Raw genomic sequence first — 53,712 nt, 5'->3', positions numbered from 1 at the left:
GTATCGGACCATATCTTTCTGGAGGAGATGGAACTATTTATTTTGATTATTATTTTAATATTGGCGGTGAAAAACATTACGGGAAAGTTTGGGGAAGTTCAATTAACACCTTGCCAGAATAATATAGAAATACATAATATGTATTTCTATATCTTATTGATTTTTAGATTAATCATCACATTAAAAAGGTCTATTAAATGAATAATATAAACTTAGAATCATTAAAATTAGATATGGATTTTCCATTTTTGACTATTTCTAATTCATCTACTGATAGTGTGAATAGAAAAAAAATTACGGTTACTGCACGTGTAGTAGACATTTATGGTAATCCTTTACGTAATATTTCCATATTTGTATCTGATTCTGCTTCAAATAATTTTGAAAGAGTAAAGATTTATGGCCCAGATCAAAATCAAGAAATTCACCCTACTCTCCAAGGTGGCATAGAAGGGTTTTCTATAAAAACCGATGAGCATGGTAATGTCTTATTTTTTATTCATCCAAATAAAGCTCTTCCTGTTGTTCTCAATTTATATTCCAATATAATCGGTTCAACAAAAAAAATGCCTGCTAAACATACAATATTTATTGTAAATAATTCTTTGGATAATATGGAAACTAAATTTGACATGCCGGAGATAATTAATTTTTTTGGTGAATATTTAGAATCAGACGGGCCTAGTGAATTTGATGTTGAAATTCCACCCTATGGATCAATGTTTAGAGATTATATATTATTTTTTGTAAATGGAGAATATACAAAATATTTTACTCGAGTAGATCACAAAGATAATACAAGTACCTTTACTAAATTACCCTATGACATTTTCAAGAAAAATGTATATTCAAATTTCTTTTATGTGATTGTCAGGGATTCTGGCGATGCTCTAGAAGCAAAATCTGTTTCATTACCTTTAACTTATCAAGGCGGCGTAATATATAAACCAGATCCAAAAGTAGAAAGAAATTATGCTACATGCATCGTATACACTAGTCTTGGCGTTGATGGAGGTGCCATACTGCCAAACGGCAGTGAGATTAATTATACTGCAATAAGGCAATATCCTAATGCACCAAAGGCAGGGTTGTATATTGAAATATTAGGTACTAAAGACCCCGGAAAAGAAAAAGATAAAGTGCCACTAAATATCCCTGTCACTGTAAATATGTATCTTAATTCAACAAATAAAAGTTATATTAAAAGTTATCATGGAAAAATAAAAGAACAACCTTTAGAAACTAATAATAAAGTGGCTGCTGTTATTCATGTTCCACTTGATGATATTATTAATGTTAAATCATATCAAGATGGAGGATTAGGTAATATTTATTTTGACTATAAGTTTTATGATGGTAATGATCAGTATGGAGAAATCTGGTCAGCAAGCATTGAGACTGATATTGACGATGACTGATGATAACTTTGAATGATTGATTTATACGATTACGAAGTTTATCAACGCGATCAGCATAACCAAAGAAAATGAAAAACATATTCTCCTTGCATCGTTTATACAAGACGGGGAATTAAATATAATGCTGTTCGACTAAGGCATTTTTCACAACTCTGTATCTTTGACATAATCCAGAGAATTTTGCATTTTCTGGATTATTTTATATCCTAATAATATGTTGGATTTATTATTGATACACTGGACTTTGATATCGACGCCTTCAGACGTGAAATAGATCATTTGAATTTAAAATGGCTTTATTTCCACATCTACAGCGAGCATTTGCCAGTGGTGTCTCCCTGCACAACAAGCTGCTTGGTTAGTTCTGGTGATGGGATTGTTGAGAAATATGTCCATCAACTCAGTTTATAATTCTACAACTCAAATTGAAGAAGATGAGAGAAAATATAAAGATGTTTATCTTACCAAAAAAGATAAGGCACTGAACGCTCGTAGCTTCAGTGCCTTATATATCAGAAAAATATCTTGCCCGTTATAAAATACTTTAACCGAACAGCATTACCTGCTGGGGAGATGATTTTTACATTCATCAAGTAGTTTTTGTTAGCTTGCCACCTTTCTGAACAATCGTAGCGGTATAGGTACAATGATTTTGATTATCTCCCATCATGTGGATGAGGTTGTTTTATCTTCCATTGTATCTGGGGAATTGGCTGCTTCTTTACAGGGCCGTTGCGATACTTAATAACAGCCTTGTTGGTGAGGGGCCCTCACCTGCCGCTGGAGCCCCGTCAAAAGCGACCTTAATATCTCTGTCATTGAGGATCATCAGGATCAATAAAGCTAACTTCGCGCAGTGCATAAACAGGTATATGCTCTCCAATGGCGAGTGAAACCCACACATCTGTTACAGAAACCGTGCTCGTCAAGGTAGCTTTCAATTTTCCTTCGTCATCCGTTCGGACATCGCCATTTTGTGCGTGCAACTTGACTCCTTCAAAAACACCTTCGCTATCGCTAGACCATTTCACATTAGGAATTATCGTGTTTGGCAAAGGATTTTTATTGCTATCCAGAACAACCGCAGTGTATTTGTAGTGTGCTTTAGGATCTTTCGGATTCTGTGTTCCATGAGGTGGATCAACTTTAACTATTTCCACATGATAATTTGCAGGCTTGTCATTAAAACTGACCTGTCCCACCAATTGCTGAGGTTGCCCATCCATTTGCAGGTAAACTTTGACATCTTTTTGTATCTTAGAACTGGCTAAGACAAGTTTGTGTTTGAACTGTCCATTTTCATCAACTTCAATAGAAGTTGGGTTCCCCCAATCAATAAATTGCAGTCCCGAATTTGAACCTATTGGAGGATCTGTTATCCACTTAACATCATTAATTGTGACGTTTTTTATTGGAGCACCATTTTCCGTATCAAAGGTAATGACCGGATTAAAAGTATATCCGTCTTCTTTATTACCCGTATCTGGTAATGGCCCTGTTGGTGTGAAGTTGGCTTCTTCCCGCTTTTTCACCATAAAGGGCCTGACGACCACATTCATCTGAACCGGCGCTAATTTTCGGTTATTTTCCAATTCAGCAATGGCAGAAATTTGATAGTTGTTGTTTTGATTAGAGGAATACCTAGGGAGTGTGATCTGAATAGATTCCCCAGCCTTAGTTGGAATCAATCCACCATTTTCTTTAAATCCTTCACTTACATCCCAATGAATATGTTTGACTGCGGGATTAGAAGATAACGTTGCCGTAATATTTTTATATTCCTGGCTATACCCGATGAGTTTTTCAGGTAAAGACAGTTGTGAGTCTGATATTTTCTGTTGATCAAGAACAATATTATTATTTCTTTCTACCAGATCATAACGGCTTCCTGCCAATGTGCGCATTGAAGCCACATTTTCTGGTGATAATTGCACATCAAGAGGAACGCCCAGTTTATAGTTCAAATTCGCCAAAAATTGCGTTTCTGTATGACCACTTTCTCCCTGTTTATAATCCACTCCCATTGTCACAAGTGGGATCGGGGTATAATTTAAGCCAACTTTCGCAAGAACAGGGTTTTTCTGTTTGGTATCACGGTTGAATAAGGTCACGTTATCACCAAAATATTGTTCATAAGACAGTTTAGCCCCCAGATTAGGGTAGGTGGGAAGGAAAAACTCTCCGTTAATATCATAACCATTAGCAGGGCGTTCATGGTGATCTTTGAAATCCCGCGATTTCTGCCAGTCGCTCAGGCGATAGTAAGTATTAGCAGAGAGTTTAATGTAATCACTCCAAATTTCTCCTCCCAACCCCAAACGCTGGTTTTTTCCGGTAACGTCATGATCGTAAAAAGTGTTTAGTCCATACATCCAGTTCTGATAAAAATAACGTCCCCCGAACCCTGCATTAATTGTATTGCGGCTATCTTTGTGACGATAACCTAACTGAGAGAAAAACAACCAGTCTGTTTTGTTGTCATAAAGCGGTATTAATAGATCGAATGAGTTATTTTCCAGACTTCCTTTTTTGTCCAATCCAAAGTTAATTCTGGCAGTACCAAACTGTGATAACCATTTTTGAGCTTCGGAAGATACAGTGTTGTTAAATTTACCCAAGGCATAGGATTTCGCCTGTTCCGCTAATGTTGAAGGAGACGATGATAGAATGTTACCGGTAGCTTGGATATTTTGGGTAATCACATTAGGTGCATTACCTTCTGAGGTATCAAGTTTTTTTTGTGAATCGTTTTCTTCATTGGTCGTTGAGTTTAAAAATTTTTTACCTGATTCCTTAACCAGAAGCCCTGCACTCTCTTTCTGATTATTTGTTTTCCCTGTTATTACATTACCCTCTGCAAAGGCATTCGTTATTGTGGAAGGTATCAGTAATGTATAAAGAAGAACAAAAAAACCAATGATTTTACTAATATATGATAACATATATAAGTACCTCAAAAAGTTATAAAAATGTAATTTAGTGTTGCTAATAGACCCATTTTTATCCCAATATATCTCATGGTTGCCTAATGAAAAATGAGACTATCCTCCTGATTACCTAGATTAGGAAATATTTCCATCTCTATCATGAAATATAGTTATCAACTGATAACTAATTTTTATTCGGTGATTTTATCTTCTGCTTCGAAACTAGCAGGGAAGGCTATGGATATGCGGACTCTGATATCTTGTCCTTGAAATAATGATTTATCCAAAACCTGATTATTGGATTGAGGTAAAACAGGAGCTGCAAGTCTAATATTTTCATTCATGATAACTTAATCCGTATCTTATTAATAATTTTTTAATAAAATGATGCTTCTGGAGTAAGCTATCTTAATGTAAATAAGAAAATATCGAACGACCAATGAAAGTAAGCTATCACTATTATTCACTTTAATTTTATGTTAATCTTACATTAAGAACCGTAGCCTCTATATGGTTTTCTTTATTTTTCACTCTATAATTCGATTGATTTTATTTAATTGTCACAGAATGCAGATGAAATTATTGTTATTTGTTTTTATTGTCACCTTCGTTTGGGATTCAGGTGATAACCTGAAAGAATAATCATTAAGTTCTCTCTCATTATTTATCGTGATAAGTAAAAATCAAACAGCACGAAGACAAAATAATACAAATATATGATACTAATATCATGAGTAACTAATGAGAGCAGAACACGTTAACCAGGCTGTCAGGCAGGTTTATCCATCAGATTCATCTTCTTTACAGGCAAGTCCCCAAAGTGATACATCTCACATTTATTTCACTCTGTAGCTATAACGTGTAAAATAGCAGCATATTGTGTTAGATGAATGCTGCGGCGTACTGCCACGCTGCATCCATGTAATATTCCTTGTAAATAGTAAAAACGGTAAAAATACTTGTCAATTAATAACTTAAGAAATATCGCCATCATCGCTCACGTCGACCATGGTAAAACCACGCTGGTTGATAAACTTCTGCAACAGTCCGGTACTTTCGGTGAGCGTGCTGCAACTACTGAGCGCGTGATGGATTCCAACGATCTGGAAAAAGAACGTGGTATCACTATCCTTGCAAAAAACACTGCTATTAAATGGAATGATTATCGCATCAATATCGTAGATACCCCAGGCCACGCCGACTTTGGTGGTGAGGTTGAGCGTGTAATGTCAATGGTAGACAGTGTTCTGCTGCTGGTTGATGCGATGGATGGCCCAATGCCACAGACTCGCTTCGTAACCCAGAAAGCCTTTGCTCATGGTCTGAAGCCTATCGTGGTTATCAATAAAGTTGACCGTCCTGGCGCACGTCCTGATTGGGTTGTGGATCAAGTATTCGACCTGTTCGTGAACCTCGGTGCAACAGATGAACAACTGGATTTCCCAATCATTTATGCTTCTGCGTTGATGGGTGTTGCGGGTAACGAGCATACTGATATGGCTGAAGATATGACTCCGCTGTATCAAGCAATCGTTGAGCACGTAGAACCACCTAAGGTTGATCTTGATGGCCCATTCCAGATGCAAATTTCTCAGCTGGATTACAACAATTATGTCGGTGTTATCGGTATTGGTCGTATCAAACGCGGTACGGTAAAACCAAACCAAAACATCACCCTCATCGACAGCGAAGGTAAAACTCGTAACGGTAAAGTCGGTAAAGTTTTCAGCCATCTGGGACTGGACCGCATTGAGTCTGATAAAGCGGAAGCGGGTGATATCATCGCGATTACTGGTCTGGGTGATCTGAACATCTCCGATACCCTGTGTGAAGTCAATGTGGTTGAAGCATTGCCAGCACTGGCGGTTGATGAGCCTACCGTAAGCATGTATTTCTGTGTGAACACTTCACCGTTCTGTGGTCGCGAAGGTAAGTACGTAACTTCACGTCAGATCCTTGATCGTCTGAGAAAAGAGCTGGTTCATAACGTTGCACTGCGTGTTGAAGAAACTGAAGATCCAGATGCATTCCGTGTATCAGGCCGTGGTGAATTGCACCTGTCTGTTCTGATTGAGAATATGCGTCGTGAAGGTTTTGAACTGGGAGTTTCTCGTCCAAAAGTTATTTTCCGTGAAATTGATGGCCGTAAGCAGGAACCTTTTGAGCAGGTAACTCTGGACATCGAAGAACAGCATCAGGGTGACGTGATGCAGGCACTGGGTGAGCGTAAAGGCGAAATGCGTGACATGTTGCCAGATGGCAAAGGCCGTGTTCGTCTGGATTATGTGATCCCAAGCCGTGGTCTGATTGGCTTCCGTACTGAATTCATGACCATGACTTCCGGTACAGGTCTGCTGTACGCAACATTCAGCCACTACGACGACATCCGCCCGGGTGAGATTGGCCGCCGCCAGAATGGTGTACTGATTGCCAATGGACAGGGTAAAGCAGTTGCGTATGCGCTGTATAGCCTGCAAGAGCGCGGTAAATTGTTCCTCGGCCACGGTACAGAAGTTTATGAAGGCCAAATCATCGGTATTCACTCGCGCTCTAATGACCTGACCGTTAACTGTCTGACCGGTAAAAAGCTGACTAACATGCGTGCTTCTGGTACGGATGAAGCGACAACCCTGACTCCGCACATCAAGAAAACGTTGGAGCAGGCGTTGGAGTTTATCGATGACGACGAACTGGTTGAAGTCACTCCGCAGTCAATTCGTCTGCGTAAGCGTCATTTGACTGAAAACGATCGCCGTCGCGCAAGTCGTAGCAAAGAAGTTTAATTTCTTGGCGACACATTGCGTGTGACTGATTGAATGCGAATAGCTTAGGGTGCTTCGGCACCCTGAGTTCTTTATAATATCCCACAGCATCATCTCTGCTATCCATTTCTGATAAATCCGTCTGTACAGCGAGTCAGGGCTTCGATAGCGACTCATTAAATTCAACAACCCTTCAGCAAAAAGTAATTTGCTTATTTTTTGTCTGCTCACCTTTTTTCTTAACAAAATTATGATAAAAGTACCAAACAATAAGAATCAGTCAGGAGGGGTTATGCTGTATATTTTCGATATGGGTAATGTGATTATTGATATTGATTTTAAAAGAGTTCTGGCTGTCTGGAGTAATTTGAGCGGAACGCCACTGGCAACACTGACACCGAAATTTTCATTAGGTGAACTCTTTGAAAAACATGAGAGTGGGCAAATCAGTGACAGGCAATTTGCAGAAATGATGTGCGATGAAATGGAAGTTTCGCTCAGTTTTGAACAGTTTGAGGAAGGCTGGAATGCGGTTTTTATTAGTGTCAGGCAAGAAGTCATTGAATTAATGAATAAATTGCGTGCTCAAGAGCATCGTGTGGTTGTACTGTCAAATACAAATCGTCTGCATTTTAATTACTGGCCTGTGCAGTACCCAGAGATTGCAGCATCAACGGATTTCCTTTATTTATCTCAAGATTTAGGTATGCGTAAACCGAATCCTGATATTTTTAAATATGTGCTGGAAACTGAGGATGTGACGGCAGAGCAAGCGGTATTCTTTGATGATGTTTTTGAAAACGTTGAAGCTGCGAGAAAATCAGGTATCAATGCAATTCATGTGACTGACAGGAATATAGTTCCTGATTATTTTAAAAGGCATGATTTCTCACTTCCCATAGACACTTAATATCTTTCGCTGATTGCGGGAGATGTTTTCCTCCACCTCCTTGCCCAATAAGGGCAAGGATAACAGGCAAGAAAAATGATCGGACTAATTCAGCGTGTAACACAGGCAAAGGTTGTTGTTGAAGGTGAAACTATTGGGGAAATTGGACCGGGATTACTGGTGTTACTGGGCGTTGAAAAAGACGATAACCCGCAAAAAGCCCAGCGATTATGCGAAAAAATAATGGGATATCGGGTATTCAGTGATGAGCAGGGAAAAATGAATCTGAATGTTCAGCAAGTTCAAGGCAGCTTGCTGGTTGTGTCCCAATTTACATTGGCTGCGGATACCCAGAAAGGCTTAAGGCCAGGTTTTTCTGGTGGTGCTGAACCTAAAAAAGCAGATGAACTTTATCGCTATTTTGTTGAACAGTGCCGTATAACTGGTGTAAAAACAGAAATGGGGGAATTTGCTGCAGACATGAAAGTCAGTTTGACAAATGACGGGCCGGTAACTTTCTGGTTGCAAGTGTGAAGTGGGTGGAATATTTCAATGGATTGATTTTTACAACAATACAATAAATTACGCTAATAACCCACGGTGTGCTGCATACGTTTCCCTGATTATACATGACAACACACAAGATAAGGGGCTGTTTCTATGTACCACCTGAGAGTACCTCAAACAGAACAAGAGTTGGAAACCTACTACCAATTTCGTTGGGAGATGCTGCGTAAGCCGCTCCATCAGCCTATTGGTTCAGAGAAAGATGGTTACGATTCTATGGCTCATCATCAAATGGTGGTGGATGAACAGGGTAGTCCGCTTGCTGTTGGGCGCTTATATATCAATGCGGATAATGAAGGGGCTATCCGTTTTCTGGCTGTACATCCCCATGTTCAGCGGAAAGGACTGGGTACACTGATTGCGATGGCTTTGGAATCTGTAGCCAGACAGGAAGGGGTGAAACGGGTTGTTTGTAGCGCACGGGAAGATGCCGTTGATTTCTTCGATAAATTGGGTTTTCAAAACCGGGGCCTGATCAATGGTGCCAAGGCAGCACCGATTAACCATTTTCTCATGATCAAACCTATCGTGAGCCTTGATGATATCTTGCATCGCCCTGACTGGTGCGCAGAATTGCAACAAGCATGGCATAAGCATATTCCCCTGAGTGAAAAGATGGGGCTTCGTATCACTCAATATACAGGGCAGCGTTTTATCACAACGATGCCTGAAGCCGGAAACCAAAACCCGCACCACACTATTTTCGCCGGCAGTTTGTTTTCACAGGCCACGTTAACGGCATGGGGGTTGATTTGGTTGTTGTTACAGGAGCGTCAACTGGGTGGAGACATCATTTTAGTGGATGCTAATATGCGCTACCGACAGCCGATTACCGGGCGCCCCAGTGCAAGTGCGGATTTTAATAACATGAGTGGTGATCTGGCCCGCCTTGCCCGGGGCAATAAAGCGCGTGTAACACTGGAAGTGCAGGTTAGCGGTGAACACGGTGTTGGTAGCGTATTCACCGGCACTTATATTGTTATGCCACCCGAACGTTTTGCTACAGCTTGATTTTAGCGCAGACTTGACTCTCCATTGCAGGGTGATTGTCTGCTGTAGCGTGTTCAGCATCCGGGCTTTCTACAGGGGAATGTGCTGTCGGGGTACAGCGATTCGTTGAAATCAAACCTTGCTCAATAGACTGTGTCTCTTTGCCTGATGATTTATTTTCGGCATTCAATGTGCCATGGATTGTTCCTTTAATATCATCAGCAGAGAGGTCACCAGTAATCGCCAGTGAGAAATTTCCTTCTCCTTGAATATTGAGCGGTATCCAACCCCATTGTGGCAGGATATTCAGATCCGCATTCATTCCTGTGAAATTGAGATTAAAAGGGATTTGGGAAGGTTGTTGTTCAACGGTTCCGGTTATTTTTAGCAGCCCATCACCTGTGAAGGCATCTAATTTATCAATAGTTACCTTGCCATCTGTAGCGTGCAGTTGCAGATAAGGGCGTGCAAGCTCAATTTTGTTGAATGTTCCTCCAGTGGCTTGCAGATAGGCCTTACCACTCCACAATCCCCAGTTGCCATTTTTCAAAATATCCATCTTATCAATATGGCCTGAAAGGGTGGTTAATTGGAACGGAAAACCGGGATTGCCATCAATCAGCAGAGTATTATTGATGGTAATGTCATTTAATTGCAGTCCTGAAATCCATTCTGGTGCGGTTTTTTTGAAATTGTTGAGCCATCCCTCTGGCAGGATATAAAGTAACCCGGTTACAGAGCTATCCTTGATAGTCAGTTGGCGGTTTTTGCGATCCCATTGGGACTGGATATTAAATAATCCCTTTTGATAATGGGTTGTCAGGTGAGCAATGGTAAAAATATCATCAGAAAAGCGGAGCTTCCCGAGCGTGTCGCTGAACTGTGCATTATTGAATGCCATGTTCATCGCATTAAAATCAATCAATCCATCTTCAGCATCCCAACTGCCATTAACCAGCCCCAAATTTTTGATGGTGCCATCTAAATAATCGGCTGACCAGTTTGAGCCTTGCATCTTGGCATTGGTGATATTGAGGTCTTTAACGTAAATAGCGGGAAGATGGCTGATTTTTTCCTTCAATGTGCTCAGTGCCATCGGCGATTGCCAGCGAATATCGCTGATGAGGATATTGTTCAATTTCCAACTGCCGTCCGGCAACCGCTGACCATCACCAGAAATGGCGCCCTGTAGAAATGTTGCGCCAAACGCATCGACAGTCAGGGTCTTATCCTGATAACTGCCTTGCATAATGACATTTTCAACAGGAATATCATTTAAGCGGATTTCAGAGGCGCTGAATTGATATTTCCCGTTACCAAACGGGTTTTCCACAGTAGGAACCCAAGGCGTAATGCCACCGGTAATATTTTTTCCTTGAATGTCAGTATTCGGATTGTTTAACTGAACATTCATCTGGTTCAGTTGCAAAATATCAGCTTGTAAGGAGAAAGGAAGAGGAAATTGGTTTCCTGATGGTTTTTCTGGTGGTCTTCCTGATAATAGTATCAGGGTTCCTTGTTGCAGTGTCAGACGATGAAGACTCTGGGGTGTCAGCAGATCCTGCCATTTAAAATCAAGGTTGATGGTTTTGGCACTGAGTGAAAAGGGGCTTTGCTTATCCCTGATATCCGCATGGCTTAACGTCAGGGTGGCAGGTTGCAGCCAACTATGGCTGATGCCCGCAATGCTGATTTGATAATGTCCTTGCTTACTGAGCCATTGACTTAACTGTTTAGCTCCCCAGTGGGTTTGAATAACAACATAGATAACTATCATTGCTAAAATCAGCAACAATATAAGTGTGACAAAAAATTTCCCTAACCACTTCATGAATGCACCTCAGCATGGCCTCCTAATCGAAATCCTTTTATGCCGTAAAATGGATAGGCACTCAATAGCTGACACTGATAAAAATATGATTTGGTGTACTTTTGGGTAAGTGAGTAAAGATATTGCGAATAACTACGCAAAATGAGTGCAAAAAAACTCCCGCTATTACAGCGGGAGGGACACAACAAGCATCCAAACCTACCGGTTATTTTTCTTGAGGAAAAATCAGGTTCAGCAAAATGGCGGTCAGGCCACCTGCCGCAATACCCGAAGAGAGCAAGTTCTTCACCCAATCGGGGGCAAACTGCAAAATCAACGGTTGTTGAGAGACGCCTAAACCTACAGCCAGTGACAATGCGATGATCATAATCGCCCGGCGATTCAGTGGCTCACGGGAAACGATTCTGACACCAGAGGCTGCGATGGTGCCAAACATAACAATCGTCGCTCCTCCCAAGACAGGTTCGGGGATATGTTGCACAAAACCTGCCACCGAAGGGAACAATCCCAGCAGAATCAACATGGACGCAATAATGTAACCGACATGGCGGCTGGCAACACCAGTGAGCTGGATCACGCCATTATTCTGACCAAAGCAGGAATTTGGAAACGTGTTGAAGACCGCAGAAACCATTGAGTTGAGGCCATTCGCCAACACGCCTCCCTTGATGCGTTTCATGTATAGCGGGCCACTGACGGGTTGCTCTGAGACATCCGACGTTGCCGTGATATCGCCAATGGTTTCCAGTGACGTCACCATAAAAATCAGAATAAGTGGGATCAGCAGATTCCAGTCAAAAGACAGACCATAGTAGAGTGGTGAAGGAACTGTCACGATTGATGTATCTGCCGTTGATTTCGAAAGAGGTAGCATATCCATGTACCAGGCCGCCAGATAGCCTATGGTCATGGCAATAACCAGAGACGCGACGCGTAGGTAAGGGTTACGCTGGCGATTCAGCAGTACGATAACGGCAAGGACAATACCTGCTAACAGCAGATTCCCGGCGGCTCCAAATGTGCCGTTTTGAATGGCAGAGTAACCGCCGCCAATTGAGGTCAATCCGACTTGGATCAGAGACAAGCCGATAATCATTACCACAATACCGGATACCAGCGGTGTAATGATCCTTCTTGCCAGATGGAGTACACGGGATAGCAGAACTTCGGTCATTGAAGCAACCATCAATGTACCGAACAGGGTTGCCATCATCGTTGGGATATCCGCCCCTCCGTTTTTCAGCGCCATGCCGCCCATGATAAGTGGGGCAACAAAGTTAAAACTGGTTCCCTGAATTGAAAGCAAACCAGAACCAATTGGTCCCCAAGAGCGAATTTGAATAAGTGATGCTAAACCTGAGGCAAACAGGGACATACTGATGATGCGCTGCGTATCCTGTTCAGGAAGCCCAAGTGCCTGACAAATCAATATCGCTGGAGTGATAACCGCGACAAACATCGCCAGCAAATGTTGGCATGCCGCAAATAAGGCATGCGGGAGAGGAGGCTTATCCTCAAGGCGATAGAGCAGCTCATTATCTGACGTGTTGAGAGCCGAATTGTTGGGAACTTCTGATGGGTTGGCTTCACGGGTTAAATTGACCATGTAGTGAAATTCCAGAGGGACAAAGAAACGCATTTTAATGATCTTCACTATGAAAGCAATCGTTTGCCTAAAGTTTTCATTGTGAGATACGGCTTAATTTCGTCACATTTTTAAATATTTTAACTTGTGTTTATTAATAATTTTCTTTCTAATCCAACCCTTACCTGCTCTTGGCGTTTTTATAGGATGATTATAACGTCACATTAAGTTCACATAATTTTAACAATAGATGGGGTACATAAATGTATCATCTGGATGTTTATGGCACGCTCGTTGCTGCCACACTTGTTTTGTTACTAGGAAGAAAACTCGTACAATCAGTCTCATTCCTTGAGAAATATACAATCCCTGAACCTGTCGCAGGTGGGTTATTGGTCGCTTTAGTATTACTGGCGATTAAACAAACCACGGGTTGGGAAGTCGGTTTTGATTTATCACTCCAAGAGCCCCTTATGTTGACGTTCTTTGCCACAATCGGCTTGAACGCTAACCTTGCCAGCCTGAGAGCGGGCGGAAAACTTTTGCTCCTTTTTATCTGCGTGATTGTTGGCCTGTTATTGGTACAAAACACGGTAGGTATCGTATTGGCGAAAATGCTTGGTCTTGACCCGCTCATGGGGTTGCTGGCGGGGTCTATTACACTCTCTGGCGGTCACGGAACGGGGGCGGCGTGGGGTAAAGTCTTCACTGAACGTTACGGTTTTGAAAATGCTACTGAAGTCGCTATGGCCTGTGCCACATTCGGCCTGGTTTTGGGCGGTTTGATCGGTGGCCCGGTTGCTCGTTTTCTGGTGAGAAATACCAAAACGCCGGGTTTGAGTACAGAAGATACAGAGCTTCCGACTGCGTTTGAGAAACCCTATACGGGCCGGCTTATCACGCCATTAGTGATGGTGGAAACCATTGCCATGATTTCCATTTGCTTATTGGCAGGCAGTTTCATTGAAAAGCAATTGCAAGGCACGGCCTTTGAATTGCCGACATTTGTATGTGTATTGTTTGTTGGGGTTATTCTCAGTAATGGCCTGTCTTGGCTTGGTTTTTATCGGGTATTTGACCGGGCGGTTTCAGTATTGGGTAATGTTAGTCTGTCACTGTTCCTTGCAATGGCGCTAATGAGCCTGAAATTGTGGCAGTTGGCTTCCCTTGCGCTACCGATGCTGATCATTCTCGTTGTACAGACAGTTGTGATGGCTTTGTATGCTGTTTTCGTCACTTATCGTGTGATGGGCAAAAATTATGATGCAGCAATATTGTCAGCGGGTCATTGTGGTTTTGGTCTGGGCGCAACGCCAACGGCTATCGCGAATATGCAGGCGATTACTGACCGCTTTGGGCCATCACATGTGGCATTCTTGCTTGTGCCGATGGCAGGGGCATTCTTTATTGATATCGTTAATGCTGCTGTCATCAAACTGTATCTGTTGTTACCGGTGTTCCCATCTGTTGCAGGTTAATTTGACACGCTTGTGATATGGCCTGATATCTTGGCTAAAATATGCCGCTGAAATATATTCAGCGGCATTTTTTTAACTGTTTATTGGATAGTTTACGTTAGGCATGGCTGTATTGTGAGCTATCCGGCAGCCAGCGTTCAATTAACGCTTTGGCATGTTCAGGATAGTGCTGGTGGATATAGCGGGCAATGCGTTGAACTTCCGGCAACATATTTTGATCCCGCAATAAATCCGCGATCCTGAATTCAGCATTACCCGTTTGGCGCTTACCGAGTAATTCACCCGGCCCCCGAATCTCTAAATCTTTCTGGGCAATCACAAAACCATCATTACTATCCCGTAAAACTTGCAGGCGTATTTTGGCCGTGTTGGTCAGTGGGGTTTTATAGAGCAGAACACAATGTGAAGCAACGGCTCCACGCCCGACACGCCCACGAAGCTGATGTAATTGAGCCAATCCCAAACGTTCGGGGTTATCGATAATCATCAGGCTGGCATTAGGTACATCAACACCGACTTCAATGACGGTAGTGGCAACCAGTAATTGCAATTCCCCCTGCTTGAAAGACTCCATGATGCTTTGTTTTTCTGCGGGTTTCATTCGCCCATGCACCAAACCAATTTTCAGTTCCGGTAATGCCTGTGCCAGTTCTTCACTGGTCGCTTGTGCTGCTTGCGCTTCCAGAACGTCAGAATCTTCAATCAGCGTACATACCCAGTAAGCTTGGCGCCCTTCATCCAGACAGGCGCTTTTTATGCGTTGGATAATGTCGTTCCGGCGGGTATCAGGAATGGCAACCGTTGTTACAGGTGTTCGCCCTGGCGGGAGTTCATCAATAATGGATGTATCAAGATCCGCATAGGCGGTCATTGCCAATGTGCGTGGAATAGGGGTTGCGGTCATGATCAATTGGTGGGGGTGGAAGCCTTGCTCGCGGCCTTTTTCCCATAATGCGAGGCGTTGATGAACGCCAAACCGATGCTGTTCATCGATGATAACCAATGCCAATCCTGCGAATTTAACTTGCTCCTGAAACATTGCGTGAGTGCCAATCACCATACTGACCTGACCACTTGCAATCGCCTCTTGCTGTGCCTGACGAGCCTTACCTTTCTGCTTGCCCGCCAGCCAGCCGACTTGAATACCGAGAGGTTCAAGCCATTGGCGGAATGTATTGGCATGTTGTTCTGCCAGCAGTTCCGTGGGCGCCATTAACGCAACCTGCTTGCCGTGAACAATAGCGCGAACAGCCGCCAGAGCTGCCACCAGCGTTTTACCCGATCCTACATCGCCTTGTATCAAGCGCATCATGGGGACGTTTTTTTCCAGATCGTGTTCTATCTCTGCAACGACCCGGGCTTGCGCCCCTGTTGGTGAGAAGGGTAATTGCCTGAGAAGCTGTTGTTTCAGTGAATTATCCGCTGTGAGCGGCTGGGCGTGAAAGCGCTGGGTTCCGGCCCTGACTGCCAGCATACTTAAATGATGTGCCAGCAATTCTTCCAGAATTAACCTGCGCTGAGCCGGATGCCGGCCATTTTCCAAATCAGTCAGGGAGATATCCGGTGGAGGACGATGCAACGTATGCAACGCATCGGGCAGGCTGATCATCTTCCGGCTGAATTCTTCCGGCAGCAATTCATTAATGGCACAGGTCTTTAATATCTCTAATGCCTGATCGATCAACTTGCGCAGTGCTGTTTGGCGAACTCCCTCTGTAGTGGGATAGATGGGCGTTAATGTATCTTGCAACTGAACGCGATTGGCGTGTTGCTGAACTTTATATTCAGGATGAATGATCTCCGGCCCTTGATTCCCACGACGGATTTCACCATAGGCAACCACGTGCTTTCCTTCGGCCAGATTATTTTTCATGGCGGCGGTGAAATTGAAGAAACGCAGGGTCAATATGCCGGTTCCATCACTGATTTGGCAGGTCATGATGCGCCGGCGTCCAAAAACGACATTGGTACGCAATACTTCACCCGTTACCGTAGCATAAATGCCAGGTAGCAACTCATTAATAGTGTACAGACGGGTTTGATCTTCATAACGTAGGGGAAGGTGCAGCAGTAAATCTTGTAGATTGACCAACCCTAATTTGGCGAGCTTAGTGACCTGATTGGCTCCAACACCACGCAAAGTGGTTAAGGGGATGGCATCAAGTAGTTGGCCTTTCATGTGATGTCTCCGTCGGTGTGATTTATTTCCTTGTATACCTGTTGTCTTTCAAGTTGCCGCTTGGTGCAGCCGTTGCCTGCATTATTGCCCACCACGATTCACTTGCGATGATTTGCCCTTGTTTATCGATCAATGGTTGTTCCAGACCTTTGCGTCGGGAAACTGCCGCCAGAACAGGATACCCTCCTTCAAACAGCAACTTTTGCTGTTCCTCTTCGGGCAGTGTGCTTTCTTCTCTCTGATACATGCCCGCCAGCTGGCGTTGCCGTTGTGCCTCATACAGGATCAAGGCAGATGCGACGGAGACATTCAGTGACTGCACCATGCCTGCCATCGGGATGATGATGTCATGATCTGCCAACGCGATAGCTTGTTTTGAGATACCTTTCTTTTCCTGCCCCATAATAATGCAGGTAGGTTTAGTGTAATCAATTTGGCGGAAATCGACCGCTTTATCAGAAAGATGAGTTGCCAGCACTTGCATGCCATCGGATTTAAATTGCTGAATGGCTTGCTCAACAGTGGAATGTGTCTTGACTTGAACCCAACTGTTGCTACCCGCCGCAGAAGCGAGCTGGGTTCTTAATTGTTCTGTGGGCCAAATGGCATGGATTTGGTGGATACCGACCGCATCCGCAGTACGGATGACAGCGGATACGTTATGGGGTTTGTGAACTTCTTCTAAACAAATCGTCAGGTCAGGTTGACGCATTGCCATCATTTGGCAAATACGAGCGTAACGTTTAGGATTCATAACCTTTAGTTTCGATTACGGCTGACTCGCATTACATCTGGCATGACACGTATCTTACGCATGATATTCGCCAACTGGATACGGTCTTTGGTCGTCAGCCTGATGAAAGCACAATAAACACGGCCATCTTTTTCTTCCGTATTCATGCCTTGAATGCTGGAGTTTGCATCATTGATAGCAGCAGTCAGATTTGCCAGGGCACCTTGATGGTTAAACATATCAACTTTAATTTCAGCAATAAAATCGCTATTGATATCTTTATCCCACTCTACGTGCATGAATTTTTCCGGTTCTTTCTGATATCCACGGATATTGCGGCAGGATTCGTGATGGATTACTAACCCTTTTCCCGGGCTGATGTGAGCGATAATCGGGTCACCCGGAATTGGGCGGCAACATTTGGCAAAGGTAATCAGGATGCCATCAGCGCCTTTGATAGGTAGCTTACGAGCCGTATTGCCGTTGTTGTTTGGCTCTTTATCCGATGTGCCGAGTAATAAATTACGAGCGACAACCACACTCATGGCATTACCTAACCCGATCTCTGCCAGTAAATCATCCAAAGTCGCAAGCTTCATTCTTGCCAGCTCTTTGCCGATATTTTCCTGTGGTATATCGGTGATTTTTGTTCCGTTACCAAGTGCATGGTTGAGCAAACGGCGACCCAGCCCAACAGAATCAGCCCGTTTCAGATTTTTCAGTAACTGGCGGATTTTGGCTCGCGCCTTGGAACTGACGACAAAGTTCAGCCATGCAGCATTAGGACGTGCGCCGGGTGCTGTGATGATTTCGACAGTTTGCCCACTGCTCAGCGTCTGTGAAAGCGGATATGGCAGACGATCAACACGTGCGCCTACGCAGGCATGGCCGATATCTGTATGGACGGCATAGGCAAAATCGACAGGAGTCGCTCCTGCGGGTAATTCAACAATTCGCCCTTCAGGGGTAAAAACGTAAATCTCATCGGGGAACAAATCAGATTTCACGCTTTCAATAAATTCAAAAGAACTGCCGGCACTTTGTTGAAGCTCCAGCAAGCTTTGCATCCAGCGTTGAGCACGAACTTGTGCGGTTGTACCGGATTCTCCCTGCTCTTTATAAGCCCAGTGTGCCGCAACCCCCATTTCCGCCATTTGATCCATATCTTCAGTACGAATCTGGACTTCAACAGGAACCCCATGCGGGCCAATAAGGGAAGTATGCAGAGATTGGTAGCCGTTGGCCTTAGGGATTGCAATATAATCTTTTACTCTGCCGGGGCGGGGCTTATATAAACTGTGCATTTGCCCCAGTACGCGGTAGCAGGTATCAAGATTATTGACGATGACCCGAAAAGCGTAAATATCCATGATGGAATGGAAACGCTGTTCTTTCAGGTGCATCTTACGATAGATAGAGTAGAGATGTTTCTCGCGGCCACTGACAGTACACTCAATGCCAGCATCCGTTAACCTGCCTTCAATTTCCGACAAGATTTTTTGGATCATCTCCTTACGATTACCGCGGGCGGCTTTAACGACCTCTTTAATGACGCGGTAACGGTTGGGATACAGGGCTTCAAACCCAAGCTCTTCCAGCTCCGTTTTCAGGTGATGGATACCCAGACGGTGGGCCAGAGGGCTATAAATTTCCAGCGTTTCCCTGGCAATGCGCCGCCGCTTATCAGGGCGCAGGGAGCCAAGGGTTCGCATATTGTGTGTACGGTCTGCCAGCTTGATCAAAATGACGCGGATATCCTGCACCATTGCCATGATCATTTTGCGGAAGTTTTCGGCCTGAGCTTCCTTTTTGTCCCGGAAGTTCAGTTTATCCAGTTTGGATACCCCTTCCACCAATCCGGCGACGGCCGTGCCAAATAACTGTTCTATATCCTGAAACGTCGTTGGCGTATCTTCAATAACATCGTGCAGAAGTGCTGCCATAAGTGTTTCATGGTCAAGGCGCATTTCGGCCAAAATACAAGAAACAGCGACAGGATGAGTAATGTATGGTTCACCGCTGGTACGGGTTTGCCCTTCGTGGGCATCCCGTGCAACAACATAGGCCTGTTTTAGCAGATCAATTTGATCTTCAGGCAAATATTTCAGAACCAGCTGATTCAGGCTTTCAAACAGATACAAGGCAGACCTACCGTAAAATTAACGACGACCTTCAGCGATGGCAGAAACAGCTTTGATTTCTGCGGCTTCTTGTTCTTGCTGTTCCTGACGCTCACGAACATCAAGAATTTTATTGTTGATAAGGCCTTGCTCGATTTCACGCAGAGCGACAACAGTCATCTTATCGTTTTCTTCTGGAACGAGAGGATCTTTGCCGCCTACTTGCAATTGGCGTGCTCGGCGAGCAGCGACCAACACCAGGTCAAAACGGTTACCAATTTTTTCTACTGCGTCTTGAACAGTTACGCGTGCCATATGTGTGCTACTCCACAGATAAATAAATGACTGGGCATAATACTGAAACTTGGTTCAGTCTGCCAATAATTTGCTGATTAAGGCATCATGCCGCTGCGCCTGACGATCTAATCGTAGACGCTCAGAACGAATAACAGATTGTAAATCGGCGAGTGCCGTATTGAAATCATCGTTGATGATGACGTAATCATATTCGTTGTAATGTTCCATCTCCGCGACAGCTTGAGCCATTCGCTTGGCAATAACTTCTTCGCTGTCCTGACCACGCCCCCGTAAGCGACGGAGCAACTCTTCCTTAGAAGGCGGAAGAATGAAAACGCTGCGGGCTGCGGGCATTTTCTGACGGATTTGCTGTGCACCTTGCCAGTCAATATCAAGAAAAACATCAACGCCGCTGGCGAGTGTCTCTTCAATGACTTTTCGGGATGTACCGTAATAGTTACCGAAAACACAGGCATATTCCAAAAATTCATCATGAGTGATCATATTTTGGAATTCATCTACTGCGACGAAAAAATAATGTTCACCATGATTTTCGCCTGAACGAGCTTGGCGTGTCGTATGTGAAACAGAAACCTGAGTGTCATACAAAGGCTGAGTTTTTAATAAAGCCTGAATAAGGCTTGATTTGCCTGCTCCACTCGGCGCAGAAACAATATATAACGTTCCTTGGTTCATGATGAATTCTTGACTGATTGGGTATAAATAAATGCAAGCGCAGGAATATAAAATCCCACATAGTATACACGGATACGTCAATCCATGCAGCGTTACAATACATGCCAACGGGCATTTCAACAAAATTTTTTCTTAACAAACTGATGTTACGAGTTAATTTTGCGGAACAATTTCAGAAAAAATAGATGGTTGCAGAAATTAGATATTTATTTTTCGAAATGCTTCGCAAACCTGTCTTTTCCATCTTGGTAAAAATCGCCCTGTTTTTTATTCTCTGCTCGTTTTCAGGAATCTATGGAGCAAGGATGCTTAACTTTCTTATCAATTTTTTCATAACAGTAGGGATACTACTATTTAGCATGCCTATGGCATTTGCCACTCAGGCAGATTGCGCTATATGGACACAAGAAAAGCTTCAACATGAAATAGAACATCTGACACAGCAGATGGCGAAATGGGATTATCTCTATCGTCAAAAGGGCGTGAGTGAAATAGATGATGAAATTTATGATCAATTACAGGAAACCCTCGCGTTTTGGCAACGTTGTTTAAATCAGGTAACGGCCAATTCTTTTACTGTTTCTGATTTTAGTACTTCTACGGTTAGTACTTCTACGGTTAACACTTCCACGGCCAGATCTTCCACGGTTGTCGGTTTACAAGAGGAAAAGCAGCCTCATCCTGTCCAGCACACAGGTTTAAATAAGCTGAAGGACTTACATAAGATTCGCCAGTGGTTACAGGGGAGAACAGGGGTTTGGCTGCAACCCAAAGTTGATGGGGTTGCGGTTACTCTGGTTTACGAAAAAGGCGACTTAGTGCGATTAATCAGCCGTGGGGATGGCATAGAAGGAACAGACTGGATGGATAAAAGCCCATTTATTTCCAGTATCCCTAAACAGATAAAAAATGCACCAGAACGTTTGGTATTGCAGGGTGAGCTTTTTTGGCAGCAAGAGCAGCACCAGCAATCTGTTGCGGGCGGTCAAGGTGCACGCAGCAAAGTTGCGGGGTTAATGATGCGAAAGACACCGACACCGGAACTTGAGCAAATAGGCGTCTTTATCTGGGGCTGGCCGGATGGGCCAAATGAAATGTCGGTCAAGTTGGAGCGATTGGCATCAATGGGATTTCCCATGACACAACAATATAGCCACCCTATTGCTACCGCAGAAGAGGCCGAAAAGAGATGGAAAGATTATTTTGTGCTGCCTCTCCCTTTTGCGACAGATGGCGTTGTCTTGCGACAGGAAGTTGAACCTACAGGCCGGCAATGGCGAACAGGCTCAAGCAGCTGGGCTATTGCATGGAAATACCCATTAAGGCAGCAAATAACAACGGTAAAAGAGGTTGATTTCACGATAGGCCGGACAGGGAGAATCTCTGTTGTATTAGAACTGGAGACAGTCAAGTTAGATGATCGGCAAGTCAGCCGTGTCAATATCGGGTCTGTCAGGCGTTGGAAGCAGTGGGATGTTCATCCGGGCGACAAAATCACGGTGGCGCTGGCAGGGCATGGTATCCCAAAACTCGATAAGGTGGTGTGGCGCATTGCGGAACATTCTGATATTCAACCGCCTAATGGACAAAATTATCATTCTCTTAGTTGCCTTGCGTTAAACCAGACGAGCGATACGAATGATATGAACCAACAATATTGCCAACAACAGTTTATTGCCCGTCTGACATGGCTTGGGGAAAAGTTGAAAATGAAGGGTATTGGGCAAGGCACGTGGTCTGCTTTAGTCAGACATGGATTGGTGACGAATTTAACAGATTGGTTGGTGCTGGACAGAAAACAACTTGAGGACGTACCGAATATTGGCGTGAGGCGTGCTGAATTGCTCTTCTCCCAATTCCAGCAGGCAAAGTTACAGCCACTTTCATTGTGGCGTGAAGCCATCGGTCTGCCTTATGCCAATCGTTTTACGGATAACATGGGTTGGCAGTGGGAAGAGCCGTTATTACATCCGAATGGGGTAAAATCGTTAACGACAAAACAAAGAGAAAAAGTCGCGGCTTTTCTACAACACCCGGAGATTAAGGGACTGATTCACACTTTAGATTTACAGGGGATTCAGTAGGGAAAGGGATTAAATAGGAAAGTGGATTATGTCGGAAAGGGAATTAAGCAGGGGCAAAGGATTTGCCCCAAACGTTCACGACACTATTTGCTGGTGGTCTTTGCTAGTGGTCTGCCCCATCATAATTGAATATAGGTAAACCAAGGCGATAACGGATAGCAATTAACCGAGCAGTTAAGCCTGCAATCAGTGTAATCAGGATCACGCCATTCGGATGCAGTGGAGTATGCAATAAGGCGATATAGAGCCAGGCTGCGGCAAAAGAGACGCCTGCGTAGATCTCTTTTTGAAATACCAACGGAATGGTATTGCAAAACATGTCGCGCAGTACACCGCCAAAAACCCCGGTAATTACGGCAGCAATGGCGGCGATAATAGGGCTGTAGTGCATTTCCAATGCAATTTGTGCACCAATGATGGAGAAGACAATTAAACCAATCGCATCAAGAATGAGAAATAAACGGCGTAGGTGTTTCATCATAGGGGCAACCCAGATAGTCAACACAGCAGCACAAGCAACGGTCACAATATACTCTGGATTTTTTACCCAGCCGAGAGGGTAATGGCCCAGAATAATATCGCGGACGGTGCCACCACCGATAGCCGTCACGGAAGCAATAATGATAACGCCGAATACATCCATCTTTCGACGACCTGCGGCTAATGCGCCTGTCATGGCTTCAGCCGTAATACCAATGATATAAAGGACACTTAGTAGCATAAATTTAATCAACTGGAATAACATAGAGGTAAAGAGTACTGTTGAAATAATAACGTCTCGACTGAAATTTTTTAGTCGAATCTGAATAAAATTAGTTTTTATTATCCGAAACCTCGCAAGATAAGGCAGGAAAATGGTTTTAAAGGAACGTCAGATTACATTCGACAATCGTAGCCATCAGATAACTAATATAAATATCTGGACTCCTGATAGCCAATGGTTAGTGTACGATGTTCGTCCGAGTAGTGCATTTTTTACGGGTTTAACGATAGAAAAAATTCATGTTGATAGCGGACAGACTGAAATTATCTATCAGGCACAGGATGGCGCTCATGTCGGTGTAGTGACTGTCAGTCCTCAGGAGCCAACTCGTTATGCCTTCATTCATGGCCCGGAAAAACCTGATGCGCATTGGCAATATGACTTTCACCATCGTCGTGGTGTGATTGTCTCAGATACTCTGCCGAACGTGGCGGTTAACATTGATGCGATGGACATTACCTCACCTTATACTGCGGGGGCTTTACGTGGTGGCACGCATGTTCACGTTTTCAGCCCTGATGGCAGTCGTTTGAGTTTCACCTATAACGACCATGTGATGCATGAATTAGATCCTGCTCTCGATTTACGTAATGTTGCGGTGGCCGTTCCATTAAGTGCCGTTATTTCAGCGAAAAAACATCCGAGAGAATATGACGGTAACTATTTTTCAGTTGTTGTTAGCCAGACTACCGCGCATCCGCGTCCCGGAAGTGATGACATCAATCGGGCTTATGAAGAGGGATGGATTGGGCAGCAGGGATACCTCAAAGATAATGGTCAACAGCAGCGCTGGGCATTGGCGTTTATTGGGGATACATGTGCTGAAAATGGTGAAAAAATAGCTGAAATTTATCTCGTTGATCTGCCTGAAAATGATAGCGATTATGCCATTGCAGGCAATCACCCTTTGGCTGGTACGGAAACAACATTACCCGCTCCGCCAGCGGGGGTGAAACAGCGACGTTTGACCTTTACCCATGATAAACGTTGGCCGGGTGTTGTGAATGTGCCCCGCCATTGGTTAAGGTCATCGCCGGATGGCAGTAAAATCGGTTTTCTGATGAGAGATGAAAAGGGAATTATCCAACTATGGCATATCTCCCCAAATGGGGGAGAGCCAATCCAGATAACCCACAGTAATAATAGCATACAATCTGCATTTAGCTGGGATAGCCGTGGTCGGTTTATTGCTTGTGTCTGTGACAATAGTGTCATGCTTTGTGATAGTCAGAATGGCGAAGTGCGGCGTTTGACAGAACGTACTGACGAAGCTCCCTCCGCAGATGCGATAGTGATATCACCGAATGATCGCTATGTTGCTTTTATGCGTGATATCGATGGTTACCGACAAATATTTATGGTTGAAACCGGCATTTGTTGAAACAGATATTATTACAATGGCATCGCTGGATAATGGCGATGCCTGACTAAAATGCTTATATATTCAATGAATTTCAAGATGCAGGGTGACGGCAAAAAAACGAATCCCCGGAAGTATGGCTGGCTATATTCCATTATTCACAATTTTGGGATCTAACTGCATAGAAGTTGAGTTTTCCTCCAGTTGCTCGATACGATGCTTAGGCGATTGTTCAGCGCCATTCTGATCGGAACGGGCATAATCATAAGGAAGCAGGAGCGTATCCAGAAAGGCAGAAAATGGAAGATCAATCGCGACCAGAGGTTTCATGACCCACCCGGTTTCGTCATCTGTTAACATGTCAATGTTGGATTTCGCTCCAGAATAATAACCTTGATAGGGGCCACTATGTGTCATAATGCTGGAACAGCCTGTGACAAGTAATAATCCCAATGTGGTACATAATAATGGAAGCATCTTACGGTTTTTCATCGTTTCCATGATCTCAATGAGTTAATTTGCCAATGTTTAGGTACTATTTGCTCTTTAACGCCACTTTTCCAAAGCATGAAGATAAACCTTGAATACTGTTTACCCCTTAATACTATTTACTATAGTCAGGTAATATTCAGTTTGCTATAGCATTTGTCGTTAAATTTAATAATTTTTTGTGACGGAAATTTTAATTCTGTTTTATAACTGTCCTTCAGGGCAGAAAATATTTATCTCCTCCAATTTATCAGCAATAAATAAAAAATTTTTAGGGTGATGTTTATTGAATAACGAGGTATGGATGTTTCATTGGAAAATAAAAACCCGCCCTGAATGAAACGTGGGCAATAAAGATGGGAAAAACATGTAATATGTGGTTTAAGCCACATATCTTCCTGTTAATTCATGCCAACATTTAATTGATAGTGTTGGTATTTATAAAGCATAAGGGAAAAGCGACAAACTTCCCAAATGTTAACCTTTGGTAAAGGAAGCGAGTCATGAGTGATATTGCACTGACAATGAGCTTGTTGGCACTGGCTGCCGCATTAGGGTTATGGATAGGTAATTGGCGAATATATGGTGTTGGTCTTGGGATTGGCGGCGTTTTGTTTGGCGGAATTATTGTCGGCCATTTCGCCCAGACATATTCGCTGTCACTCAGCAATGACATGCTGCACTTCATTCAGGAATTCGGCTTAATTCTATTTGTTTATACTATTGGTATTCAGGTCGGGCCGGGATTCTTTTCTTCTCTACGGGTCTCTGGCCTTAAATTAAATGGGTTTGCTCTCCTGATTGTCATTATTGGCGGTTTGGTTGCGGCTATTATTCATAAATTGTTTGATGTGCCTTTGCCGATTATTTTAGGGATTTTTTCCGGGGCAGTGACAAATACCCCATCGTTGGGAGCGGGTCAGCAAATTCTGGGGGATTTGGGGTCAGAACCTTCACTTATCAGTCAAATGGGCATGGGTTATGCCATGGCTTATCCAATGGGAATTTGCGGTATTTTGTTGGTTATGTGGCTGGTACGTCTTTTTTTCAGAATTAGTGTTGAACGGGAAGCGAAAGCATTTGATATCCAAAACAACCACAGTCGGGAAATGCTCCAGACAATGAATATTGCTGTGCGTAATCCGAATTTGGATGGGTTAATGATGCAAGATATCCCCTTGCTCAACAGTGATGACGTTGTGTGCTCCCGCTTGAAACGCGGTGAATTATTGATGGTGCCTCAGCCGACTACGGTGATCCAGAATGGAGATTTTCTTTATCTGGTAGGGCAGCGGGAAGAATTGAACCAAGTCCGGTTGGTGATTGGGGAAGAAGTTGATGTGTCGTTGTCTATCTCAAACAGCATTCTCCAATCGGTCAGAGTGGTGGTAACGAATGATGAGGTACTGAGCCAACGAATTGGGTCGCTCAATCTAAAACAGAAATATGATGTTGTTGTCACACGCCTCAATCGTGCAGGGATTGAACTGGTTGCCAGTAATAATGCCAGCTTACAGTTTGGCGATATCCTGAATATTGTCGGGCGTCCTGAATCTGTAGAAGCCGTCACAAGGCTATTGGGTAACTCGCAGCAAAAAATCCAGCAAGTTCAGATGCTTCCCGTATTTATTGGAATAGGGTTGGGCATTTTGCTGGGTTCCATTCCGTTGTTTATTCCTGGTTTTCCCGCCGCCTTACGTCTTGGATTAGCAGGTGGGCCTTTGGTGATTGCGCTGATTCTGGGGCGTATTGGCACGATTGGTAAACTCTATTGGTTTATGCCTCCCAGCGCGAATTTAGCACTGCGTGAATTGGGGATTGTCATGTTTCTTGCGGTTGTCGGGCTGAAATCCGGTGGCAATTTTATTAATACACTGGTGCATGGAGAAGGGTTGGCATGGATAGGCTATGGGGTATTGATAACGATCGTTCCCTTATTGATTGTGAGCTTGCTGGCACGCGTTGTTGCCAAAATGAATTACCTTAGCTTGTGTGGGATGTTGGCAGGGTCAATGACCGATCCTCCAGCGCTGGCTTTTGCCAATGCCATTCACAGTAACAGCGGGGCGGCTTCGTTGTCGTATGCGACGGTTTATCCACTGGCGATGTTTTTAAGGATTATGTCGCCCCAAATTTTGGCTGTTATTTTCTGGGCACTATAACTTAAATTAATGCCAGCTACTTAAGCATACTTACTTAATCCATTAAGTGTGCTTTAGATCACAGAATATGGCCTGACCATTCAAATTTGGCCTTAATTTGAGATAGTAGAGGTAATTTAAAGTGAAAAATTCCTGCTTATTCAATCCATTATATAAATATTTTTCTGGTTAAATATACTCAGTTCAGGGAAGGTGTATAAACAAGGATTGTTTTCCTTTCCTAATTGTGTGTGAAGAATTCTTTTGGGATTCTAATAACTACTGTCCTGTTCGCAGGTAAAAGTCCTCGTTATCATCTTGCTCCCTCCCCCCTAAATGAGGGAGCTTTTTTTTATTGTATTTCTGCTTCCTGCGTTATTCAGTGTTCTGCTTCTTTATGGGCTATTTCTATCTCTTCGGACAGAATGCGGATACCTTCTTCGATTTTTTCCACATCAGGCACATAGTTCATGCGCATACATTGATGGGCATGAGGCCAATGATGTTCCAGTCCCGGAAAGAAGAAATGCCCCGGCACCATCAGTACGTTTCTTTTTTTCAACCGTTGGTAAAGCACTTCTGTTGTGATTGGCAGGTTTTTAAACCAGAGCCAGAGGAATATTGCGCCTTCCGGTTTATGGATAAGACAACGATCTTCCGATATATGGCGACGAATGATTTCAATCACGTTGTCTACCCGTTGCTTATAAAACGGTTTAATGACGTTTTGTGATAGGCGAAACAGATCATTGCGTCTAATCATTTCCAGCGCGATAGCCGGCCCAACGCCACCCGGTGCTAGGCTGATAATGCCATTCATGTTACTGACTGCATTGATGATTTTCTCATTGGCGATGATAATTCCGCAGCGGGAACCCGGCAGGCCAAGTTTAGACAGGCTCATGCACAGAATGATATTGGGATTCCACAGAGGGGTCGCTTCACTAAAGACAATACCGGGGAATGGCACACCGTAGGCATTGTCGATCAACAGAGGAATCTGATGTTGTTGAGCCAGCCCATCCAAGCGCAATAATTCTTCGTCGGTGATAACGTTGCCCGTTGGGTTCGTTGGGCGGGAAACACAAATCAGGTTGATGTCTTCAGAAATATTGAGGTGGTCGAAATCAACGCGATATTTGAATTGACCATTAGGTAACAGTTCTATATTGGGTTTATTGGCGACAAATAGCCCTTCATCCAGACCCGAATCAGCGTAACCGATATATTCTGGCGCAAGAGGAAACAAAACTCGCTTCATTGAACCGTCTTCAGCACGCCCAGCCAGTAAGTTGAACAGATAGAAAAAGGCACTTTGGCTGCCGTTGGTTAGCGCAATATTTTGTGGGTGAATCTCCCAACCGAGTTTTTCTTGTAACTCCAGAGCCAAGGCTGTTATCAGGGTGTTTTTCCCCTGTGGCCCGTCATAGTTGCATAGGGTTTCGCTCAATTGACCGCTTGACGCCATATCAGTCAATATTTGTTGGAAATACTCATCCATTTCAGGAATATGAGCTGGATTACCCCCCCCTAACATAATTGCGCCAGGTGTTCTAAGGCCTTGGTTCAAATCATTCATCAGACGGGTAATTCCCGAATCTTGCGTAAATTTGTTTCCGAATTGCGAAAATTTCATAACGGTATTTGCGTCTGTTTTTTGTATGAGAAAAAGACACCATACCCCGCTCATTACTAGGGTGCAACGGGAAATATGGGTATTCAATGTTGCTATATATCGTATGCTGATTAGTGGTTGAATTTAAAAACTGGATATTTAGGATTTACCCAGTTTTTTATTTTAAGGTGATATTTTTGTTTATTTTTATGCACCAATTTTAATTTTTCTCTATAGGCCGCTAACTTCCGGCGTGAAAACTTATTTGCGGCACAGACAATTGACGAGGTGATCGTTTACCAGACCCGCCGCTTGCATAAAAGCATAGCAGGTAGTACTACCAATAAACTTAAATCCCCGTTTTTTCAGGGCAGTGGAAAGTGCGTCGGAAATGATGGTTTTGACAGGAACGTCTGCCAGAGTTTTCCAGTGATTAACTTGGGGAGAGTCGTCGACAAAGCGCCAGATAAATGCGCTGAAATCTTCACCTTGTTCGGCCATTTGCAGATAAGCACGGGCATTATGAATAATCGCATTGATTTTGGCGCGGTGACGCACAATAGCGGGCTCTTGCATTAGCCGCTCGACATCGGTGTCATCCATTCTGGCTATTTTGACGGGATCGAACTGATGGAAGCACTTTCTATAACCTTCCCGTTTTTTCAGGATAGTGAGCCATGATAAACCCGCCTGCTGCCCTTCAAGGCAAATCAGTTCGAAAAGCTGTTTGCTATCTTTCAGTGGGTTACCCCACTCATTGTCATGATAAGCCAGATATTCAGGATCGGATGTAACCCAACCGCAGCGAATCATTTCCTTGTTCATGAATCGAACTTCTCCTCAGGTGGTGATTAATAATTGCACCAATAATAACTGGATAAATATACAAGTAAAGTGGCTTGAATAAGATTTTTTTATACTGCGGCAAAATTGAGAGGCGATCAGTGCTGTATATCTTACAGTCAAAGGGTATACTGATCGCTTTCGTTTAAATTCATATGCATCGCGTGCGGATTCAACATGCAAAAGTTTGATACCAAAACCTTTCAGGGAATCATCCTGACATTACAGGATTACTGGGCGCGTCAAGGCTGTACCATTGTCCAACCACTGGATATGGAAGTCGGCGCTGGGACCTCTCATCCTATAACCTGTCTGCGTGCTTTGGGGCCAGAACCTATTGCAGCAGCTTATGTGCAACCTTCCCGTCGTCCAACTGACGGCCGTTATGGCGAAAACCCAAACCGCCTCCAGCACTACTACCAATTTCAGGTTATCATCAAGCCATCTCCGGAAAATATTCAGGAACTCTATCTTGGTTCCCTGAGAGAGCTGGGACTTGATCCTACCGTTCATGATATCCGTTTTGTTGAAGATAACTGGGAGAACCCAACCTTAGGTGCTTGGGGTTTAGGCTGGGAAGTCTGGCTGAACGGCATGGAAGTGACTCAGTTTACTTACTTCCAGCAGGTTGGTGGTCTTGAGTGTAAGCCAGTGACTGGCGAGATTACTTATGGCCTGGAACGTCTGGCGATGTACATTCAGGGCGTAGACAGTGTTTACGATTTGGTATGGAGCGATGGCCCGCTGGGTAAAACCACGTATGGCGACATTTACCACCAGAACGAAGTTGAGCAGTCAACTTACAACTTTGAACACGCCGATGTCGATTTCCTGTTTACCTGCTTTGAGCAATACGAAAAAGAAGCACAGGAACTACTGGCACTGGAGACTCCGTTGCCACTGCCGGCTTATGAGCGCATTCTAAAAGCCGGTCATACCTTCAACTTGCTGGATGCCCGTAAAGCAATTTCTGTGACTGAACGTCAGCGCTATATCCTGCGCATCCGTACCCTGACCAAAGCAGTTGCTGAAGCTTATTATGCCTCCCGTGAGGCGCTTGGCTTCCCTATGTGTAACAAAAAATAAGAGGCCATCATGACTCAACAGACTTTCCTTGTGGAAATCGGCACAGAAGAGCTGCCACCAAAGGCGCTGCGTTCACTGGCTGAATCCTTTGCGGCCAATTTTGAAGCAGAACTGAAAAACGCCAATCTGGGTCATGGTGAAGTTAGCTGGTTTGCTGCTCCTCGTCGTTTGGCGTTGAGAGTGGAAAATCTAGCTGCGGCACAGGCTGATCGCGAAGTTGAAAAACGTGGCCCTGCGATTGCTCAGGCATTTGATGCGGAAGGTAAACCCACCAAAGCGGCGGAAGGTTGGGCACGTGGTTGTGGTATCACCGTTGATCAGGCTGAACGCATGGTTACGGACAAAGGGGAATGGCTGCTTTATCGTGCTCAGGTCAAAGGCCGTGAGGCAAAAGAGCTGCTGGCGGATATGGTGAGCAGTTCTCTGAGCAAACTGCCGATTCCTAAATTAATGCGTTGGGGTGATAAAGAAACTCAATTTGTTCGCCCGGTGCATACGGTGACTCTGCTGCTGGGCAGCGAAGTGATCGAAGGCGAAATTCTGGGTATCAAATCTGATCGCATTATTCGTGGTCACCGTTTTATGGGTGAAGCGGAATTCGCCATTGAGAATGCAGAACAGTATCCGGCTATTTTGCAGGAGCGTGGTCGGGTTATCGCCGATTACGAAGCCCGTAAAGCGATAATCAGGCGTGATGCAGAACAAGCCGCAATGCAGCTTGGCGGTGCGGCTGATCTGAGTGACAGTTTGCTGGAAGAAGTGACTTCTCTGGTGGAATGGCCGGTCGTGCTGACAGCGAAATTCGAAGAAAAATTCCTTGAAGTTCCTGCGGAAGCGCTGGTTTATACCATGAAAGGCGACCAGAAATATTTCCCGGTTTATGACAAAGCGGGCAAATTGATGGCGAACTTTATTTTTGTTACCAATATTGAATCTTCTGATCCTCTGCAAATCATTTCAGGTAACGAAAAAGTTGTTCGTCCACGTCTGGCAGACGCAGAGTTTTTCTTCAAGACTGACCGTAAGCAGCGTCTGGAAGATAACTTGCCGCGTTTGGAAACTGTACTGTTCCAGAAACAACTGGGCACACTACGTGACAAAACGGATCGTATTCAGGCTCTGGCTGGCTGGATTGCTGAAAAAATCGGTGCTGATGTCAATCATGCGACGCGCGCGGGCTTATTGTCCAAATGTGACCTGATGACCAACATGGTGTTTGAGTTCACAGATACGCAGGGCGTCATGGGGATGCACTATGCTCGTCATGATGGAGAAGCTGAAGATGTGGCACTGGCACTGAATGAACAGTATCAGCCACGTTTCTCTGGAGATGAATTGCCATCTACCGGGGTTGCCTGTGCGGTTGCCATTGCAGATAAAATGGATACGTTGGCGGGGATCTTCGGTATTGGTCAGCATCCGAAAGGAGATAAAGACCCCTTTGCGTTGCGTCGTGCGGCACTGGGTGTTCTGCGCATTATCGTTGAGAAAAAACTGCCTCTCGACCTCCAGACTCTGACGGAAGAAGCGGTGCGTCTGTACGGTGACAAGCTGACCAACGAAAAAGTAGTGGATGATGTGGTTGAGTTTATGCTTGGTCGTTTCCGTGCCTGGTATCAGGAATTGGGCTATAGCGTTGATACCATTCAAGCGGTACTGGCGCGTCGTCCGACTCAGCCGGCAGATTTTGATGCCCGTATGAAAGCGGTAACGCATTTCCGTACTCTGGATGAAGCGGTTTCTCTGGCTGCTGCCAATAAACGTGTTTCCAACATTCTGGCAAAATCAGAAGAGCAGTTGAATGACGCGGTTCTTGCTTCCGTATTGAAAGCGGCAGAAGAGATCCAACTGGCAACACATCTGGTCGTATTGAAAGAAAAACTGGCTCCTCTGTTTGCTGAAGGCAACTATCAGGATGCATTGGTTGAATTGGCTTCCCTGCGTGAAGTGGTGGATGCGTTCTTCGACAATGTGATGGTGATGGATGAAGACAGCCAAGTTAGGGTCAACCGTTTGACGCTGTTAAGTGAATTGCGTGATCTGTTCCTGCGTGTCGCGGATATTTCACTGCTCCAGTAATTTTTGATTTATTGGTTCAGTGTATATCGCTCTGATGCAAAGCCTCGCCAACCAGAGCGGGGCTTTTTACTGCGTGCAATAGGCTACAAAGCGTGTGTTTTGGATGGATTATCATCAACTAATCACTTATCTTTAAAAAGGTATTGACGATTTGCGGCGCTGGCAGTAAGATGCGCTTCGTTTTCGGCGAGTAGCGCAGCTTGGTAGCGCAACTGGTTTGGGACCAGTGGGTCGGAGGTTCGAATCCTCTCTCGCCGACCAGCATTCTGAAACCCTGCTCTTATGAGCGGGGTTTTTTCTTTTGTGATTTCTTTCTTTGTGATAAAGAAACACTGAATCACACACTTCTTGGGTTTACAGCCGGGCATTGATTAATCAAATGCATATTCCGAAAAGATGCTACCAGCAGAAACCAACATTTATGTAAGTGGCTTAAATTGCTTAAATCCTGCATCTTCCTTTCATGCCAATTGGTTTAGCGAATGAAAGGGAATTCCCTTCAATTTGGTTATTGTATTAGGGCCGACAACAGCCAGTGCGCAGTGCATTGATTACGGGGATTGGTAATGGGCATGATTTTAAAAATGGTCGTCAACTGGCTGCATGGCTTGGTTTAACGCCATCACAGTACAGCAGTGGAGGAAGGTCCCGTTTGGGAAAATATCAGGAAAAAACAAACCGGCGTTGACTATCCGGTATACTGACTTTTTGTGTTGCTTCAGAAACCGGTCCGGTTATATCCATACCGGTTTCTGAAAATATTCTGATATCCAGTCATTCTGTCCACTCGGGCCGGAGGCCGTCTTCGTTATCGCAGAGGAAGGGATTCAGGAATTATTTTACGCTGTAGGCACAACGTTTGCTGCTGCTGGGCCTTTGGCGCCCTGCTCAATGGAGAACTCGACCTTCTGGCCTTCAAACAGAGTGCGGTAGTCGTCACTCTGGATAGCGGAGAAGTGCACGAACACATCCTTGCTTCCATCTGTAGGGGAGATAAAACCAAAACCTTTATCTGCATTAAACCATTTTACTAAACCAGTCATTTTATTAGACATGTGATATTTCCTTTTATTGAGCCTTTTAGGCGAATATGGCCTGTTTTACAGAAACTACTTAGCGCTTAATGTAGAAACTCAAAAAGAAGGGGATATCTGGGATAACGCCTGGAGATGAGAACTGCTTTAATAAACTGCTTTGTATGAGGTCTGTCTTTCAAACCGACGGGGCTATTAACGCATGGTCACGAATATTAAGCAAGCTTTATTTTAGCCATCTGGAAGTCTTCAATTGCTGCGCGACATGATAAAACTCCTTGCTTGAGGCAGTAGTGCGGTCTTTCAACGAAGCAACAGCCGACGATCTAAATAATAAAAGCCGTTTCATAAAGATCTTTCAAACATCTCCTGTATATCGCGATCAGCTTCGTAAAATTTGTCATCCATGCTCACATCATTTTCGAATCCTCCCGGTATTCTGTCCGATTGGTTAATAGGGACTAGCCGGACATAAGGTTTCCCAGATTTAGCGATAATAACAATCTCACCGTCAACGGCTTTATCTGCAAGTTGGCTCAAGTGTGTTTTCGCTTCGTGCATATTTTGCTTGAATAGGCATGTTTTTCCTCCATAAGCTAAACTAGCTAAGGTTATATTATAGTCAGATCTGGACGAAATATCATCATTAACATCCATCTAAGCAATATTCTGATAATTTCGAAAGAAGCTGTGCATAATGAATAATTAGTTTCCTCTATTAATTATGAGCTAATAAGCTAAATTAATGATTAAAACTGTTAACTTAACAAGTGATGTAATGAAATTTGCTTTAACCGTTTATATTTCAATTAATTCTTCTGAGTGGTTCGTATTCGAATCCTATGTATTACCACCTTTTCTATAACTCTTTCTGCTTATTATTTAAGTAATTGGTCACAAATTCAAAATTATAATCACCAGAGATTAATTCTTTGCATTGACCGAATTTTTAGTGGATTTGTCTATTTCATGTGCACGGCATCATATTTTTTAACCATTTTTGTTAAAAAATTTTTTCTTTTATGTTTTCCTAATGTTTCTGGCGTTATGTGTGATTATGTTGACGTCAGGCATAACAATTGCTTAATTGATAAACGAAAAACAATAAAACGGGCTGGGACAGTAGCATTTAGGAAGAAAACTCTGGGCTGGCTAAGACACAATGAACATCACAAACGGAGTTCAAGTAATGGCAATCTCCAAAAAAAAACAGTCCAGTTTATTGAAACTGGGAGCCGCCCTTGTCGCATTGGCTGTCACAGCCAGTATTCAGGCAAAAACGTTGGTTTACTGTTCTGAAGGCTCTCCTGAAGGCTTCAACCCGCAGTTATTCACCTCAGGTACAACTTATGATGCAACTTCCAGACAGATCTATAACCGTCTGGTGGATTTTAAAGCTGGTTCGACAACTATCATTCCCAGCTTATCTGAACGCTGGGATGTAAGTGAAGATGGCAAATCCTATACTTTCTATTTGCGTAAGGGGGTGAAATGGCATGGCAATAAGGTATTTAAACCCACTCGTGATTTTAATGCCGATGATGTGATTTTTACTTTTATGCGTCAGAAGGATAAAAATCACCCGTATCATCAGGTTTCTGGCGGCAGCTACGAATATTTCATTGGTATGGATATGGGTAACATCATCAATAAAATAGAAAAAATCGATGATTATACCGTTCGCTTTGTGTTGTCACGTCCTGAAGCGCCTTTCATAGCTAATTTAGCGATGGATTTCGCTTCTATCCTGTCCAAAGAATATGCTGATGTGATGTTGAAAGTGGGAACGCCAGAGAAAGTTGACCTGGACCCAATTGGTACTGGTCCATTCCAGCTTATGCAATATCAGAAAGATTCACGCATTCTCTATAAAGCATTTAAAGATTACTGGGAAGGACCAGCGAAAATTGATCGCCTGGTGTTCTCCATTACTCCTGATGCTTCTGTTCGCTATGCAAAATTGCAGAAAAACGAATGCCAGATCATGCCATATCCAAATCCGGCAGATATATCCCGCATGAAGCAGGATAAAAACATTACTGTGATGGAGCAGGCTGGCTTGAACGTGGGATACCTTTCTTTCAATGTCACCAAGCAGCCACTGGATAACCTGAAAGTGCGTCAGGCGCTGACAATGGCAGTGAACAAAGACGCCATCATTGAGGCTGTGTATCAGGGAGCTGGGCAGAAAGCAAAAAATCTGATCCCTCCGACAATGTGGGGCTACGATAAAGATATTAAAGATTACGCCTATGATCCCGACAAGGCTAAGGAACTGTTGAAAGAGGCAGGTTTCCCGAATGGTTTTGAAACTGATCTGTGGGCAATGCCGGTACAGCGCCCATATAACCCAAATGCCCGTCGCATGGCGGAAATAATTCAGGCCGACTGGGCGAAAATTGGTGTTAAGGCCAAGATTGTCAGTTATGAATGGGGTGAATACCTGAAACGGGCCAAAGATGGCGAGCCGAAAACCGTGATGATGGGATGGACAGGGGATAACGGTGATCCTGATAACTTCTTCGGCACCCTATTTAGTTGTGCGGCTAAAGAGAAAGGCTCTAACTATTCAAAATGGTGTTACAAGCCATTTGAGGATGTTATTCAGCCAGCGCGCGAAACCGCTGATGTCAATAAGCGCACAGAACTTTATAAGCAGGCGCAGGTTGTGATGCATGAGCAGGCCCCAGCATTAATCATTGCCCACTCTACGGTTTATGAGCCAATCCGTAAAGAGGTGAAAGGATATGAGGTTGATCCGCTCGGCAGACACCTTTTCTACAACGTTGAACTCAAATAATTCTTGCTATTGAGCTGTTGTGATTAACCATCCCCCAGATTTTTCTGCGGGGATGGTTTTGCTTCTCTGATGGGCAAGTAAACACGTGTATCACACCAAGCGGCCTGAAGAGCCGTAACTGGTATTTAAAAAGAGAATTCAGGATATGCTGCAATTTATCCTCCGACGTTTGGGATTAGTGATCCCGACGTTTATTGGTATTACGCTGCTGACGTTCGCTTTCGTGCATATGATTCCCGGTGATCCCGTGCTGATTATGGCGGGAGAACGCGGTATGTCTGCTGAGCGACACGCCCAATTAATGGCTGAAATGGGGTTGGATAAACCTCTCTGGGAACAATATCTTCATTATATCAATGGCGTACTGCATGGTGATTTGGGCATTTCCCTGAAAAGTCGCATTCCGGTGTGGGATGAATTTGTTCCACGGTTTAAAGCGACTTTCGAATTGGGATTCTGTGCCATGCTATTTGCCATCTCCGTGGGTATTCCTGTCGGGGTATTGGCGGCGGTCAAACGGGGTTCTGTTTTTGATCACACCGCGATTGGTCTGTCTCTGACTGGTTACTCCATGCCAATTTTCTGGTGGGGGATCATGCTGATTATGTTGGTTTCCGTCCAGTGGGATCTCACCCCTGTTTCCGGCCGAATAAGCGATAGCGTATTTCTTGATGACAGCAATCCCCTGACGGGATTTATGCTGATTGATACGCTGATTTGGGGAGAAGAAGGGGACTTTGTTGATGCCGTGATGCATATGGTTCTGCCGGCGATTGTGCTGGGGACGATCCCGTTGGCGGTGATTGTGCGTATGACCCGTTCCTCCATGCTGGAAGTGTTGGGTGAAGATTATATCCGTACCGCTCGTGCAAAAGGTTTGAGTCGTATCCGTGTCATTATCGTTCATGCGTTGCGTAACGCGTTGTTACCGGTGGTGACGGTAATCGGCCTGCAAGTGGGCATTATGCTGGCGGGGGCAATTCTGACCGAAACTATTTTTTCGTGGCCGGGATTGGGACGCTGGCTGATTGATGCTTTGCAGCGTCGTGACTATCCGGTGGTGCAGGGTGGAGTATTGCTGGCTGCGACGATGATCATTCTGGTCAACCTGGTGGTTGATTTGCTGTATGGCGTCGTCAATCCGCGTATTCGTCATAATAAATAAGGAGCACATGATGACTCAAACAACTGAGACAGTGGTATCGGGTGCGCCAAAATTGATGACGCCGATGCAGGAGTTCTGGCATTACTTTAAACGTAATAAAGGTGCAGTGGTTGGCCTTGTCTATGTTGTCCTGATGTTGCTGGTTGCATTGTTGGCGGGAATATTGGCACCACACGGCCCGGCAGAACAGTTTCGTGACGCTTTACTGACCCCGCCGGTATGGCAGGAAGGTGGAAGCTGGCATTTTATCCTCGGTACCGATGATGTTGGACGCGACATTTTATCCCGCCTGATGTATGGCTCACGGCTCTCATTGCTGGTGGGCTGTCTGGTCGTAGTAATGTCATTGCTGATGGGGATTACGCTGGGAGTGCTGGCGGGGTATTTCGGCGGTATTGTGGATACCATTATCATGCGTATCGTCGATATTATGCTGGCTTTGCCAAGCCTGTTGCTGGCATTAGTATTGGTTGCGATCTTTGGCCCATCCATTGTTAATGCGTCACTGGCTCTGACTTTTGTCGCCTTGCCTCATTATATCCGCCTAACGAGGGCAGCCGTGTTGGTTGAAGTCAACCGCGATTACGTGACGGCCTCTCAAGTGGCTGGCGCGGGAGCCATGCGACAGATGTTCATCAATATCCTGCCAAACTGCCTTGCACCGTTAATTGTGCAGGCGTCATTAGGGTTTTCAAACGCCATTCTCGATATGGCCGCCTTAGGATTTCTGGGGATGGGGGCACAGCCACCAACGCCAGAATGGGGAACCATGTTGGCGGATGTTTTGCAATTTGCCCAGAGTGCATGGTGGGTTGTGACCTTTCCGGGGGTGGCAATTCTATTGACGGTACTGGCGTTTAACCTGATGGGAGACGGGTTGCGTGACGCACTCGATCCTAAGCTCAAGCAGTAGGGGTATTGTGAAATGGCATTGTTGAATGTAGACCAATTATCGGTGCACTTCGGGGATGAAGATGCGCCTTTCCGCGCCGTTGACCGTATCAGCTACAGTGTCGAGCAGGGAGAGGTTGTCGGGATTGTAGGGGAATCAGGTTCAGGTAAGTCAGTCAGTTCATTGGCAATTATGGGGCTGATTGATTATCCGGGTAGGGTCATGGCTAAGAAAATGGAATTCAATGGTCGTGATCTGACTAAAATCTCAGAAAGAGAGCGCCGCCAGTTGGTGGGGGCGGAAGTGGCGATGATTTTCCAAGATCCCATGACCAGCCTTAACCCGTGCTACACCGTCGGCTATCAGATTATGGAAGCGCTGAAAGTACATCAGGGCGGTAATCGAAAAACCCGGCATCAGCGGGCAATCGATTTATTGACACAAGTGGGTATTCCCGATCCGGCTTCCCGTCTGGAAGTTTATCCACACCAATTGTCGGGCGGGATGAGCCAGCGCGTGATGATAGCCATGGCTATCGCCTGCCGTCCGAAACTCCTGATTGCCGATGAACCTACAACGGCACTGGATGTCACGATTCAGGCGCAAATCATCGAATTGCTGCTGGAGTTGCAGCGGCAGGAAAACATGGCATTACTTTTGATCACGCATGATTTGGCGTTAGTCGCAGAAGCAGCTCACCATATCATTGTGATGTATGCCGGTCAGGTCGTTGAAATTGGCAAAGCAACGGAAATCTTCCGCGCGCCGCGCCATCCTTATACACAGGCATTACTGCGGGCATTGCCGGAATTTGCGGTGGATAAATCCCGCTTGGCATCGTTGCCCGGTGTTGTTCCCGGAAAATATGATCGCCCAACAGGATGTCTGCTTAATCCTCGTTGTCCTTATGCCAATGAACATTGCCATAAGGAGGAACCTCCATTGAAATCAGTGGGGAGTCGTCAGGTTAAATGCCATATGCCGCTGGATGATGGGGGGAGGCCGACAGTATGAGTGTCCAACAAAACTATATAGATGAAAACCTCGTAGATGAAAACCTCGTAGATGGAAACCATGTACAAGCAAATCATGTACGGGAAACAATGACAGTGCCTTTGCTGAAAGCCACTGAGTTGAAGAAATATTATCCGGTGAAAACGGGCTTATTCTCACCTGAGCGCATGGTTAAGGCATTGGATGGTGTTTCATTTGAGCTGGAGAAAGGCAAAACGCTGGCCGTTGTCGGGGAGTCAGGATGTGGAAAATCCACGCTGGGTCGCTTACTGACCATGATTGAAAAACCGACCGATGGGGAGCTTTATTATCTGGGGCAGGATCTATTAGTGCCAAATAAAGAAGCAGAGAAACTGCGTCGCCAGAAAATCCAAATCGTATTCCAAAACCCTTATGCCTCCTTGAATCCCCGTAAAAAAGTGGGTCAGATTCTGGAGGAACCGTTGCAGATTAATACCTCGCTTACGGCATCTGATCGCAAGGAAAAAGTCTTGCAAATGATGGATAAAGTGGGGTTGAAGCATGAACATTATTCGCGTTATCCCCATATGTTTTCGGGTGGGCAGCGTCAACGGATTGCTATTGCTCGTGGGTTGATGTTAAACCCTGATGTTGTGATTGCGGATGAACCCGTTTCTGCGCTGGATGTTTCGGTGAGGGCACAGGTTTTAAACTTGATGATGGACTTGCAGCAGGATTTGGGATTATCTTACGTTTTTATATCCCACGATCTTTCGGTCGTTGAGCATATTGCAGATGAAGTGATGGTCATGTATTTGGGGCGCTGCGTTGAAAAAGGCAGTAAGCATATGATTTTCAATAATCCGCGCCATCCTTATACACAGGCGTTGTTGTCTGCAACGCCTCGCCTGAACCCTGAATTGCGTCGTGAGCGTATTAAGCTGACGGGAGAATTACCCAGCCCGATGAATCCACCTCCGGGGTGTGCGTTTGCGGCCCGTTGCCGTCGTGCATTTAGCTCATGTCACCAATTCCAGCCTAAGTTAAAGCAATATGGCGAACAACTGATCGCGTGTTTCGCAGTCGAACAGGATGAAAAACCATCCGCCTAATTGACCAGACCGTGGTATAACGTGTAAACATAGCAGTACGTTATGTAATTACATGAAAGAGCACAATCGTTATATCCCGGTCATTTTCTACTTTGAATTCATCAAAATAAGACGACCGCAAGTAAAATCAAGTATACTCAGTCACATTATTAAGGTGTACTAGCCAGTCTTTTCACAATTATCGGTTAGGATAAGATGAAGTTGCGTGTCAAACGTTCGTTAACTATTAAACAAATGGCCGCAGTGACAGGAGTCACTTTGGTAACTATTGCCATTTTCATCACTATCCAGCTATCTCACCTATTGCAGCAGCGGAAAGATGATTACATCAGCCAGCTTAATAACGCGGCTGTGCAAATCCAAACTCCTTTGACGGAAGCGCTGCTGAGTTCAGATCTCAATAAAGCAAAAGCATTGTTGATTGGGCTAAAGACCTCAGGCATTCTGGGTCGGGCCGATGTGGTATTACCTAATAACGTTCGGGTGATGAGTCTGGATTTTGCAACTCATCGTCCTATACCTGAGTTGGCAAAGCAGGTTTTTGGCATTCCTGTTGAGGTCAATATCCCGCTATATGTTTATGGAGTTTCACCAAAAACCGCAGAATCTCAGGGACATCTCATTTTGCAGGTCGATTCCAACCGAGTATACCGTTTTGCTTTGAATACACTTGCATTAATGTTGACAACCTATTTATTGCTCGCACTTATTCTTACAGTATCGATAAGCTGGTGTGTGAACCGCATTATTATCCATCCACTACGCTATATTGCGCGGGAACTGAATGAAGAACAGCCACCAGAGCCTATGTCTTGCCCTAAAAGCCATCAGGATGATGAGCTGGGGTTACTGGTAAAAGGCTATAATCGTCAGGTTAATAAGCAGAAACGCCATCAAAATGAAACCTTACAAGATGAATAATGGTCTAATCCTTGGTGATAATATCTAGATATTTCTGATTGTCTCAGGTTTTGAAGGATAAAACTAAACAGGTAGGGGTAAGTGATAATGCAGGGCAACAAAATCGGATATCTTATTGGTGGCGCAATTCTGGCGACGACTTGCTTGGCTCAAGCAGAAACCTTGCAGCCCGATCCGGCTTGGCAACAAGGCAAACTTGAAAATGGGTTTAGCTGGCAAATCCTGCAAACACCACAGCGGCCCAATGACAGAATACAGTTGCGGTTATTGGTAAAAACGGGTTCATTGGTCGAAAAAAAATATCAACAGGGTTATACCTACCTGATCCCGAAAGTTGTTTTGTCCAGCAGTAAAGATTTATCATCGCAAGAACTTGAAAACCTCTGGCATAACGCGATTGACACCAAAAACCCTTTCCCTCCTGCCATTGTTTCATACGATTTCACCCTTTATAGCTTAAGCTTGCCGAATAACCGCCCTGAGCTACTGCAAGATGCGCTGATATGGCTTTCTGATATTGCTGGTGGTGCTGTATTTATACCGGAAACATTGGCACAGGCCACAAAAGAAGAGGAATATCCTGTTACAACTTTTCCACCTGATGTCCAGGATCCGGTATGGCGTATGCGGCTGCAAGGCTCGACGCTGATAGACCACGATCCCGGGATGCCGATATCCAAGCCTGTTGATGTGAAGAAAGTCGAAAACTTCTATCATCAGTGGTACACGCCGGATGCGATGACGCTGTACATTGCGGGCAATGTTGACAGGCGGTTATTGACAGAACGGATTAACCAGACATTTTCGCCATTGGAAGGAAAGCGCCAAACACCGGTTCCTGTTCCTACACTGCTGCCGCTGAAAGCAGCAACGATTGGCGTAGTGAGTGATAAGATCAAACAAGACCGCCTATCTTTAACCTGGAATCTGAATTGGCTGCCTATTAACGATTCGCAGACGCTGATGCAGTATTGGCTGAATGATCTGGCACGTGAGGCGCTTTACCATTATCTGCAATTGGGGCTTCAGGAAAAGCAGGATGACATGAAGTTGGGGCTGGATTGCCGGGTGATTTACCAGCGTGCGAATTGCTCATTAAATCTGGATGCTTCCTCGGACAAGCTGATGGAATCCACGCTTTATCTGGCTTCCCAGTTGTCATTATTGCGTGAAAATGGGTTGCCGGAGGGGCAATTTGATGAACTTTATGCCCAGAAGAAAGCCCAGCTCCAGCAACTATTTGCGATGTATGCGCGTACTGATACTGACATTTTGATTAACCAACGCCTGCTGTCACAACAAAACAATGTGATTGATATCGCCCCTGAGCAATTCCAGAGATTGAGACAGGTATTTTTATCGTCACTGACACCACAGATCCTGAATAAAAAACTGAAAGAGATGTTGTCTCAGGAAATCTCTTTTATTCTGGTGCAACCAAAAGGCGAAGAAACAGTTGATATTAATCAGCTCAAAAATAGCTTTAACCAGATTATGAGACCGGGACCATTGCCGGAGAAGCCTTGATGTATTAGGTTCTTTTGAAGCGGTCATGTGAAGCTTAGACGTTATAAAATCAGATTGTTTATTATTTGCTCTTTGTGATTTAAAATCATACACCTATAATGAATGCATTGAATTCATTATAGGGAGAGTAGTTGAATGAGGAAGTTCGTGAGAATTTCACGAATAGGTCGCGGTGAGATTACTGAAGAATAGGGTGGGACCACGGTCCCACTTGGAGAGATAGCGTCTTTTTTGACTATCTATTAGGGATGACGGTGATGTAATCACTGACAAAATCTATCAGTTTGCTATCACTAGTGATGAGTGGAATTTTGCTGTGTTTTGCTTGAGCGACAATTAACCGGTCAAATGGGTCTTTATGTAAATGTAACTTTTCCGGTAAATCGGTTACAACGAGCGTATGATCGCTTTTAATGGGGATTTCAATCAAACCAGCGTCAAACAGCCCATCCCTGAACTGTTCGGGATCTACGGAAAAATCAGGCTTGTTTAAATTGCTTTTAATGACCACCTCCCAGATAGATGCTGCACTAAAACACAAGGTTTTGCTGGTATCTTCGAGAAGATCAACAACATCAGTTTTCAGTTTTTCCGGTTCATATGCCATAAACAGCAAAATGTTGGTATCTAGCAGCAGTTCCATTAAGAACATTTCCCGTCGAACATATCAACAATTTCGGCGCTGTTCATATCGTCAAAATTGGCGGGAACACTCCCTTTTCCTTTGAGGAAGCCTAGTTTTCTCTTGGGCTTCTCTTCTCTGTAAGCAACAACTTTAACCAGTGCATGACCATTTTTGGCGATCACAACTGGCTCTCCAGTGCGGGCTACTTTCTGAACAATTTTTGATAGGTTGGTTTTCGCATCGTAGATGTTAATCTGTTCCATAACATCACCTCTTGATGTTTTTATGTACACAATTTAAGAATATTTATTTTTATTAGTCTAGTCAAGTTGATTAGACCAAATCTCACTTGGTGTGTACATTTTTAATTCACTTCCACGTTGCTAAATAGCAGCGACTGATGACGTGCTATGGCTAAATTTTTAGAAATAACTATACGCCATAACAAAAAAATCAGCTGGTCAGTTTGACTAGCTGATTCTCTTTCTTATCCTTTAATTCATTCTGTTACTTCTTCGCTGCTTTCGCTGCCGCCCTCAGCTCAGTTACGTTCTTACCCCCAATCCCCCAGTTATCTGTTTCCACTTCGTCAATGATCACAAAAGTCGTGGCAGGATTTTTCCCAAGTACATCCACCAGCAATTGGGTTGCACCTTCAATCAGTTTTTGTTTCTGTTCAGCGGTTGCACCTTCGCGGGTAATTCTGATGTTCACAAATGGCATAAAATGACTCCTTTTTTGATTTGTTATGAAATGCTTCTGATGAAGCATTCCCGCTTTGATACGGGAATGTAGGTACAGCAAAAAAACAGTCTAGCTTTTTGATATGCGGTTATTGCTCTGGTTTCTTCTCTTCTGCGGTCGCAATCCACGCGGCACAAAACAACGTCAGCCGGGCGAAGAAATAGAAGAATGCCATTAAACCAATGACGGAACCAAAAGCAGCGCCAGAAGGGGAACTGGCAAGGCGTGGCAGCATCATGGTCATAATATATTTGATAACTTCAAATCCAATGGCTGCCATTAACGTACCTTTGAACAGCGCTTTTCTTTCAGGCCGATGGCGCGGCAAGATCCACAGTATCCATAGGAATAACAAATAATTGGCAGAAATGGAAATAGTCATGCCAATTGATGTCCATGCAGGACGGAGCCATTCTATGCCTTCCAATCCGAGGGCATGGACGATGGTCGCTTGGGCAGAGCCTGAAATGGAAGTCAGCGATAGCGTCATCACCAAAGCAAAAAGAAGGCCGAATAAAGAGAAAAAATCGCGAATGTATTGAAAGTAAATTTTTTCTTTATCTTCATGATTGCGTTCCCAAATATCACGGGATTGAGCGAGGATCGCTTCGCGCAAATTTCCCACCCAGTTCAGACCCGAATAGAGGGCGATTGCCAAACCGGTCAGGCCGACAGTTGTTCTTTGGTTGACCGCAGTGTCTACACTGTTTTTTAACGTGTTGGCGAGGGCGGGATCACTGATGCTATTGGCGATGCCATTGATCAAGCGTGCCAGCAAGTCCGGATTGGATGCCAGCACAAAACCTGCAATGGCAAAAGAGAGCATCAGGATCGGAATCAGGGAGAGAAAGGAAAAGTAGGTAATCGCAGCACCAAACTGGCTACCCATGCGATCGTTGAAGCGTTGTGCTGCCCGGATCAAGTGGGCAATAAAAGGAATACGGCGGATAGCGTTGCCAATGCGAATCGTCACGGAAAGCGCTTTTTTACTGCCATGTAGCCCTTTCGCTAATGGGGTGGGGATTCTCCCTATACCGGATTGTTCCCTGTTTTTATGGTCAATTGGCATTACATCCTCTTAAATCTAGTTTCGACTATCATTACTCGTTGTATATTTCATAAAATACATATTTATTGAAATATATAGCTGTTGAAGCACGTGTCTCTGAAATCCATTCTTTATATATGTATGGGAAAAAAGAGTAACAGGCAAAATGGAAAAGGCAACAAGGGAAGGGAAGCGAAAAAATACGGTAGCCAAATGATTGGCTACCGTATTGAAGATCAATTGTGGATCATGATGATCAATCTAATTGACGACCTTTAACTTCGCTGCGGATAGTTGGAAGTTCAGTGTCGTGGTTTTCATTTTTCACAAAAGGTACTTTGCCAGAGAAAATATCTTTTTGTGCAGAGGCAGCTAGGCCGATGATGGAATCTGGTGCGTTAACGCCCAAATTTCTGCCCTTGTCGTATCCTGTCACAGATTGCTGATTAATTTGCTGGGTATTCACAGTGACGGGCCCCTGTGCACTGTCAATTTTGCTGCCTACTAAATACGTTGTTCCGGAAATATCCAGATTAACGCCTTGAGTGCCGTTCAGCGTTGTTTGTTTACCTACTGCTTCACGATCGAGCGTATCGTAATTGCCTTTGAGTTTGCCATTGAAGCCCTTGAACGCTGCTGTCAATCGGTCTTTCAAACCCGGTGCCTTACCATTGGCATTATCGGTTGCGGCATTTACTGATGAACCTTCTGCTGCGGTAGGAACAGCCTGTTTAGACGGGTTATCGCCTTTGACGGTTTTGCTATAACCCAAGCCAGCATCCAGTCCTGCATTCAAGCTGTGGGTACTGTCTTTGAGGCTTTCAACATTGAAATTGCCGCCGACTTTACCGGTGACTTGATCTGCTGTCACATTCGCGCCTTTGAGTGAGGTGTCGCCTGCACTGGTCAACGTAACATTGCCACCAGAAACTTGGGTGTTACGGTGCGTTGTCTGATCCAGACGGTTGACCCCGAATTTTAATTCACCGCCAATGTTATATTTATTGTCGACGATACGGTCAGCGGCTGCGGTATTGCCTGTTGCAGAATTATCGCCGGCAGTGTTGTTTGCTGCGCTGTTACCACCTTCGTTGTTGCGAGCCTTGGAAGAGAACCCTCCTTTAGCTTTAGCACCGGCATTCCAACCATTGGCATTATCTGTATCTTGAGCTGAAGTCAGATCGATTTTCCCGCGTTGGGCAGTTAAGTCTACCTGTTTGCCGGATACATTTGCGCCTTGTAATGCCAGATTATTGCCCGCATTCAGGTTGACACCTTGTCCACCAGTAATAGCACTGGTCTGAGCCGTGGTTTTATTCTGATTGCTGGTGTTATAACCGCCACCGAGGCTGGCATCAAAATTCTTGCCATCCGGGTTGGTTCCTACTGTCAGGGAAATTTCCCCATTATAACCGGTGTTTTTTTGCTCGTTACGGTTGGTAGCCTGATTGAACTGGATATTTCCGCCAGCATCAACGTTGGTTGCGCCTTTGCCCGCATTCATTGATGTGCCTTGGTAACGTGCATCTCTGGTTACTTGGACATTAATGCCGTTTTGGGCATTAATGCTGCCGGTGACTGCGTTGGAATTGCTGTTGGATGTTTCCTTATGGCTGCCATTACCTTTACCGTTGACGGAAATATCTGCACCTGTGGTGGTGTAAACACGGAGACGTGCATCGCCAGTGGTATCAGAAGATTGGCTGTTCTGGCTGTTTACAGCCGCTTCACTGGTATGGCTGCCAGCGGTCAGTGATACGCCGCCTTTATTGGCTTGATATTGCGTGCCCTGATCGTAAACGTCACCATTTGTTGTCACTTTGATATCGCCAGCTTTAACTGAAGTGACTACGGCATCGGATTTATGGTTATTGGTGTAATGGCTGTTGCCATTCATCTCCAGTTCAATACCTACGTTAGGCAAACCTGTTTTCGAAATGGCAGTGTCCAGCTTCTTGTCTGAGGCAGCTTTGGCTGTTTTTTCGATTGGGCGGGTTGTTGCACTGTAATCGGCTGTAGCACTGATTTCACCTCCTACCTGTAATTGATTGGTAGAGCCGGATTCAGTATTGGCTGTTGCCACATTTTTAATGCTGCCGGCATTGGCCTGATAAGTACCCTGTACTTGATGGTCAGTGCCCTGTTGCTTCAATTCACCCATTGCATTCAGGTCAAGGTTGCCGGTGACCTGCGTTTTTGTCACTGTTGCGGTTGTCCGGTTCTGGGACTGACCATTGCGGTTATGGGCATCTTCAACACCGCTGCCGAATTTGTCCATGCCGCCGGTGATAAACACGCTGCTATCGACTTTTTCTTGTGACGTTGAGGTTGAAGTGCTCTCTTCACCCGCCAGCAGAGAAACGTTGTTTCCGGTGATTTTTGCATCACCTTTTGTTGTCACTAAATTGGCACCCGTGGCTGTGACATTTTTGCCGGCATTCACGGTGAGATTGCCACCGTTCAATTCTGATGGTCGTTGCGTTGTATTTTCGTTTTGCTGTTTATCAAGAGTATGTACGAAACCTACCCCAGCACGGTATTGCTTATCTTTTGCCTCCTTAGCGTAATACTGCCAGTCAAGATTGGTTTTCTCCTGTTGATACTGATTTTTCTCGCCATAATTCAGGATATTGATATTACCCGATGTGTTCAGTTGCAGTTCACCGGCACTTTTCACCAGACTGCCAATCACATTGATATCTTTATTGCTGAGTAATTGCAGGTTTGTATCGGAAACCAAATGACTGCCGGAAGATTTCTGCTGCTTATTCTTTTCTTGATTGGTATTTTTGGTGATGTTGAAGATCGTTCCTTTTCTTTCATCCACTTCTTTATAAGTGTGGCTGACCGCATTGTCGATCGTTAATTGACCATCATTGGCTTTAACATAGGCACCTTTCTCGGCTTTGACTTTACTGCCTGTAATCGTGACACCATTCATGCCAGACAGCAGTAAATGCCCACCCGCCGTAACTTCGGAAATATGGTGAGTTTCTGATTTATCATGGTTATCTTTCTTGCTGCCACCGGCAACACCGCCCCAATAGGTTTTATCCTTCTCAAGGACTTGGTCATTAACCAGAGATTGAACGTCAATATTGGTTTGCTGACCGGCAGAGACAATCAGATTATTACCGGAATGAATATGAGTACCCGTAATGTTGACATTGCCGCCTGCTTCAATACCTATATCACCACCTGCATTCAATTCATTGCCGACGCTTCTCTGAGCCGTATTGGCCTTGTTCCAGTGACCGGTTTGCAATGACAGAGAATGGTTCTTTTTATAACCCTTCTCTGTGGTCATCTCTGATTCCACCAACCCTGCCAGTTTCACATCCTTTTCGGCAGATACGGTCAGTTTATTACCCGCATTGATTTTACTGCCAAGGACTTCTGCATTACCTTCACTGGCTTTCAGATGAACGTCTTGACGAGCATTAATGGTGTTGCCTTCATACTGATATTTTTCACTTTCATTGGTAACATCATATCGCCAGAGCAATTGCCGTTGATTGTCCGTGCTTCTGTCAAGCTGGTGGAGTTCTTGCCCATCCAATTTAAGATCGGCGCCGGTCAGGCTGACATTATCCCCATCAATATCAGTGGCTACTACACGATTGTGTTGTTTGGCATCCAGCTTAATGTTCTTGCCTTCCAACAGGGTACGGGCAACAGATTCACTGATTTGTTTTTTCTGGATACCAACGCCCTTGAAATGGTCTTGGTTGTTATCACTGCCGGGAGTACCTGAAATGGATTGATTCAGGCGTCCCCGAGACAGCAAATTATTAGCCTGTAAAGTAATATCACCCCCTTTCAAGGCTGCCGCTTCCAGTTTTATATCGCCGTAGGATTCAATATCAATACCTTCATTAGCGGTCATTTTGCCTTGTAGATTCACACCACTGCCTTCCGCAGTATTCAGAATACGAATACGTCCGGCCTGCATACTGCCAAGATAGTAGCTGTCGAGTGCAGTGATATTCTCCTGCTGTGAAGCCAAAACGCGGCCATCGGCTGAAACTTGGTTGTTACCCGTCGTGATATTGATCGCTTTTGAGGCAATGACTTGTTGGCCATTGCTATCAATTTTAGGTGCGATCAAATTCAGTACGTTACTGCGGGATAAGCCACTGTTGCCGATCTTCAGGGCATTCTGGTTATCAAAAGTGCTGAATCCCTGCAACACGCCATTTTCGACCAGTGGGTTACCAACAACCAGTGCTGCCTGATTTGTATTGATAAAACCGCAGCCATTACAGGTAATACCGTTAGGGTTTGCCAGTACATAGTCGGCGGCTATACCAAATATTTCTTGCTCCCCGAGTAAGAAAGACGGGTTACGGCTAATCACCTCATTTAATATCACGCTGGCAACCTGCCCATTCAGGTTGCTGTTGGCTGATAATTCACCTGCCAATTGTGATGGTCCATTAACTAATGAGTTATTTAATACCGCCCCCATTTGATCAACGTTGTAATCCTGATATTGGTTATGTGATAACCCTGATTCAGAAGGCGCGACAATATTTATTACTGTCGCACCCGTGTCAGCCTGGATAACATCCGGGCGATGTGCTGTATCACCTCCCGGAATAATACCGTTTGCAAAACTGACCGAACAAGTTGCCAGGATAATTGCCATAGATGCGGCGAGTTTTCCTGTGGAAGAGAGTTTAAATACTTTGTTTTTCATATAATTACCTTTAGTTACTTTCTTTATTGCCATGAGCAGTGCTCTGGGGATGGATAATCCCCAAAACTGGCTGCGTTAAAAAAACGTCAAATGGTGCGAAAAACTAAAAAGTGTAAGTAAAGCGGGTTAACAGTTGCATAGGTTCATCCGTGTTCCTATTTTGATGGGAGAGCAATTTGCCTCGGCTTACTTCTATATCGGCAAACAGTTGCTGATAGCGCAGTGTCAGACCAGCACTTAATCCGGCACTACTTTGCCAGCCATTCTGGTTGCTTTGTCTGCTATTCTGACTGCGATGGTTTTTGATCTGTCCGATATCCACACCTGTATGCAGTGACAGTGAGCCGTTAGATATCGGTATTGAGTGGGAAAGCGTATTCCTCAGATACCAGCCGTTATCGCCTGATGACACATTTTTGCTGAATCCTCGTACAGTATTGCGGTCGGTCACATTAATCCACTCAACACCCGGCAGCCCGTTCGGGCTGTACTGGGCGTAAAGTTGGCTATTAAAATGGTAAGGCTTATCAAAGAGCTTGAAACGTTGCTGCAAATTTGCTGATAACTTACCTTTGGTAAATCGTTTGTTCAGACTGGAGCTGGAGGTTTGAGCACCAAACCACGGCATTCCCTGTTCAATACTCATATCAAGGGAGATCAACCCTGCGGGAATAAGCCGTAAGTGATTAACCCCTAGTTCGAATATGCTCAATGTCTGGCTACTGACGGCGATTTTGCCGTCTCCGAAATAGTTGTTGTAATTCTTATAAACCAATTGGGCGTGTAGGGTATCGATCTGATATTGATTGCGATGGAACACCCAATCGGTACGCATTCCTGTTTGTTTTGAATTTCCGTGTATTTTGACCGAATGTATCTGTAAGTGTGGATGGCCGGTATATTGGGAATAGCTGTTGAATCCGCTGACAGTAACGGCGCCGTAAGGGATCGAATAAAACAGGGTATAGGCACGGTTGTACTGGTGATTGGGTTTATCAATCGTGCTGCTGCCACTGAGGCTGGCAAAGTCAGATAATCCCAGTGGGCTGTCTACACTGGCATTAAGCCGCGTAATCCATTTCCCGGTGCTTTTTTGCCCGTAATTATCGGTTGTGGTGGTTATTCTCCACGGGGCGGAATGCCGATTGTGCAGTTTAACGATGGAGCCACCATTGACTGTACCGGGCAGAATATCGAGCGTGGTTTTGTTTGAGCGCAGACGATTCGCCTGATCCAGACCCTGATCAAGTTGATTCAGGTTCAGTGGTTTGTTTGTCAGGTTCGGGAAGAGCGTCTGGCTATTGATCCAGCGATCACTGCCTTCTACCGCTTCAACAAAACCTTCAACCACGTTGATCCCCAGTTCGCCATTGGGGTTGGGGGGAATAAATTGCACCCGCGCGGTAATATAGCCTTTGGCAATATAAAGGTTAGTTATTTCTGCTGATAGCTTATTAATCTCATTGCTGGTGATACAACTCTCGGGCAGTGCGCTGAGCGTATTCAGGTCACTCAGAGAAAGTAGAGTAATGCCCTGAAGATAAACGCTGTTGATAGTCAGGCACGGAGGTGCATCCACCAGTACAGGGGAAACTTTTTGTGGTGACACGCTATCGGTACGATTGATTAACCCCTGATGGCGTCGTTCTTCAATTAACTGATCTATTTCCCTCGAGCTGTCCTGTAAGGTTCTTCTCGTTTCATCTGTAGGGAGAATAGAGGACATCACATCAGGTGATGCGTTTACCTGAAGTGCCGTACCTAATAAGATGAAAATTGCTGTCCTTTTAATCATGGGAGTACCCAAATGACAATAGTTGATGGAAAAAGTATCGTGTTGGGTTAGGATTAACCTTCCTGGTTTATTAATTAATCATTAAAGCATAGAAAATATTTTATTTTGCACTGATTCATGGTTGCTTTTTGTTCTGATCTATTATTTGTAGTTATAAATTTACTTTAGTGGCTTATAATAACTCGAGTTGGTTATTTTCCATATTATTATTAAGGACATAAATTAAATTTAATTTGGCTTTAATTAAAATGACCGTTTCACTTTGTGTTTTACCGTTTCGCTTTGTGCTGTTTATTTGAAAGTTTTGCTTATGTCATATTAATGAAAGGGTTTTTAGGGAGAAGGGTAAAAAACATGAGGCAAGGCATTTATTTATCATTAGATGATTTATTGTTCATTAATAACAACTGTAATTATGAATTCATTCACCTTTATTCATTGTAAAAATAATTACTACATAAAAATCTGACAGTGGGAAAAAAGCAGAAAAACAAATATAAGAGAGAAAAAGGGGAATTAAATTAAATTAGCAGGGCAATTAAGAAATATCTGATTGAATCAGCCAATGAATAATATTCATTGGCTGAAAGGTTATTACTTAATACTTAATGAATAAGATATTAAGCAACAATTGGCGCGCGCCAGTCGTCAGAACCAGAAGTACCAGCAGTAGTGTGTTCCCACTCGATCTTACGGTAAGAAAGAGAAACACGAACCAACTGAGTGAACTCAGATTTTGCTGGGTCCTGGCAGTGTGGCATTTTGCAGTCGATATCAACGATAGTTGAATCTACCAATTTAGTAGTGAAGAAATGCTCTTGTTTACCTTCGATAGAGGTACGGTACCATTTCAACTCTACAGTTGTCAGCATTTCGCCAGAAGCTAATGCGTTGTAAAGCAGAGGAACTGCTTTATTCAATGCAACGGTAAAGCGGAACGGTTTGTGCGCACGCTGGCCAGAAGGTTGTCCAGACTGTGGATCAGTCGGAACAGTAACGATGTGGTCAAATTCTTGAACCAGCATTTCGTCTTCGTGACCTTGAACAAAGATATTACCTACGGATTCAGCAGTGAATGCGCCAGCGGTAATATTGCCCTGAGTTTTACCATTGATGGAAATATAACATGGAGTTGGCATATGAATATCCTATAAAATTTTACCAATATTAGTGTAAGTGTTCGTTCCTTGCGTGATTATCCCATTTATGAATCAAATGAAATTATCGCTTGCCAAACACTCGGGGCGAATAATAAAGCTGAAATTGTCTAATGCAAAGTCATTTGAAAAATGCAACTCGCACTCTAATTCAATGACAAATAAAAATTTTATAATCATTGCCGTTGTAAAATTTATGGCTGAGTTTTTATAAACAATAAGCTTGTTAAACTGGTTATAAAATGTCCTTTGATTTCTTCATTGTTTTAATTGCATGATATATAAG

Annotated in this window: 40 protein-coding genes, 1 tRNA gene and 1 pseudogene; 20 read left to right on the top strand and 22 right to left on the bottom strand. The window is 44.3% G+C overall.

The genetic code is table 11. From position 1 onward, the window contains the following. Positions 1 to 197 precede the first annotated feature (197 nt). Positions 198 to 1,418 carry a hypothetical protein gene (locus AB204_RS13675; protein ID WP_047963922.1) on the top strand — a complete coding sequence of 407 codons (1,221 nt, stop codon included), beginning with the start codon at positions 198 to 200 and terminating at the stop codon, positions 1,416 to 1,418. Positions 1,419 to 2,233: 815 nt separating this feature from the next. Here the strand turns inward: AB204_RS13675 and AB204_RS20880 are convergent. Then, entirely contained in the window at positions 2,234 to 4,360 is a 2,127-nt protein-coding gene (locus AB204_RS20880) for an inverse autotransporter beta domain-containing protein (protein WP_053067911.1), read from the bottom strand. A gap of 176 nt (positions 4,361 to 4,536) precedes the next feature. Then, positions 4,537 to 4,689 carry a hypothetical protein gene (locus AB204_RS22820; protein ID WP_161796570.1) on the bottom strand — a complete coding sequence of 51 codons (153 nt, stop codon included), beginning with the start codon at positions 4,687 to 4,689 and terminating at the stop codon, positions 4,537 to 4,539. Positions 4,690 to 5,304: 615 nt separating this feature from the next. Here AB204_RS22820 and typA point away from each other — a divergent pair. The 4 genes from typA to fabY all read left to right on the top strand — a co-directional run bounded on the left by typA (position 5,305) and on the right by fabY (position 9,574). After that, complete coding sequence (typA, locus tag AB204_RS13665; protein ID WP_047963921.1) at positions 5,305 to 7,128, top strand: ribosome-dependent GTPase TypA; 1,824 nt, start codon at positions 5,305 to 5,307, stop codon at positions 7,126 to 7,128. 271 nt (positions 7,129 to 7,399) lie between these two features. Beyond that, positions 7,400 to 8,017 (top strand): glucose-1-phosphatase, encoded by a 618-nt coding sequence (yihX, locus tag AB204_RS13660; RefSeq protein WP_047963920.1) that lies wholly within the window; start codon positions 7,400 to 7,402, stop codon positions 8,015 to 8,017. 75 nt (positions 8,018 to 8,092) lie between these two features. Beyond that, the gene (gene dtd / locus AB204_RS13655; RefSeq protein WP_047963919.1) at positions 8,093 to 8,530 is read left to right on the top strand and encodes a D-aminoacyl-tRNA deacylase; all 438 of its coding nucleotides are present in this window, start codon (positions 8,093 to 8,095) and stop codon (positions 8,528 to 8,530) included. Positions 8,531 to 8,656: 126 nt separating this feature from the next. Further along, positions 8,657 to 9,574: a fatty acid biosynthesis protein FabY gene (fabY, locus tag AB204_RS13650; protein ID WP_047963918.1), complete on the top strand. Its 918-nt coding sequence runs from the start codon at positions 8,657 to 8,659 to the stop codon at positions 9,572 to 9,574. On the opposite strand, the gene AB204_RS13645 is transcribed toward fabY, so the two are convergent. After that, a complete protein-coding gene (locus tag AB204_RS13645; RefSeq protein ID WP_047963917.1) occupies positions 9,564 to 11,384 on the bottom strand; it encodes a translocation/assembly module TamB domain-containing protein in 1,821 nt (606 codons plus the stop codon). The genes fabY and AB204_RS13645 overlap by 11 nt on opposite strands. A gap of 205 nt (positions 11,385 to 11,589) precedes the next feature. Further along, on the bottom strand, positions 11,590 to 12,990 hold the full coding sequence (locus AB204_RS13640) for a uracil-xanthine permease family protein (protein ID WP_047963916.1): 1,401 nt from the start codon (positions 12,988 to 12,990) through the stop codon (positions 11,590 to 11,592). Positions 12,991 to 13,232: 242 nt separating this feature from the next. Between AB204_RS13640 and gltS the strand changes: the two genes are divergently transcribed. Then, positions 13,233 to 14,447 carry a sodium/glutamate symporter gene (gene gltS, locus AB204_RS13635; protein WP_047963915.1) on the top strand — a complete coding sequence of 405 codons (1,215 nt, stop codon included), beginning with the start codon at positions 13,233 to 13,235 and terminating at the stop codon, positions 14,445 to 14,447. Positions 14,448 to 14,544: 97 nt separating this feature from the next. Here the strand turns inward: gltS and recG are convergent, their stop codons facing one another. Genes recG through gmk form a run of 5 tightly spaced genes read right to left on the bottom strand, consistent with a single transcriptional unit; the run spans position 14,545 to position 20,472 of the window. Next, positions 14,545 to 16,626: an ATP-dependent DNA helicase RecG gene (gene recG / locus AB204_RS13630; RefSeq protein WP_047963914.1), complete on the bottom strand. Its 2,082-nt coding sequence runs from the start codon at positions 16,624 to 16,626 to the stop codon at positions 14,545 to 14,547. Positions 16,627 to 16,648: 22 nt separating this feature from the next. Continuing rightward, positions 16,649 to 17,380: a tRNA (guanosine(18)-2'-O)-methyltransferase TrmH gene (gene trmH / locus AB204_RS13625; RefSeq protein WP_047963913.1), complete on the bottom strand. Its 732-nt coding sequence runs from the start codon at positions 17,378 to 17,380 to the stop codon at positions 16,649 to 16,651. Positions 17,381 to 17,385: 5 nt separating this feature from the next. Then, positions 17,386 to 19,500 carry a bifunctional GTP diphosphokinase/guanosine-3',5'-bis pyrophosphate 3'-pyrophosphohydrolase gene (gene spoT / locus AB204_RS13620; protein ID WP_047963912.1) on the bottom strand — a complete coding sequence of 705 codons (2,115 nt, stop codon included), beginning with the start codon at positions 19,498 to 19,500 and terminating at the stop codon, positions 17,386 to 17,388. Between the two features lie 18 nt (positions 19,501 to 19,518). Beyond that, positions 19,519 to 19,794: a DNA-directed RNA polymerase subunit omega gene (gene rpoZ / locus AB204_RS13615; RefSeq protein ID WP_047963911.1), complete on the bottom strand. Its 276-nt coding sequence runs from the start codon at positions 19,792 to 19,794 to the stop codon at positions 19,519 to 19,521. Between the two features lie 54 nt (positions 19,795 to 19,848). Then, positions 19,849 to 20,472, bottom strand: coding sequence for a guanylate kinase (gene gmk / locus AB204_RS13610; protein WP_047963910.1), 624 nt, complete (start codon positions 20,470 to 20,472; stop codon positions 19,849 to 19,851). Between the two features lie 305 nt (positions 20,473 to 20,777). Here gmk and ligB point away from each other — a divergent pair, with 305 nt between their 5' ends. Next, complete coding sequence (gene ligB / locus AB204_RS13605) at positions 20,778 to 22,556, top strand: NAD-dependent DNA ligase LigB (RefSeq protein ID WP_047963909.1); 1,779 nt, start codon at positions 20,778 to 20,780, stop codon at positions 22,554 to 22,556. Positions 22,557 to 22,659: 103 nt separating this feature from the next. On the opposite strand, the gene AB204_RS13600 is transcribed toward ligB, so the two are convergent. Then, positions 22,660 to 23,277, bottom strand: coding sequence for a trimeric intracellular cation channel family protein (locus AB204_RS13600; protein ID WP_047963924.1), 618 nt, complete (start codon positions 23,275 to 23,277; stop codon positions 22,660 to 22,662). A gap of 133 nt (positions 23,278 to 23,410) precedes the next feature. Between AB204_RS13600 and AB204_RS13595 the strand changes: the two genes are divergently transcribed. Continuing rightward, positions 23,411 to 24,700, top strand: coding sequence for a DUF3748 domain-containing protein (locus AB204_RS13595; RefSeq protein WP_047963908.1), 1,290 nt, complete (start codon positions 23,411 to 23,413; stop codon positions 24,698 to 24,700). A 123-nt stretch (positions 24,701 to 24,823) separates the two neighbouring features. Here the strand turns inward: AB204_RS13595 and AB204_RS13590 are convergent, their stop codons facing one another. Then, positions 24,824 to 25,171, bottom strand: a complete 348-nt coding sequence (locus AB204_RS13590) for a YceK/YidQ family lipoprotein (RefSeq protein WP_047963907.1) — start codon at positions 25,169 to 25,171, stop codon at positions 24,824 to 24,826. Between the two features lie 500 nt (positions 25,172 to 25,671). Between AB204_RS13590 and AB204_RS13585 the strand changes: the two genes are divergently transcribed. Continuing rightward, positions 25,672 to 27,330, top strand: coding sequence for a putative transporter (locus tag AB204_RS13585; RefSeq protein WP_047963906.1), 1,659 nt, complete (start codon positions 25,672 to 25,674; stop codon positions 27,328 to 27,330). A gap of 358 nt (positions 27,331 to 27,688) precedes the next feature. Here AB204_RS13585 and AB204_RS13580 read toward each other — a convergent pair whose 3' ends face one another. Together AB204_RS13580 and AB204_RS13575 are read right to left on the bottom strand one after the other, a co-directional pair. Next, the gene (locus AB204_RS13580; RefSeq protein ID WP_047963905.1) at positions 27,689 to 28,945 is read right to left on the bottom strand and encodes a valine--pyruvate transaminase; all 1,257 of its coding nucleotides are present in this window, start codon (positions 28,943 to 28,945) and stop codon (positions 27,689 to 27,691) included. A 240-nt stretch (positions 28,946 to 29,185) separates the two neighbouring features. Then, positions 29,186 to 29,737 (bottom strand): DNA-3-methyladenine glycosylase I, encoded by a 552-nt coding sequence (locus tag AB204_RS13575; protein WP_200898239.1) that lies wholly within the window; start codon positions 29,735 to 29,737, stop codon positions 29,186 to 29,188. 207 nt (positions 29,738 to 29,944) lie between these two features. Here AB204_RS13575 and glyQ point away from each other — a divergent pair, with 207 nt between their 5' ends. From glyQ to AB204_RS21475, 4 genes and pseudogenes are all read left to right on the top strand, one after another. Further along, positions 29,945 to 30,853: a glycine--tRNA ligase subunit alpha gene (gene glyQ / locus AB204_RS13570; protein ID WP_047963903.1), complete on the top strand. Its 909-nt coding sequence runs from the start codon at positions 29,945 to 29,947 to the stop codon at positions 30,851 to 30,853. 9 nt (positions 30,854 to 30,862) lie between these two features. Beyond that, positions 30,863 to 32,932, top strand: a complete 2,070-nt coding sequence (glyS, locus tag AB204_RS13565) for a glycine--tRNA ligase subunit beta (protein WP_047963902.1) — start codon at positions 30,863 to 30,865, stop codon at positions 32,930 to 32,932. A gap of 184 nt (positions 32,933 to 33,116) precedes the next feature. Beyond that, positions 33,117 to 33,193 (top strand) — tRNA-Pro (locus AB204_RS13560). 280 nt (positions 33,194 to 33,473) lie between these two features. Beyond that, a pseudogene (locus AB204_RS21475) lies at positions 33,474 to 33,614 on the top strand (transposase); the annotation flags it as partial. A gap of 157 nt (positions 33,615 to 33,771) precedes the next feature. Here the strand turns inward: AB204_RS21475 and cspG are convergent. Together cspG and AB204_RS13550 are read right to left on the bottom strand one after the other, a co-directional pair. After that, positions 33,772 to 33,987 carry a cold shock protein CspG gene (gene cspG / locus AB204_RS13555; protein WP_047963901.1) on the bottom strand — a complete coding sequence of 72 codons (216 nt, stop codon included), beginning with the start codon at positions 33,985 to 33,987 and terminating at the stop codon, positions 33,772 to 33,774. Positions 33,988 to 34,311: 324 nt separating this feature from the next. After that, positions 34,312 to 34,623, bottom strand: coding sequence for a type II toxin-antitoxin system Phd/YefM family antitoxin (locus AB204_RS13550; protein ID WP_458864241.1), 312 nt, complete (start codon positions 34,621 to 34,623; stop codon positions 34,312 to 34,314). 532 nt (positions 34,624 to 35,155) lie between these two features. Between AB204_RS13550 and dppA the strand changes: the two genes are divergently transcribed. The 7 genes from dppA (at position 35,156) to AB204_RS13515 (ending at position 43,358) form a co-directional block, all read left to right on the top strand. Further along, on the top strand, positions 35,156 to 36,766 hold the full coding sequence (gene dppA, locus AB204_RS13545; RefSeq protein ID WP_047963899.1) for a dipeptide ABC transporter periplasmic-binding protein DppA: 1,611 nt from the start codon (positions 35,156 to 35,158) through the stop codon (positions 36,764 to 36,766). Positions 36,767 to 36,911: 145 nt separating this feature from the next. Beyond that, positions 36,912 to 37,931 carry a dipeptide ABC transporter permease DppB gene (dppB, locus tag AB204_RS13540; RefSeq protein ID WP_047963898.1) on the top strand — a complete coding sequence of 340 codons (1,020 nt, stop codon included), beginning with the start codon at positions 36,912 to 36,914 and terminating at the stop codon, positions 37,929 to 37,931. A gap of 10 nt (positions 37,932 to 37,941) precedes the next feature. Next, entirely contained in the window at positions 37,942 to 38,844 is a 903-nt protein-coding gene (gene dppC / locus AB204_RS13535; RefSeq protein WP_047963897.1) for a dipeptide ABC transporter permease DppC, read from the top strand. 12 nt (positions 38,845 to 38,856) lie between these two features. Then, positions 38,857 to 39,837 carry a dipeptide ABC transporter ATP-binding protein gene (gene dppD / locus AB204_RS13530; RefSeq protein WP_047963896.1) on the top strand — a complete coding sequence of 327 codons (981 nt, stop codon included), beginning with the start codon at positions 38,857 to 38,859 and terminating at the stop codon, positions 39,835 to 39,837. An 89-nt stretch (positions 39,838 to 39,926) separates the two neighbouring features. Further along, positions 39,927 to 40,910 (top strand): dipeptide ABC transporter ATP-binding subunit DppF, encoded by a 984-nt coding sequence (gene dppF, locus AB204_RS13525; protein WP_047963923.1) that lies wholly within the window; start codon positions 39,927 to 39,929, stop codon positions 40,908 to 40,910. A 195-nt stretch (positions 40,911 to 41,105) separates the two neighbouring features. Next, positions 41,106 to 41,831 carry a HAMP domain-containing protein gene (locus AB204_RS13520; protein WP_047963895.1) on the top strand — a complete coding sequence of 242 codons (726 nt, stop codon included), beginning with the start codon at positions 41,106 to 41,108 and terminating at the stop codon, positions 41,829 to 41,831. 87 nt (positions 41,832 to 41,918) lie between these two features. Continuing rightward, positions 41,919 to 43,358: an insulinase family protein gene (locus AB204_RS13515; RefSeq protein WP_047963894.1), complete on the top strand. Its 1,440-nt coding sequence runs from the start codon at positions 41,919 to 41,921 to the stop codon at positions 43,356 to 43,358. Between the two features lie 235 nt (positions 43,359 to 43,593). Here AB204_RS13515 and AB204_RS13510 read toward each other — a convergent pair whose 3' ends face one another. From AB204_RS13510 to AB204_RS13480, 7 genes are all read right to left on the bottom strand, one after another. Next, positions 43,594 to 44,001 carry a type II toxin-antitoxin system VapC family toxin gene (locus tag AB204_RS13510; RefSeq protein WP_047963893.1) on the bottom strand — a complete coding sequence of 136 codons (408 nt, stop codon included), beginning with the start codon at positions 43,999 to 44,001 and terminating at the stop codon, positions 43,594 to 43,596. Beyond that, the gene (locus tag AB204_RS13505; RefSeq protein ID WP_047963892.1) at positions 44,001 to 44,246 is read right to left on the bottom strand and encodes a type II toxin-antitoxin system Phd/YefM family antitoxin; all 246 of its coding nucleotides are present in this window, start codon (positions 44,244 to 44,246) and stop codon (positions 44,001 to 44,003) included. Before AB204_RS13505 ends, AB204_RS13510 begins: the two co-directional genes overlap by 1 nt. Positions 44,247 to 44,490: 244 nt before the next feature. Continuing rightward, positions 44,491 to 44,754 carry a 2-hydroxymuconate tautomerase family protein gene (locus AB204_RS13500; protein ID WP_072061445.1) on the bottom strand — a complete coding sequence of 88 codons (264 nt, stop codon included), beginning with the start codon at positions 44,752 to 44,754 and terminating at the stop codon, positions 44,491 to 44,493. A gap of 61 nt (positions 44,755 to 44,815) precedes the next feature. Continuing rightward, the gene (gene yhjD / locus AB204_RS13495) at positions 44,816 to 45,796 is read right to left on the bottom strand and encodes an inner membrane protein YhjD (RefSeq protein WP_047963890.1); all 981 of its coding nucleotides are present in this window, start codon (positions 45,794 to 45,796) and stop codon (positions 44,816 to 44,818) included. 235 nt (positions 45,797 to 46,031) lie between these two features. Continuing rightward, the gene (locus tag AB204_RS13490) at positions 46,032 to 50,474 is read right to left on the bottom strand and encodes a hemagglutinin repeat-containing protein (RefSeq protein WP_047963889.1); all 4,443 of its coding nucleotides are present in this window, start codon (positions 50,472 to 50,474) and stop codon (positions 46,032 to 46,034) included. 103 nt (positions 50,475 to 50,577) lie between these two features. Continuing rightward, positions 50,578 to 52,269, bottom strand: a complete 1,692-nt coding sequence (locus AB204_RS13485) for a ShlB/FhaC/HecB family hemolysin secretion/activation protein (RefSeq protein WP_047963888.1) — start codon at positions 52,267 to 52,269, stop codon at positions 50,578 to 50,580. A gap of 620 nt (positions 52,270 to 52,889) precedes the next feature. Next, positions 52,890 to 53,408 (bottom strand): Hcp family type VI secretion system effector, encoded by a 519-nt coding sequence (locus AB204_RS13480; protein WP_047963887.1) that lies wholly within the window; start codon positions 53,406 to 53,408, stop codon positions 52,890 to 52,892. Between the last annotated feature and the right edge of the window lie 304 nt (positions 53,409 to 53,712).

It is taken from the genome of Xenorhabdus khoisanae (genome assembly GCF_001037465.1).
Taxonomy (GTDB): Bacteria; Pseudomonadota; Gammaproteobacteria; order Enterobacterales; family Enterobacteriaceae; genus Xenorhabdus; species Xenorhabdus khoisanae.
The sequence above is the reverse complement of the archived record's forward strand: the minus strand, read 5'-3'. Positions and strand labels throughout refer to the sequence as shown.

What these genes read in the sequence shown, in the direction of transcription:
- AB204_RS13675 (WP_047963922.1), top strand. Translation starts at nt 198, where the DNA reads ATGAATAATATAAACTTAGAATCATTAAAATTAGATATGGATTTTCCA.
- AB204_RS20880 (WP_053067911.1), bottom strand. Translation starts at nt 4,360, where the DNA reads ATGTTATCATATATTAGTAAAATCATTGGTTTTTTTGTTCTTCTTTAT.
- AB204_RS22820 (WP_161796570.1), bottom strand. Translation starts at nt 4,689, where the DNA reads ATGAATGAAAATATTAGACTTGCAGCTCCTGTTTTACCTCAATCCAAT.
- yihX (WP_047963920.1), top strand. Translation starts at nt 7,400, where the DNA reads ATGCTGTATATTTTCGATATGGGTAATGTGATTATTGATATTGATTTT.
- dtd (WP_047963919.1), top strand. Translation starts at nt 8,093, where the DNA reads ATGATCGGACTAATTCAGCGTGTAACACAGGCAAAGGTTGTTGTTGAA.
- fabY (WP_047963918.1), top strand. Translation starts at nt 8,657, where the DNA reads ATGTACCACCTGAGAGTACCTCAAACAGAACAAGAGTTGGAAACCTAC.
- AB204_RS13645 (WP_047963917.1), bottom strand. Translation starts at nt 11,384, where the DNA reads ATGAAGTGGTTAGGGAAATTTTTTGTCACACTTATATTGTTGCTGATT.
- AB204_RS13640 (WP_047963916.1), bottom strand. Translation starts at nt 12,990, where the DNA reads ATGGTCAATTTAACCCGTGAAGCCAACCCATCAGAAGTTCCCAACAAT.
- gltS (WP_047963915.1), top strand. Translation starts at nt 13,233, where the DNA reads ATGTATCATCTGGATGTTTATGGCACGCTCGTTGCTGCCACACTTGTT.
- recG (WP_047963914.1), bottom strand. Translation starts at nt 16,626, where the DNA reads ATGAAAGGCCAACTACTTGATGCCATCCCCTTAACCACTTTGCGTGGT.
- trmH (WP_047963913.1), bottom strand. Translation starts at nt 17,380, where the DNA reads ATGAATCCTAAACGTTACGCTCGTATTTGCCAAATGATGGCAATGCGT.
- rpoZ (WP_047963911.1), bottom strand. Translation starts at nt 19,794, where the DNA reads ATGGCACGCGTAACTGTTCAAGACGCAGTAGAAAAAATTGGTAACCGT.
- gmk (WP_047963910.1), bottom strand. Translation starts at nt 20,472, where the DNA reads ATGAACCAAGGAACGTTATATATTGTTTCTGCGCCGAGTGGAGCAGGC.
- ligB (WP_047963909.1), top strand. Translation starts at nt 20,778, where the DNA reads ATGCTTAACTTTCTTATCAATTTTTTCATAACAGTAGGGATACTACTA.
- AB204_RS13600 (WP_047963924.1), bottom strand. Translation starts at nt 23,277, where the DNA reads ATGCTACTAAGTGTCCTTTATATCATTGGTATTACGGCTGAAGCCATG.
- AB204_RS13595 (WP_047963908.1), top strand. Translation starts at nt 23,411, where the DNA reads ATGGTTTTAAAGGAACGTCAGATTACATTCGACAATCGTAGCCATCAG.
- AB204_RS13590 (WP_047963907.1), bottom strand. Translation starts at nt 25,171, where the DNA reads ATGAAAAACCGTAAGATGCTTCCATTATTATGTACCACATTGGGATTA.
- AB204_RS13585 (WP_047963906.1), top strand. Translation starts at nt 25,672, where the DNA reads ATGAGTGATATTGCACTGACAATGAGCTTGTTGGCACTGGCTGCCGCA.
- AB204_RS13580 (WP_047963905.1), bottom strand. Translation starts at nt 28,945, where the DNA reads ATGAAATTTTCGCAATTCGGAAACAAATTTACGCAAGATTCGGGAATT.
- AB204_RS13575 (WP_200898239.1), bottom strand. Translation starts at nt 29,737, where the DNA reads ATGATTCGCTGCGGTTGGGTTACATCCGATCCTGAATATCTGGCTTAT.
- glyQ (WP_047963903.1), top strand. Translation starts at nt 29,945, where the DNA reads ATGCAAAAGTTTGATACCAAAACCTTTCAGGGAATCATCCTGACATTA.
- glyS (WP_047963902.1), top strand. Translation starts at nt 30,863, where the DNA reads ATGACTCAACAGACTTTCCTTGTGGAAATCGGCACAGAAGAGCTGCCA.
- cspG (WP_047963901.1), bottom strand. Translation starts at nt 33,987, where the DNA reads ATGTCTAATAAAATGACTGGTTTAGTAAAATGGTTTAATGCAGATAAA.
- AB204_RS13550 (WP_458864241.1), bottom strand. Translation starts at nt 34,623, where the DNA reads ATGGATGTTAATGATGATATTTCGTCCAGATCTGACTATAATATAACC.
- dppA (WP_047963899.1), top strand. Translation starts at nt 35,156, where the DNA reads ATGGCAATCTCCAAAAAAAAACAGTCCAGTTTATTGAAACTGGGAGCC.
- dppB (WP_047963898.1), top strand. Translation starts at nt 36,912, where the DNA reads ATGCTGCAATTTATCCTCCGACGTTTGGGATTAGTGATCCCGACGTTT.
- dppC (WP_047963897.1), top strand. Translation starts at nt 37,942, where the DNA reads ATGACTCAAACAACTGAGACAGTGGTATCGGGTGCGCCAAAATTGATG.
- dppD (WP_047963896.1), top strand. Translation starts at nt 38,857, where the DNA reads ATGGCATTGTTGAATGTAGACCAATTATCGGTGCACTTCGGGGATGAA.
- dppF (WP_047963923.1), top strand. Translation starts at nt 39,927, where the DNA reads ATGACAGTGCCTTTGCTGAAAGCCACTGAGTTGAAGAAATATTATCCG.
- AB204_RS13520 (WP_047963895.1), top strand. Translation starts at nt 41,106, where the DNA reads ATGAAGTTGCGTGTCAAACGTTCGTTAACTATTAAACAAATGGCCGCA.
- AB204_RS13515 (WP_047963894.1), top strand. Translation starts at nt 41,919, where the DNA reads ATGCAGGGCAACAAAATCGGATATCTTATTGGTGGCGCAATTCTGGCG.
- AB204_RS13510 (WP_047963893.1), bottom strand. Translation starts at nt 44,001, where the DNA reads ATGGAACTGCTGCTAGATACCAACATTTTGCTGTTTATGGCATATGAA.
- AB204_RS13505 (WP_047963892.1), bottom strand. Translation starts at nt 44,246, where the DNA reads ATGGAACAGATTAACATCTACGATGCGAAAACCAACCTATCAAAAATT.
- AB204_RS13500 (WP_072061445.1), bottom strand. Translation starts at nt 44,754, where the DNA reads ATGCTTCATCAGAAGCATTTCATAACAAATCAAAAAAGGAGTCATTTT.
- yhjD (WP_047963890.1), bottom strand. Translation starts at nt 45,796, where the DNA reads ATGCCAATTGACCATAAAAACAGGGAACAATCCGGTATAGGGAGAATC.
- AB204_RS13490 (WP_047963889.1), bottom strand. Translation starts at nt 50,474, where the DNA reads ATGAAAAACAAAGTATTTAAACTCTCTTCCACAGGAAAACTCGCCGCA.
- AB204_RS13485 (WP_047963888.1), bottom strand. Translation starts at nt 52,269, where the DNA reads ATGATTAAAAGGACAGCAATTTTCATCTTATTAGGTACGGCACTTCAG.
- AB204_RS13480 (WP_047963887.1), bottom strand. Translation starts at nt 53,408, where the DNA reads ATGCCAACTCCATGTTATATTTCCATCAATGGTAAAACTCAGGGCAAT.